This is a genomic window from Alcanivorax sp. HI0007 (assembly GCF_001635525.1).
Taxonomy (GTDB): Bacteria; Pseudomonadota; Gammaproteobacteria; order Pseudomonadales; family Alcanivoracaceae; genus Alcanivorax.
In genome coordinates, this window is record NZ_LWEJ01000035.1 from 1 (window position 1) to 57,671 (window position 57,671).

48 protein-coding genes and 1 tRNA gene (1 of these 49 running past the window's edge) are annotated in these 57,671 nt (G+C 59.1%); 34 read left to right on the forward strand and 15 right to left on the reverse strand.

What is annotated here, in order from left to right; translation table 11 throughout:
• Positions 1–347 precede the first annotated feature (347 nt).
• From A3714_RS02140 to A3714_RS02160, 5 genes are all read left to right on the forward strand, one after another.
• Positions 348–959, forward strand: a complete 612-nt coding sequence (locus A3714_RS02140; RefSeq protein WP_062814849.1) for a hypothetical protein — start codon at positions 348–350, stop codon at positions 957–959.
• The gene (locus tag A3714_RS02145) at positions 959–1,561 is read left to right on the forward strand and encodes a hypothetical protein (protein ID WP_062814848.1); all 603 of its coding nucleotides are present in this window, start codon (positions 959–961) and stop codon (positions 1,559–1,561) included. The genes A3714_RS02140 and A3714_RS02145 overlap by 1 nt, the downstream gene beginning before the upstream one ends.
• Positions 1,562–1,622: 61 nt before the next feature.
• Positions 1,623–1,892, forward strand: coding sequence for a hypothetical protein (locus A3714_RS02150; RefSeq protein ID WP_063510029.1), 270 nt, complete (start codon positions 1,623–1,625; stop codon positions 1,890–1,892).
• Positions 1,889–2,146, forward strand: a complete 258-nt coding sequence (locus A3714_RS02155; protein ID WP_062814846.1) for a hypothetical protein — start codon at positions 1,889–1,891, stop codon at positions 2,144–2,146. The genes A3714_RS02150 and A3714_RS02155 overlap by 4 nt, the downstream gene beginning before the upstream one ends.
• Entirely contained in the window at positions 2,143–3,756 is a 1,614-nt protein-coding gene (locus tag A3714_RS02160) for a PepSY domain-containing protein (RefSeq protein WP_063510028.1), read from the forward strand. The genes A3714_RS02155 and A3714_RS02160 overlap by 4 nt, the downstream gene beginning before the upstream one ends.
• 89 nt (positions 3,757–3,845) lie before the next feature.
• On the opposite strand, the gene A3714_RS02165 is transcribed toward A3714_RS02160, so the two are convergent.
• Positions 3,846–4,754: a fatty acid desaturase gene (locus A3714_RS02165; RefSeq protein WP_063510027.1), complete on the reverse strand. Its 909-nt coding sequence runs from the start codon at positions 4,752–4,754 to the stop codon at positions 3,846–3,848.
• A gap of 130 nt (positions 4,755–4,884) precedes the next feature.
• Here A3714_RS02165 and A3714_RS02170 point away from each other — a divergent pair, with 130 nt between their 5' ends.
• The gene (locus A3714_RS02170; RefSeq protein WP_063510026.1) at positions 4,885–5,904 is read left to right on the forward strand and encodes an AraC family transcriptional regulator; all 1,020 of its coding nucleotides are present in this window, start codon (positions 4,885–4,887) and stop codon (positions 5,902–5,904) included.
• Between the two features lie 55 nt (positions 5,905–5,959).
• Here the strand turns inward: A3714_RS02170 and A3714_RS02175 are convergent.
• A tRNA-Arg gene (locus A3714_RS02175) sits at positions 5,960–6,036 on the reverse strand.
• A 271-nt stretch (positions 6,037–6,307) separates the two neighbouring features.
• Between A3714_RS02175 and A3714_RS02180 the strand changes: the two genes are divergently transcribed.
• From A3714_RS02180 to A3714_RS02215, 8 genes are all read left to right on the forward strand, one after another.
• The gene (locus A3714_RS02180; RefSeq protein ID WP_062814842.1) at positions 6,308–6,637 is read left to right on the forward strand and encodes a multidrug efflux SMR transporter; all 330 of its coding nucleotides are present in this window, start codon (positions 6,308–6,310) and stop codon (positions 6,635–6,637) included.
• Between the two features lie 117 nt (positions 6,638–6,754).
• Positions 6,755–7,444, forward strand: coding sequence for a response regulator transcription factor (locus A3714_RS02185; protein WP_062814841.1), 690 nt, complete (start codon positions 6,755–6,757; stop codon positions 7,442–7,444).
• A 4-nt stretch (positions 7,445–7,448) separates the two neighbouring features.
• Positions 7,449–8,531 carry a FecR domain-containing protein gene (locus A3714_RS02190; RefSeq protein WP_062814840.1) on the forward strand — a complete coding sequence of 361 codons (1,083 nt, stop codon included), beginning with the start codon at positions 7,449–7,451 and terminating at the stop codon, positions 8,529–8,531.
• 3 nt (positions 8,532–8,534) lie between these two features.
• Positions 8,535–11,129 (forward strand): CHASE2 domain-containing protein, encoded by a 2,595-nt coding sequence (locus tag A3714_RS02195; protein ID WP_063525712.1) that lies wholly within the window; start codon positions 8,535–8,537, stop codon positions 11,127–11,129.
• 177 nt (positions 11,130–11,306) lie between these two features.
• Positions 11,307–11,765, forward strand: coding sequence for a cytochrome c5 family protein (locus tag A3714_RS02200; protein WP_062814838.1), 459 nt, complete (start codon positions 11,307–11,309; stop codon positions 11,763–11,765).
• 2 nt (positions 11,766–11,767) lie between these two features.
• A complete protein-coding gene (locus A3714_RS02205; RefSeq protein ID WP_231866037.1) occupies positions 11,768–12,115 on the forward strand; it encodes a cytochrome c5 family protein in 348 nt (115 codons plus the stop codon).
• A 165-nt stretch (positions 12,116–12,280) separates the two neighbouring features.
• A complete protein-coding gene (locus tag A3714_RS02210; RefSeq protein WP_063509669.1) occupies positions 12,281–18,490 on the forward strand; it encodes a carboxypeptidase regulatory-like domain-containing protein in 6,210 nt (2,069 codons plus the stop codon).
• Between the two features lie 68 nt (positions 18,491–18,558).
• The gene (locus A3714_RS02215) at positions 18,559–21,675 is read left to right on the forward strand and encodes a transglutaminase family protein (RefSeq protein WP_231867814.1); all 3,117 of its coding nucleotides are present in this window, start codon (positions 18,559–18,561) and stop codon (positions 21,673–21,675) included.
• A 443-nt stretch (positions 21,676–22,118) separates the two neighbouring features.
• Here the strand turns inward: A3714_RS02215 and A3714_RS02220 are convergent, their stop codons facing one another.
• The gene (locus tag A3714_RS02220) at positions 22,119–22,547 is read right to left on the reverse strand and encodes a hypothetical protein (RefSeq protein ID WP_063510165.1); all 429 of its coding nucleotides are present in this window, start codon (positions 22,545–22,547) and stop codon (positions 22,119–22,121) included.
• A 549-nt stretch (positions 22,548–23,096) separates the two neighbouring features.
• The gene (gene rep / locus A3714_RS02225) at positions 23,097–25,118 is read right to left on the reverse strand and encodes a DNA helicase Rep (protein WP_063510164.1); all 2,022 of its coding nucleotides are present in this window, start codon (positions 25,116–25,118) and stop codon (positions 23,097–23,099) included.
• A gap of 74 nt (positions 25,119–25,192) precedes the next feature.
• On the opposite strand from rep, the gene A3714_RS02230 reads away from it, so the two are divergent.
• Positions 25,193–25,924, forward strand: a complete 732-nt coding sequence (locus A3714_RS02230) for a pseudouridine synthase (protein ID WP_231865991.1) — start codon at positions 25,193–25,195, stop codon at positions 25,922–25,924.
• A gap of 180 nt (positions 25,925–26,104) precedes the next feature.
• Positions 26,105–26,635: a macro domain-containing protein gene (locus A3714_RS02235; protein WP_063510163.1), complete on the forward strand. Its 531-nt coding sequence runs from the start codon at positions 26,105–26,107 to the stop codon at positions 26,633–26,635.
• Between the two features lie 429 nt (positions 26,636–27,064).
• Here the strand turns inward: A3714_RS02235 and A3714_RS02240 are convergent, their stop codons facing one another.
• Complete coding sequence (locus tag A3714_RS02240; RefSeq protein WP_062814832.1) at positions 27,065–28,123, reverse strand: acyl-CoA desaturase; 1,059 nt, start codon at positions 28,121–28,123, stop codon at positions 27,065–27,067.
• A gap of 137 nt (positions 28,124–28,260) precedes the next feature.
• On the opposite strand from A3714_RS02240, the gene A3714_RS02245 reads away from it, so the two are divergent.
• The 4 genes from A3714_RS02245 (at position 28,261) to A3714_RS02260 (ending at position 32,137) form a co-directional block, all read left to right on the forward strand.
• Positions 28,261–29,289 carry an AraC family transcriptional regulator gene (locus A3714_RS02245; protein ID WP_062814831.1) on the forward strand — a complete coding sequence of 343 codons (1,029 nt, stop codon included), beginning with the start codon at positions 28,261–28,263 and terminating at the stop codon, positions 29,287–29,289.
• Positions 29,290–29,604: 315 nt separating this feature from the next.
• Positions 29,605–30,093 carry an NUDIX hydrolase gene (locus tag A3714_RS02250; protein ID WP_062814830.1) on the forward strand — a complete coding sequence of 163 codons (489 nt, stop codon included), beginning with the start codon at positions 29,605–29,607 and terminating at the stop codon, positions 30,091–30,093.
• A 73-nt stretch (positions 30,094–30,166) separates the two neighbouring features.
• On the forward strand, positions 30,167–30,922 hold the full coding sequence (locus A3714_RS02255) for an SDR family NAD(P)-dependent oxidoreductase (protein ID WP_063510162.1): 756 nt from the start codon (positions 30,167–30,169) through the stop codon (positions 30,920–30,922).
• A gap of 18 nt (positions 30,923–30,940) precedes the next feature.
• Positions 30,941–32,137 carry an acyl-CoA dehydrogenase family protein gene (locus tag A3714_RS02260; protein ID WP_063510161.1) on the forward strand — a complete coding sequence of 399 codons (1,197 nt, stop codon included), beginning with the start codon at positions 30,941–30,943 and terminating at the stop codon, positions 32,135–32,137.
• Positions 32,138–32,717: 580 nt separating this feature from the next.
• Here the strand turns inward: A3714_RS02260 and A3714_RS02265 are convergent.
• Both A3714_RS02265 and A3714_RS02270 read right to left on the reverse strand, forming a co-directional pair.
• The gene (locus A3714_RS02265) at positions 32,718–34,208 is read right to left on the reverse strand and encodes a YifB family Mg chelatase-like AAA ATPase (RefSeq protein ID WP_062814827.1); all 1,491 of its coding nucleotides are present in this window, start codon (positions 34,206–34,208) and stop codon (positions 32,718–32,720) included.
• A gap of 215 nt (positions 34,209–34,423) precedes the next feature.
• Positions 34,424–34,672 carry an accessory factor UbiK family protein gene (locus tag A3714_RS02270; RefSeq protein WP_063510160.1) on the reverse strand — a complete coding sequence of 83 codons (249 nt, stop codon included), beginning with the start codon at positions 34,670–34,672 and terminating at the stop codon, positions 34,424–34,426.
• 370 nt (positions 34,673–35,042) lie between these two features.
• On the opposite strand from A3714_RS02270, the gene glnK reads away from it, so the two are divergent.
• From glnK to A3714_RS02285, 3 genes are all read left to right on the forward strand, one after another.
• The gene (gene glnK / locus A3714_RS02275) at positions 35,043–35,381 is read left to right on the forward strand and encodes a P-II family nitrogen regulator (protein WP_062814825.1); all 339 of its coding nucleotides are present in this window, start codon (positions 35,043–35,045) and stop codon (positions 35,379–35,381) included.
• Between the two features lie 72 nt (positions 35,382–35,453).
• Positions 35,454–36,713, forward strand: a complete 1,260-nt coding sequence (locus A3714_RS02280) for an ammonium transporter (protein WP_063510159.1) — start codon at positions 35,454–35,456, stop codon at positions 36,711–36,713.
• Positions 36,714–36,988: 275 nt separating this feature from the next.
• Entirely contained in the window at positions 36,989–38,188 is a 1,200-nt protein-coding gene (locus A3714_RS02285; protein ID WP_063510158.1) for a class I SAM-dependent rRNA methyltransferase, read from the forward strand.
• 120 nt (positions 38,189–38,308) lie between these two features.
• On the opposite strand, the gene A3714_RS02290 is transcribed toward A3714_RS02285, so the two are convergent.
• Together A3714_RS02290 and A3714_RS02295 are read right to left on the reverse strand one after the other, a co-directional pair.
• Positions 38,309–39,274, reverse strand: coding sequence for a nitronate monooxygenase family protein (locus A3714_RS02290; protein WP_063510157.1), 966 nt, complete (start codon positions 39,272–39,274; stop codon positions 38,309–38,311).
• A gap of 93 nt (positions 39,275–39,367) precedes the next feature.
• Entirely contained in the window at positions 39,368–39,985 is a 618-nt protein-coding gene (locus A3714_RS02295) for a TetR/AcrR family transcriptional regulator (RefSeq protein WP_062814821.1), read from the reverse strand.
• Between the two features lie 163 nt (positions 39,986–40,148).
• Between A3714_RS02295 and creB the strand changes: the two genes are divergently transcribed.
• The 5 genes from creB (at position 40,149) to A3714_RS02320 (ending at position 44,973) form a co-directional block, all read left to right on the forward strand.
• A complete protein-coding gene (gene creB / locus A3714_RS02300) occupies positions 40,149–40,820 on the forward strand; it encodes a two-component system response regulator CreB (RefSeq protein WP_156478202.1) in 672 nt (223 codons plus the stop codon).
• Positions 40,817–42,226, forward strand: a complete 1,410-nt coding sequence (gene creC / locus A3714_RS02305) for a two-component system sensor histidine kinase CreC (RefSeq protein ID WP_062814819.1) — start codon at positions 40,817–40,819, stop codon at positions 42,224–42,226. Before creB ends, creC begins: the two co-directional genes overlap by 4 nt.
• Positions 42,227–42,534: 308 nt before the next feature.
• Positions 42,535–43,902, forward strand: a complete 1,368-nt coding sequence (gene creD, locus A3714_RS02310; protein ID WP_063510156.1) for a cell envelope integrity protein CreD — start codon at positions 42,535–42,537, stop codon at positions 43,900–43,902.
• Positions 43,892–44,173: a hypothetical protein gene (locus A3714_RS02315; protein ID WP_063510155.1), complete on the forward strand. Its 282-nt coding sequence runs from the start codon at positions 43,892–43,894 to the stop codon at positions 44,171–44,173. Before creD ends, A3714_RS02315 begins: the two co-directional genes overlap by 11 nt.
• Positions 44,174–44,298: 125 nt before the next feature.
• Entirely contained in the window at positions 44,299–44,973 is a 675-nt protein-coding gene (locus A3714_RS02320; protein WP_063510154.1) for an outer membrane beta-barrel protein, read from the forward strand.
• Positions 44,974–45,155: 182 nt separating this feature from the next.
• On the opposite strand, the gene A3714_RS02325 is transcribed toward A3714_RS02320, so the two are convergent.
• Complete coding sequence (locus tag A3714_RS02325) at positions 45,156–45,797, reverse strand: TetR/AcrR family transcriptional regulator (RefSeq protein WP_063510153.1); 642 nt, start codon at positions 45,795–45,797, stop codon at positions 45,156–45,158.
• A gap of 132 nt (positions 45,798–45,929) precedes the next feature.
• Between A3714_RS02325 and A3714_RS02330 the strand changes: the two genes are divergently transcribed.
• Positions 45,930–47,084 carry an efflux RND transporter periplasmic adaptor subunit gene (locus A3714_RS02330; RefSeq protein ID WP_063510152.1) on the forward strand — a complete coding sequence of 385 codons (1,155 nt, stop codon included), beginning with the start codon at positions 45,930–45,932 and terminating at the stop codon, positions 47,082–47,084.
• An 11-nt stretch (positions 47,085–47,095) separates the two neighbouring features.
• The gene (locus A3714_RS02335) at positions 47,096–50,173 is read left to right on the forward strand and encodes an efflux RND transporter permease subunit (protein WP_063510151.1); all 3,078 of its coding nucleotides are present in this window, start codon (positions 47,096–47,098) and stop codon (positions 50,171–50,173) included.
• Positions 50,174–50,506: 333 nt separating this feature from the next.
• On the opposite strand, the gene A3714_RS02340 is transcribed toward A3714_RS02335, so the two are convergent.
• Complete coding sequence (locus A3714_RS02340) at positions 50,507–50,980, reverse strand: hypothetical protein (protein ID WP_063510150.1); 474 nt, start codon at positions 50,978–50,980, stop codon at positions 50,507–50,509.
• Between the two features lie 77 nt (positions 50,981–51,057).
• Between A3714_RS02340 and A3714_RS02345 the strand changes: the two genes are divergently transcribed.
• Positions 51,058–52,071, forward strand: a complete 1,014-nt coding sequence (locus A3714_RS02345; protein ID WP_082844828.1) for a transporter substrate-binding domain-containing protein — start codon at positions 51,058–51,060, stop codon at positions 52,069–52,071.
• 25 nt (positions 52,072–52,096) lie between these two features.
• Here A3714_RS02345 and A3714_RS02350 read toward each other — a convergent pair whose 3' ends face one another.
• The 4 genes from A3714_RS02350 to A3714_RS02365 all read right to left on the reverse strand — a co-directional run bounded on the left by A3714_RS02350 (position 52,097) and on the right by A3714_RS02365 (position 55,417).
• A complete protein-coding gene (locus A3714_RS02350) occupies positions 52,097–52,780 on the reverse strand; it encodes a hypothetical protein (protein ID WP_063510149.1) in 684 nt (227 codons plus the stop codon).
• Complete coding sequence (locus A3714_RS02355; RefSeq protein ID WP_063510148.1) at positions 52,770–54,227, reverse strand: ATP-binding protein; 1,458 nt, start codon at positions 54,225–54,227, stop codon at positions 52,770–52,772. Before A3714_RS02355 ends, A3714_RS02350 begins: the two co-directional genes overlap by 11 nt.
• Positions 54,228–54,260: 33 nt before the next feature.
• Positions 54,261–54,728, reverse strand: coding sequence for a response regulator (locus A3714_RS02360; protein WP_231865976.1), 468 nt, complete (start codon positions 54,726–54,728; stop codon positions 54,261–54,263).
• A 266-nt stretch (positions 54,729–54,994) separates the two neighbouring features.
• Positions 54,995–55,417 carry a PaaI family thioesterase gene (locus tag A3714_RS02365; RefSeq protein ID WP_063510147.1) on the reverse strand — a complete coding sequence of 141 codons (423 nt, stop codon included), beginning with the start codon at positions 55,415–55,417 and terminating at the stop codon, positions 54,995–54,997.
• A gap of 137 nt (positions 55,418–55,554) precedes the next feature.
• Between A3714_RS02365 and A3714_RS02370 the strand changes: the two genes are divergently transcribed.
• The 3 genes from A3714_RS02370 to A3714_RS02380 all read left to right on the forward strand — a co-directional run.
• Positions 55,555–55,848 (forward strand): hypothetical protein, encoded by a 294-nt coding sequence (locus A3714_RS02370; protein ID WP_063510146.1) that lies wholly within the window; start codon positions 55,555–55,557, stop codon positions 55,846–55,848.
• A gap of 67 nt (positions 55,849–55,915) precedes the next feature.
• Positions 55,916–57,148 (forward strand): TolC family protein, encoded by a 1,233-nt coding sequence (locus A3714_RS02375; RefSeq protein ID WP_063510145.1) that lies wholly within the window; start codon positions 55,916–55,918, stop codon positions 57,146–57,148.
• Positions 57,149–57,315: 167 nt separating this feature from the next.
• On the forward strand, positions 57,316–57,671 hold the 5' end (the start) of the coding sequence (locus A3714_RS02380; RefSeq protein WP_063510144.1) for an efflux RND transporter periplasmic adaptor subunit. The gene runs 865 nt beyond the window's last position; 356 of the gene's 1,221 nt are visible here — the first part of the coding sequence; the start codon lies at positions 57,316–57,318; its stop codon lies beyond the right edge, outside the window.

The window sequence follows — 57,671 nt, forward strand, 5'->3', positions numbered from 1 at the left end:
CCCTGGCTGTCCAGGCCGCCGGGATGGCTGTGGGCAAGACTGGCGATTACGAAAAGCAGGGCAGCGAAAGGGCGGGTGGGCAATGGAGGTCCTGCAAGAAAAGCGATGATCTGGCTAGGATATCAGCGTACATACCGGTAGGCGATATCTTACAGTGCAAATTCAGGCAACCATCCGGTAGCAGCAAGATACAAACGGCAACGAGGCAAAACGAAATTCCACTGTGGATAGCACCGGCCCGCCGCTAGAGTGATCCTGCCGGGTTTTGGCCGTCGAATGCGTGTGCCGGAACCGGGTTTATGAGTTGCAGTGCATATTAAGCAGTAGCAGTTGCAGGAGTTTCGGGTATGGCAAGCCAGTCGGAAACGGATCGTTGGCGTCAGCAGGAGTTGGCACTTACCGCCGTGGAGCATCGCCTTCAGGCGCTGGGTGAGTATCTGGCGGTGTATCGCGCCAGCTATGCCTCCAGTGGTGAGGGGCGACATTACGCCAGGGTGCGGATGCTGCGTCAGGACATCGGCCGCTTGCGTGCCTGGTGGTGGTACCTGCATGCCACCCGCAGGGGGGCGTCCTGGTTGCCTCTGTTGCACCGTCTGGTGGACTTGCTGGCGATGTTTGTCAGTCCGGTTCGGCGGGGTGGACGGCGGCGCCATTCTTCCGGGATGTTGCGTCATCTCACCAGTCACAGCCTGATTGAGCGTGCCTACGCGGCGTTGGAGGAGGATATGCAAGGGCAGTTGCTCACCGTGCGACTGGCCCAGTACCAACGCCCCACCGATAGTCGTAGCCGGGAAATCAGCCTGCTGCAGCATCAGCTGGAGGAAGTGGCGGCCCTGCGGCGATGCGGGCTGCCTGAGCCGCGCCGGCTCACGGCCATCTGCCATATCCTCTATCGGGTAATGACGGTGCGCCAATGGCTGGGCCTGCAGTTGCCACTGGCCAATCAGGTGGATCGTTGATGTTGGCTGCGAATCGACTGGCTCCGGCACTGGAAAGCTTGCCTCGGGTATTTGCCCTGTCAGACCTGAAGCAATTATTGCCCGGGGAAGAAGATCAGGCTCTGGATGTGGCGCTGCGCTGGCTGGAAGCGGGGGTCATCAAGCAGGTGGCACCGCCCCGCCCGGTTTTCTTCAAGGTCATCCTGGGTGAAGAACTGGACGAGGTGGATCGTTGCCGAGCCTTGCTGCGGGCCTTTCCCTCCCTGGTGATGGTGGCCGGCTCGGTCCTCTGGCGCCAGGGGCTCAGTGCCCAGCGTGATACCTTGCTGGAGTGTTGTGTGTCGGAAAAAGAGCTGAGCTGTAATTTGCCGGGTGTTGCCCTGCGCTGGCGACCGCCGGCCTGGTGGGTGGCGGTGAGACAGGCCGGCGGTATTGCCGGTGATCATCACGGCGTGGCCATGCTGACCCCGGAAATGGCCCTGGCGGATGCTGCGGCGTTCCGGGATGTGTGGATGCCCGACCGGGATGCGGTGGACTGGAATCAGTTGTCCACGGCCAGACTCAGCGAAGCCACCCAGCAGCTGTTGCCGCTGCGCGACGAGGGCGCGAGCCGTACCGTTTGACGCGCCCCGGCAGACTGGTATTAAATGAGAACCATTATCAGTATTTCAGGGTTCTTCTCCCATGTGGTTTGCCGTTCTGGCCTCCCTGGCCAGCGTTGTCCTTTTTTATCTCAGTGATCGCCAGCAGCGCTGGCTTAAGCAACCGCTACCAGCCATGGTGCGCCTGCTGGCTGTATTGCTGCTGGCTGCTGCCACGGCGCTGTGGATACTCAGTCTGGGGGTAGGCGTAGGGCTCTTTGTGGCGCTCTGGGTGTTTGTCCTGCCGGCGATGCTGTTGCCGTTGATGGCCGGTCATTACCGCGACAGCTTCCAGCGGAGGGTGCGCGGATGAGATATGCCCTGGGCACCGTGCTCAGTCTCCCCCTGTCCCTGATGCTGATCGGCCTGCTGGCGGCGGCTCTGCCGATGCCGTGGCAGGAGTGGCTGGTGCTGCAGTTGGTTGCCGCCGTGCTGCTGTGGATGTTGCTGGTGCTGCTGGTGGCGCTGCCGGCGAAGGCCAAACCGATTCTGGTGGCGCTGGGGGTGGCGAATCTGGCCGCCTGGCTGGCCCTTCAGGCCACCCCGCTATATGGAGTCGGTGCATGAAGGGTGAGCGTTTGCGCCGGATGGTCGATCTCCATGCCTGGGTAGGCATGGTCAGTGGTCTGGCACTGTTTGTGGCGTTTTTCGCCGGTGCCATCAATGTGTTTCATCATGAACTGCATCATTGGCAGGAGGCCCACTACGGGGATCCGGCCTCTGTGCCCATGGGCATGGACGGGTTGCTGGAACAGGTCACCGGTCAGTATCCGGATGCCCGCAAGCGGTTGTACCTGCTGCCGGATGCGGAAGATCCGGGGGTCATGTGGTTCGAGTCCTCGGAGGGCGACTGGGTCACTGCCCATGCCACGGACTTCAATGCCGAGGGAGTCCGCGAAGACGTGCCCCGCTCGGCCCTGGCGGATTTCATCAACGAGTTGCATTTTGCCCTTGGCATTCCCAATCCGGGCTGGCCGATCAATATCGGCATGACCTTCATGGGCCTGATCTCGGTGATGTACGGGGTCGCCCTGTTCAGCGGGTTGCTGATCCACTGGCCGAAAATCCGCAAGGAATTCTTTGCCCTCAAGCACGAGGGCAACATGCGTCGTTACTGGAAAAACCTGCATAACGTGATCGGCATCATCAGCTTTCCGTTTCACCTGATCATGTCGGTGACCGGGGCCGCCATGGGCATGTTCACCGTGGTGGCGGTGCTGTTGGGGGCGCTGGTGTTCGGCCCCCAGTTGCGCGGGGTCATCACGGAAGAGACAGAAGTATGGCCGGCGGTGGACAGCCAGGGCGACACCGTGACCATGCCGTTGATGGAAGACGTGTTGTCCGCGGCCCGCAATGAACTTCCGGATCTGACCGTGGACTGGCTGGAAATTCGCGGCTACGGCGATGCCGCTGGTTGGATCGATGTGGCCGGCTCCGTGCCCGGGTATCTGGGGCACCATGCCCACGTGGTTCTGGATCCGACCCTGGGACCGTTACGGGTGATTGCGCCAGAGCAGCGCAGTTTCAACTTTGCCAGCTTGTCGCCGGTTTACTCCCTGCACTTCGGTGACTACGGGGGCTTGCTGGTGAAACTGCTGTACTTCGCCCTGGGGTTGCTGGGCTCCTTGCTGTTTGTCTCCGGCAACATTCTCTGGTGTGAGCGTCGCTCGGACCGCACCGGTCCCGGGCGCTCATCGGCCTTTCTGTTGCGTCTGACCCTGGGCGTTTGTGCCGGCGTGGTGATCGGCATTGCCTTCAGTTTCCTGGCCAGCAAGCTGTTACCCCATACCCCGCTGGCGGGCCTGGTGGCCGTGGCGGAACGGGGGGTGTTTGCCGTTATCCTGGTATTGCTGGTGGCCTGGAGTCTGCGCGCGTCGCCGTTGCGGTTCAGTAGTCAGATGCTGCGTATGGCACCATTCTGTTACCTGGCCATTCCCCTGTTGCAGACTGTGCTGGAAGGCAGCCATGCCTGGCTGGAAGCGGATAACCGTCTGGTGAATCTGTTGTTGCTGGCGGTGGCAGCCTGCCTGTGGGTGGTGCGGCGCCAGTTCCGCAAGCGGATCCGTCAGGCTGAGCCGCACCCCCTGTGGGTGGGCAAGGTTTCCGATGATAACCCCAAGCACCTCACTGAAACCGAGCGGGAAGCCGGTACGGTGGCGTCGGATTCAGCGTCTTGACGCCGATGACCGCAGAAAAAAAGGGCCGGGAAATCCGGCCCTTTTTTATTGGCAGTCCGCTTGTTTGAGACGTGCCGGACTGTGCAGGCTCAATCCGCAGGCATCTGCTCAGTGGCGTTTGAGGGTGCGACCGGCAAACGGGAAAATATGCCGATGATTGGCGTGCCCTGGGCCTGAAGAATCGGCGCGATGTCCCGATGCAGGGCGTGATAACGGTAAAAGGGCACTCGCGGGAACAGGTGATGGATGGAATGCAGGTTTTGTCCCAGCCAGAACCACTCCAGCGGTTTCATCCAGCGTGGCATGATCAGGCTGTTGGTATTGCGGTAACGTTCGCTGACCTTGTAGGGGTGGTGCGGGCGATAGGCAAACCAGTAGGCCGTGAAAAGGCCGCCGAGATAGTAGCCAAGCAGAATCACCGCCACGGTGCCGGGCTGGTCTACCATGGCCAGAAAGGCAATGCGCCAGCCCAGCGAGACCACCAGCTCGGCGCTGTAAATCAGCTTTTCTTTCAGTGATGCACTGCCCCAGCTGTGCTGCACAAAAAAGGTATTCTGCACCCACTGAAATCGCAGTCCGGCTGCCAGAAAGCCAAGGGGCCCGCTCTGCATTCCGCTGATAATGAAATCCGGGTCCTTGTCCGGCTGGTTGGTAAAGCGATGATGGGTGAAATGTTCGATGCGGTGTGAGGCATAGGGGATGGCGATGATCGGCGCCACCAGATACCCGCACAGGTCATTGACCCATTTATGTCTGTCGTTATTTCCATGGATGTTGCCGTGGGCCGCCTCATGCAATGGGGTGTAGGACATATACGTCAGTGCCGCGACCAGCAGACAGGCGCCCCAGGCGGGCAGGGAACCACTGGCGAACAGGGCAAGCGTGGCAACGAAGGCGGCTACCACGGCGGCGGTCAGTAACATTGTCGGCCAGGCGGTTTTCCCCATATAGTGCTTGGCGCAGGCAATGGCCTGCTTGTTCAATGCGGCTGAATCCATGGTGTTGCCTCTTGTGGGTATCATCAGCCTCAACACTACGGTGCCGCGACAACAGCCGGAATAGCCACCGTGGCCAATCGCCCTGCATTCGTGGCCAGCGTGTGACCGGGCGGTATCTGCGGGATCGCTAATGCAGCATTCAGACGACAAGTTCCATCCTGTGGCCATCAGTCAGGTCATGCTCAACTTCGCCCAGCGTCATTGCATTGACCGGCAAACCTGCTTGCTGGGCACTGGCATTGCCGAGGCCGAATTGTCCAGCGGCGAAGGGCTGGTGACCCGCACCCAGGAAATGCGTCTTATCGAAAACCTTATGCTGGCCCTGCCATCTGTAGGGGTAGGGGGTTTTGAGCTGGGCCTGCAATACAACCTGGCCACTTTCGGGGTGTGGGGATTTGCCCTGCGCACCTGCAAGACCCTGCGCGATGCTGTCACCCTGGGCATACGCTATCTGCCGCTGAGTACCGCCTACTGCCGGATTGCAGTCTGTGAGGAAGGCGATACCTTTGGCGTGATCTTCGATCCGGACCCGATACCGCCCCACCTGCGCCAGTTTCTGCTCGAGCGGGACATGGCCACGGCGATCAATCTGGTCAGGGAAATCACCCTTCAGGGGGTGGCGTTCCAGGGGATTGAGTTCACCGGCGAACCGGATGTGGCGGGCTCCGTGGTGTCGTCGCTATGTGGTCTGACGCCCACCTTTCATGCCCGTGCCAACCGGCTCCTGGTCAACCGTGCCGGGGCCAGCCAGCCGTTCCCCGGTTATGATCCGGTGCTTACCCGCATGCTTGAACAGCAATGCCGACAGCGTATGGAGACCGTGGAAAGCAGTGGCATTGCCGGTAAGGTGCGCCAGAAACTGCTCGGCAACCTGGGGCTGGGGGCGACGCTCAATGATATGGCCGGCGAACTGGCACTGTCTGCGCGCAGCCTGCGCCGCAAACTGGAACAGGAAGGCACCAGCTACCGGGACCTGGTCGAAGAAGAGCGGCGCCAACTGGCACTGCAGTTGCTCAGGAGCACCGCCATGAAAATTGAGGAAGTGGCTGCCCATCTGGGCTACACCGACGCCGGGGGATTTGTGCGCGCCTTTCGGCGCTGGCAGGGCTGTTCACCCAGCGAGTACCGGTCGGAGGGGGCAGGGGAATAGCCGGTCAGGACAATAAAAAAGGGGCGTCCTGAACAGGAAGCCCCTTTTTTTAATATGGCACGCCCGAGAGGATTCGAACCTCTGACCTTTGCCTCCGGAGGGCAACGCTCTATCCAGCTGAGCTACGGGCGCAAAACCGGTTGCAGAGGGTTGAACGAGGTTGTTCCGTTCCGACCGTCTGCAGATGAAGAACTTGGGGGTTCAACGGGCGCGAATGATAGCCGGTTGTGGCGTTGGCGTCCATGGATGGGATGCAATGTGGGCGCAGATGCTTATAATCTGCGCGCGATGTGCCACCTGGGCCGTCATCACTCCGCAGTCTGCCTCTTTCGGGTTTCCGGTAGCGCTGCCTTTCCTTACGAGCCCGTGTCTGTGAAACGACAAGCGTATCGGAGGAAACAGGATGAACCTGTACTGGATTGTGTTATTACTGGCAGTGATTGTGGAAATCGCCTGGGCCATGAGCCTCAAGTGGATCCAGATGCAGCCCGGAGTCGCGTCCATCGGCACGTCGCTGGTGCTCACCGCGCTCAATATGCTGATGCTTTCCTATGCCATGAAGGGCATACCAGTGGGCACTGCCTACGCGGTCTGGACCGGTCTCGGGGCGGTGGGAATCACCCTGCTGGGCATCCTGTTCTTCAAGGATCCGGCTACCCTGTCGCGTCTGGCCTTCATGGGGCTGGTAGTGATCGGTATCGTCGGCCTCAAACTGACCGCATCGCCAGCCTGATGGTGCTTTCGGCCTCGCACGTCGGTGCTGTCCATTTTACAATCTTTTCCCGTGATACCCCCGATAAATCGGTACCCTCTTCGGGCAGATGTTGGCCGCCAACTGATGGAGAAAACTGTGCGCATTGCTTATCTGGAAGATGACATGGCTCAGGCTGAGCTTGTCACTCACTGGCTTAAGGAAGCGGGCCATAACTGTATTCACCTGGCCAGCGGGCGCGAGTTCATGTCCCTGTTACGGCGCGACACCTTCGACATCCTGGTGCTGGATTGGGAAGTGCCGGATATGAACGGCTATGCCGTGCTGGAGGAAGTCCGGGCCAGCGGTAACCGCACGCCGGTGCTGTTTGCCACCCAGCGTGACGACGAGTCTTCCATTGTGGGGGCTCTCTCCCAGGGCGCGGACGACTATATGGTCAAACCTACCAAGCAAGCGGAATTGCTGGCCCGGATAGCCGCCCTTGGGCGCCGGGCGGGGGTATCGGATATGGATGATGAAACGGCCCTGACAGTGGGGCCCTGGACAGTGGACCGATCGCGACGGCAGATTTTGCTGGCGGACGAGCCGGTGAAGCTCACCGACAAGGATTATGAGCTCGCCAGCTATCTGTTCCAGAATGTGGGCAAGCTGATGAGCCGTGCCCATCTGCTGGAAAAGGTCTGGGGCATCATGACCCCGATCGAATCACGAACCGTGGATGTGCATATCAGCCGCATCAGACGCAGCCTGCAGATTCGCCCGGAGCAGGGCTACCGCATCAAGACGGTCTACCAGCATGGTTACCGTCTGGAGCCGATTGAGGAATAACGCTATGAGGGTCTGGTTGTGTGCAGCCTTGCTGCTGGGACTGACGACTGCCGCAGCAGCATCGGACGACTGGCATTACACGCTGCGCCCCGGAGATACCCTCTGGAAGGTCTGCCAGCAATTTGCCCAGCAACCGGCGTCCTGTTGGCGAGATCTGGCCAGCCATAATTCTCTGGCAGACCCTCACAGCGTGGAACCGGGCCAGAATCTGCTCGTGCCGATCGCCTGGCTCAAGGAAAAGCCGATCCCGGCCCGCGTGGTTGCGGTGACCGGTGAGGTGATGCTGTATCCCGCCGCCGGCGGCGAGGCCCGACAAGTGCAGAGCGGGGAGCAGGTGGCTTTCGGTGATGCGCTGGAAACCGCCGCCGGCGGCAGTGCCCGCCTGGAGTTCGCTGACCAGTCCGAAGTGGTGATCAAGCCGGCCAGCCTGCTGGTGGTGAATCGCTATCGCCGTTTTCTGGATCAACAGGGCGAGCAGACCGAGCTACGCCTTGAGCGAGGCAATATCCGTAACCGGGTAACCCCGGCAAGCAACGACGATCGCACTTTCAAGGTCTTCACCCCCGGTGCGGTGGCGGCGGTGCGTGGTACCGAGTACTACGTGAGTGTGGATGCCGGTGAAACCACCCGCAACGAGGTGGTGGATGGCCGGGTGGATGTCAGCGCTCGTGGAACCCGTCGTGATGTGCAGGCCGGCTTCGCCACCCTGGCAAGACTGGATGAGCCGCCTATCGAGCCGGTTCCCCTGTTGCCTGCGCCGTCGGTGGAGCTGACCGCTTCCCATCAGGGCGTCACAGCGGTATGGCCCACCCAATCGGATGCGGCCAGCTACTGGCTGGAATGGTATCGCCAGGACGACAAGGCACTGTTGGGGCAGGCGTCCCTTCAGGCGGGCCAATGGCAGCAGGCGCTGCCGGAGGGCGATTATCGCCTGCTGGTACGTGCGGTGGATGAGAATGGTCTGCGTGGCCACGAAAGCTGGACCGATTTCTCCATTGAGGCCGCCCCGGAGCCTGTGGCGGAAAAGGATTCCAAATGGGACCTCTGGGTCTTCCTCGGCGGGGCCGCATTGTTGCTGGCGCTGTAATAGATGCGCTCGCGCCTCAATGCCTATCAGCGTCGCTATCTGGCGGAACACATTTCGGTGCTGTTTCTGGTAGTGGGTCTCTGTGCCCTGCTGAGTATCAGTGGGGCCTTGTCTTTTATTGATCGCTACATCTACGACAACCTTCTCAAAACCCTCCCTGACGACCCCTCCCCGGATCTGGTTATCGTCGGCATTGACGAATACAGCCTGCGGGAAATTGGCCGCTGGCCCTGGGATCGTAAAGTTCATGCCCGGCTGATCAACCGCCTCACCGAGATGGGCGCCCGGGCGATACTGGTGGACCTGATCCTGTCCGAGCCGGACCGCAACAACCCGGATTCCGATCTCGCCCTGGTGCAGGCCATGGCGGCCAATGGCCATGTCTACCTGCCGGTGCACGTGGAGCAACTGCGCGCTGGCGGTCAGCTCATCGAAGTCCTGCCCTATGCGCCTTTTGCCCGGGCTGCCGCAGGTTTGGGCCATGTGGACCTGGAACTGGACAGCGACGGAGTGGCCCGTTCCGTGTATATGCGCTCCGGTATCGGCCAGGCCTGGTGGCCCCATATCACCCAGACCCTGCTGATTCAGGAGGGGATGCTGCCGGAGAACACCTTCCCGGCCAACAAGGGCGAAGAGTTCTCCGGGCTGGCCAATGTGCGCCGTTACCATCGCTATTTACCCTTTGTCAGCGGGCCCAACAGCTATCCGCAGGTATCGGCGGTGGAGCTGCTGGATAACCTGATCCCGGAACAGCTGATCCGTGACAAGATCGTGTTGATTGGTGCCACCGCAGCCGGTCTCGGCGACATGCTGCCCACCCCCATGGCCAGTCAGGGGGAGTTGATGGCCGGCGTGGAGGTCAATGCCAATTTGCTGGATGCCCTGCGCGCGGATCGCTTGATCCGGGAACTGCCCATGAGCAGTGTGCTGGTGTTGGGCACCATGCTGGCCCTGCTGGCGCCGCTGCTGCTGCCCTATGTGCTGCCGCGCTGGAGTATTCCCCTGGTGGGCGGGGTGATTTTGCTCTGCCTGCTGACAAGCATGGTGGTGCTGATCGTGCTGCGCCTGTGGTTCCCGCCCTCCGGGGCCATGGCGGCGGCGTTGATGGCGTACCCGTTGTGGACCTGGCGACGTCTGGAATATTCCCTGTCCTACATGCGTCATGCCCTTGAGCGGTTGTCCGAATACAGTGACCTGAACCAGCGGCTGACACGGCCATCCAGCCTGGAGCAAATGGGGCGCATGTTTGACCAGGTGTTACCGGTACGTGCCTGGCGGCTGCTGGGCGGCGAGAAACCCTGCCGGGGTGGTGACAGTCTGCCGGCGGCCACCTGGAAAGGCGCTCTGGCGCGCCAGTATCGGTTCAAGCATGCCGGCCGCCGCTACGAACTGGACCTGGTCTGGCATAAAGCCCTGCATGCGGACACCTATGATTACTGGGTGCGGGCCATGCTGGTGCGAGTGCGTACCCATGCGCCCACCGTCGGGCCCCGCTATGAAGTGCTGGAAAAACATATCGACCGTCTGCGTCGGGAAGAGGATCGCCAGGAAGCCCTGACGCGGTTCTTCCAGGTGACCCTGGCGCAAATCCGTGAAGGGGTGGTCATTGCGGATGCCTGTGGGGTGATCGTCTACGCCAATCCCCAGGCCTCCTTTCTGCTGGGGCTGGAAATAGGGGCCCTGGATGCGGGGCAGCCCACTGTCACAGACCTGGGCAGAGAGCTGGAACTGCGAGAACACAGTTGGGATGAGCTGCTATGCCAGGCGTTGGCGGAAGGCCGGACCCAGCTGGAATGCCGCAATCGTCAGGGAGCCGATCTCTATCTGGATATGCTGCTGGTGCATGCCGGTGATAATCCGGGGCGGATGATGATTATCTCCTTCAAGGACATCAGCGATGTGAAACAGGCCATGCGGGCCCGCTCTGAAATGCTGGATTTCCTCTCACACGACCTGCGTTCCCCCATGGTATCGGTGTTGGCGCTTACCGAGAAAATGCGTCAGCAGGGTGAGGCTCAGTCCCTCGGAGAGTTTCTCGACAACGTGCAACATTATGCCCAGCGCAACCTGAACATCGCCGAGCAATTCCTCCAGCTGGCGCGGGTGGAAGCGGTGGAATCGGTGGAAATGAACGAGCAGGACATGCTTGATGTGGTGGAGAGTGCCATTGATATGGTGCAGATCCAGGCCCAGCAGGCGGAGATCACCCTGCGCTTTGATTACGACCCCCATCAGGAGGTCTGGGTGCTGGGCAATAACGAATTGCTCGAGCGTCTGATGGTGAACCTGCTCACCAATGCCATCAAATACAGCCATGCGGGGAGTTCCGTGGACGTGCGCCTGTATGCCCGGGAGGAGGCCGTGGTCTGTGAGGTCCGTGACCGGGGAGTGGGCATTCCGCCGGAATTCCAGGAGCGACTGTTCCAGCGCTTTAGCCGGGCCAGCACCAGCGGTGGCGCGCGTACCCGCGGGGCGGGCATGGGGTTGCGCTTCGTCAAGGTGGTGACCGAACGCCATGGCGGCGACATCCAGGTGGACAGTGTGGTCAACGAAGGCAGCCGCTTCACCCTGTCATTACCCCGTATCGAAATACACTAGACCTGTTCGCTGCCGGGCCGGGCAGTCATGGCATGGCGCACCGGTTTTCCCCTGTCGCAGGTCTCCCGGCCACAGTCGATACATCAAGCATTTTGTCCCTACGCCCTGAGCGGGTATAATCGCCGGCGCAGCGCCCTCGGGCGAAACACAGAGAATAGAGGTGGAATCGTGAAAAAGATGCTGACTGCCAGCCTGGTACTGGTCGCTACCCTGTTTGCCGCCGGTAGCGTGGCTGCAAAGAGCACCAAGGAAATCTCCCCTTACCCGCTGGGTGAGCGCTCTGTATTCAGCGAGCGAGCCACCGCCGAGCGTCTTGAGCCGGTAGGGTCTGTGTGCGTCGAGGGTGATGAGTGCGGCAGCGCTGCCGCTGCCACAGAAGAAGTGGCCAGTGGTCCGCGCAGTGGTGAGCAGGTGCATCAGTCTGCCTGCGCCGCCTGTCATGCCACCGGTGCAGCCGGTGCCCCCAAGACCGGTGTGGCTGCGGAGTGGAGTGCCCGTATTGCCAAGGGCAACGCCACCCTGGTCAAGCATGCCATCGAAGGCTTCAACGCCATGCCGCCCAAGGGGATGTGCATGGATTGCTCTGACGACGAGATCAAGGCCGCCGTCGAGTACATGGTCGAGCAGAGTCAATAATTTTGCTGCGTTCCCTGGGAATCCTGCTGTCGGCCCTGTGGCTGGCAGCCTGTTCCGACGATAGCGCCCCGGCCGCTGCGGATGTTTCGCAGGCGCGCGACGGGGCGCAGTTGTACCGCCAATACTGTGTCACCTGCCACGGCTCCGGCGCACTTGGCGCTCCCAAAGTCGGCAAGGAACATCGCCTCTACTGGTCCCACGAAATCGAAGAAGAAGGCTTCGATACCATCGTCAACGAGGCCATCGCCGGCATCAACTCCATGCCCCCCCGTGGAGGCTGCTTCGACTGCAGCGACGAGGAAGTCCGCAACGCTGTCATCTACATGCTGCAGCTCAGCGGCGCGAAGTAGGCGAGGCGTTTAAACGGTTCTTCATTTGATGAGGGTTTACCACATCTTCAGGTAAAACTCTTACAGTCCCCTTAAGATATATCTTACATAATGCCTCGCCCCTTGCTGTTAGCCTTTGCCTTCTTATTCATAAAAGAAGCGTAGGGTTTTCAAGCGGGGGATCGCATGGCTGCGTCACGTTCAGGTATCTGGGGCTGGATTCGGGCTCTTTTCTGTCTGTTGTTGTTTTTTCCTGTGCTGGGGGTGGGCAGCCAGGAAGCGTCAAAGCAGTGGCTTGTTGATCAAATTCATGCCGATGGCAGTCTGGATTCCCCTGCCTCCAAAGCCATCACTTTTCAGTCCACCACGGAAGCCGCAATCAACCTGCTTGATGCGGATCAGAGTCTTGCCGGTGTTTTGAGTGGTGTGACCAGCTATCTTGCCAGCGTCGATGCAGACCACAGTGCGGAGAACCTGTCCCGTAGTATCCGGACGGCTTACGCGCTGGGCCAGGAGTTTGGTGAGGCACAGGACGAATTGCTTAAGCGCCAAATAGCCGGTTCCGGATTTGGGGCATTTCCCGGCTATGACCCAGACCCATTAAGCACAGCCTACGCACTGGAAACACTATCCTTGTTGGGCATTACTCAGGAGCCTGCTGCCTATGCGCTGCAATATCTGATCAATGCCCAGAATGATGATGGCAGTTGGGCATTGGCTGGCGATGTGGGGCGAGTCCAGACTACCGCTCTGGCTATGCATGCGCTTTGGCAGTATCGCCATATCTATGATGTGGAGTCTCCACTGCAAGCAGCCGCAGATTTCTTGCTGGCCCAGCAAGAGGGTCAGCTCTGGGGTGATACTGAAAGCTCTGCATTGGCGTTGTATGCACTGGTGTCGCGGGCTGTTGACCGGACTACCCTCCAGCAGGCACTGGATGCGCTGCAAAACAGGCAGAACCCGGGTGGGGATTTCGAGCAGGATGTGTATGTTACGGCTCTGGCCCTGCGTGTACTGTCAGCGGCATCCCGTCCCGCTGCAGACATAACAAGCCTTACCGGTACCCTCGTAGATGCCCAGAGCGGCCAGCCTCTTTCGGGCGTTGAAATTGCGCTTGACGGGCCTGAACCACGCCAGCTCGTTACTGATGCAGATGGCGATTTTTTTGCTGATCGTCTGATTCCCGGCCATTACCAACTTTCCATGAATAAAGGGGGATACAGCACCCTGGTGCTCAACACGGTCCTGCAAACTGGCGAAAAACGTGATCTTGGGACCTTGGCACTTAGTATCCAGAAAACCGATCCGGATACCGGCGAGCCGCTTCAAACCGGCATTGTTCGCGGCACCATCACGGATCGGGATAGCGGGGCTCCGTTAGCGCAGGCAACGGTAACGTTGACCGGCACGGGCCTTTCCTCTGGCACGGCGACTGATGGCTCCTACCTGTTCAGTGAGGTGCCGGCGGGGCCGCTTAGTATTACCGCTTCAGCGCAAGGCTATGAGTCAGTAACCGGTAATGCGGAAATGGCGGCCGGCCAAACCCTGCTGTTTTCCCCCGGATTGAAGGTGTCGGTGCCGGAGGGCGTGAGTGTTTTTGGTACCATCAGCAGCAGTCACCAGGGAGCCTCAATTAGCGGTGCAATGGTCAGCGCGGAAGTGCAGGGTGTTGCCAAATCGGTCACTACGGATGCACAGGGTCAATATCGTCTAGAGGACTTACCTGCAGGCAACCTGACGTTGGGGGTGTCTGCAGCAGGTTTTGAGAGTGTATCCGCTGAAGCAGAAGTATCTGACGGGGCCAGCGTGGAGTTTTCACCGCTGCTTGCCCCCACTGGCGATGCACCACAACAGCAGCCGGGTGGATTCCAAGGGGTTGTCATTGACGCGATTACCGGTCGGGGGGTTGTGGAGGCGCAAGTCTCTGTCGATTACCTGGATGGTACTGCACCGGTAACGGTTACTACCGACAGTGATGGGTACTTTCAGCTCAGGGAGCTTTTGGCGGCTGAGGTAGAAATTACCATTACCGCTTCCGGCTATAGTGCCACTGGCGCCACTGCACGCGTAGAGGCGGGTGTTATCAATGACCTGGGGGAGCTGGAGCTGGTGCCACTGGATCGTGCCGTGAACAGTATCAGCGGCAAGGTGGTGGATGTGCGTACTCAGAATCCGTTGCAGGGGGTTCTGGTTAAGGTGAAGGTTTCATCTTCGACAGTGGCCGGCGAGGCCATGACGGATTCCTCCGGACGTTTCGAGGTGAAAGGTCTGTCTCTGGGCGAATACACCCTCGAATTTTCACAAGTGGACTATCAGCCCCTGTCGTTCCCTGTTGTCATCGCAACGGGTGGTGATCTTGATCTGGGTGAAGTCCGTCTCCGCCAACCGGGGATCGATGCCTTGTTGCCCGATCTTGCAGTACAAAGCACCCAGTCTGGAGATCTGCTGTCTGACCCGGATACCTTCGAAGTATCAGGTGAACTTGATGTTGTGATTATTAATCGCGGGAATGCTGATCTAACGCAGCCTTTCGCTGTGCGGGCGTTCAGCGATGCAGACCGTGATGGTGCCTTTAGTCCGGACCATGATCCGGTACTTGGCGAAACCGACGTTGAGGCAATGCTGGAGGTCGATGGCACTCAGCGAATCAGTATTCCGGTTCAGGGTGATTTGCCGTTCCGTGATGCGCCTTTACATATCCTGCTTGATGCGGGAGAGGCTATTTCCGAGCTATCAGAGACTAACAATATAGAAAGTACGGCTGGAGAGTGTGCCAGTAATCAGAAGCCCTACCTGGACCTGGCCTTGTGCCTCGATTCTTCCGGTAGCGTCAGTTATTCGGAATTTCAACTGCAGCTGGAAGGGACTGCTCAGGCTATCGAGAACCCGGATATTGTTCCCCGTGACGGTTCAATGCGGTTGTCGTTACTGCAATTCAGCAGTAGAGATTATCTTGAAATCGATCCGACAGTGATCGAAGAAGATAACGTGGCCGGCCTGGCTGATGCGATTCGTGGTGTCAGAAAACGCGGAGGCGGGACGTCGATTCATAGCTGCATCGATGGGGCGACTGAGGTTGTCGGGAATGCGACTCCCACAACGGCGTTGCAGGTGATTGATGTATCAACGGATGGTCAGTCCAGCCAATCAGCTGCCGTTGCTGCGTCTGAGAGGGCTCGAGCTGCAGGTATTGATGTCATCAATTCTATTGGTGTTGGTGGTGGGGCGAATGAAACGCTTCTCAGCAGTATTGTCTTCCCTAAACCAGCGGGCGGAGAGCGTGGTTTTGTCCTCATGGTGGATAGCTATGAGGAATACATCGAAGGCATATCCTCGAAAGTTGCAAAAGAAACAAAGATCCCTGATTTGACCCTTGGTGCCCTTCAGTTCGTGGACAACGGCGTGGGAGAGCTGGCCTCGGTTGCCATGGTTATTGGTAATGCGGGATCTGCCGACATTTCAGAGGATATCCATATCACGCTGTTTGATGGCCACCCTGACACTGGTACAGAAATTGGTGACTTGATTGTTGGTGGAGGAGTTAAAAGCGGCGCTCACAAAAATGCGGTGATGGACGATGTTGGTCCTGACCAGCTGCAGGGTGTCACTCTTTATGCCCGTGCTTCTATTGAGGGCCAGGTGGCAGAATGTAATAACACCAATAATCTCACTCAGAAGAAAGTGGCCGCACGCAGAGGGTCGCTCACGCTGACTCTGTCTGATAGCTTGCTCGCTCCCACCGAAGATCTGAACCTGGACTCCCTGGTGATCAATACCGGCGGGGTAGAAGCAGACTATTCAGTGCAATATAGCATTTTCGATAGTAGCGGCGCGCTGGTTGCCAATCTTGGCAACCAGCCGGTGCCTGCTTTGCCATCCGGTGAGCAACGGTTAGTGAGTGCGGTCTGGAATAGTGGGGTGACATTGGCCGGTGACTACCAGGCCATTGCCGAACTGTATAGCCAGAGTGGAGAACGACTTGACTCCCAGGTGGTGCCCTTCTCTATCCGGGAAGGCGGGGATGTGTCTGCTCCTGTGGCCACGGTGGGTGTAGGTACCGATAAACCCGATTACTACCAGGGCGATAAAGCAGTTATCGAAAACACCTTGCTCAATAGCAGTAGTAGCACACTGATACAGCCAGCCAATTATCGTCTGATTGTCAGTGATGAAAGCGGAAATGTGCTGCTCAATAAAGAATATGCATTGTCTGGTCTGGCGATCGGCCAGGTTATGCAGCTCTACGAAAACCTGTCTCTGGAAGGTGTGAGTGCCGGCAACTATGAAGTGGTAGGCACCTTGGTTGACGATGATGGGGATGTACTGGCCAGTGATAGGCAGGCATTCACCATCAGCATCAGCGCAATCAGAGCTGTGGACGGAGAGGTCCAGGCCCGCTCTGCTAACGTGTACCAGGGGGATCCGCAAACCTGTGATTTCACGCTCCGCAATATCAGCAGCGAGGCGATACAGAACCTGACAGTGATCAACACTCGACTGGATGTGGATAACCAGGGCGAGCTGCATCGCGATACACGAACAGTGAGCTTGCAGCCAGGTGGGACAATCACTTTCTCGGATGTGTTTGGTACGGCAGGCTTTAATCTGACTCGCCATGCCTGCGCCCTGCAGGTGGAAGAAAATGGCGAGCAACGCGATATAGACAATGCGGTTTTCCAGATAGAGGAACCGCCCATTTCTCTGCAAACCACGCTCTCCGTCTCTGGGAAATCGAGATTGCTGGTGCTGGCTGATAAGCCGCAAGATACCTGTACCGCTGTCGACTGGCTGACTTTGCGCGCAGAGTTTCCGAAGCCATTATCGGCTAGCACACTGGTAAGCGTGAAGGCGCTAAATTCCCTCTTCTTCACCCTTGATCTGGAGGCATCGACACCTCAAGCCTTTACCGACTTGCTAGACAGCAATATCAGGGCCGATATGAATGTGGCGGTGACCAGCCTGACCCGGGAGGCCGTAGAGGTGCGGGTATCCGGCTCGGCGCTGCTAAGCGGCAAACACAATATTGTCGCCAAGTACCCCATATTCCTTTTCCTGCAAGGAAAGCTGGAAACCGGCCTGACCGGATTCAAGTGCGGCTATTTTCCGGCGCTTGGCCAGAAGTTGGGCGATTTTGAAGTGGTGGATATCAATGTTGCGGAAACGCAGAGCGCCTCGCATGCTCAGGGGCATCCGGAAACGCCATCACTGGTAGAGCAACAGCAATGGCTGGACGCCTTCCTGACGGAAAATGGCTACAGCTACACCTTGGTGGATTCTCTGGATAGTTTCCGTGATGCCTTGTTATCGGGAAATTATCAGCAGTATCTGTTGCTGGCAGACCGGGTGCCGTTAGGGCACTGGACTGCCAAGCAACTGCGGGAAGCGGTTAATCGAGGCGATGGCCTCGTGTATGCTGCCGGTGACAGGCCGCGCACTCTGCCCCTGTATCAGACCCTGGGGGTCCATCCACATGAGAGTCTGCTTGGCAACTATCTGGTTAGTCTGCTGGGTTGGGATGGCCACAGGGCGGATGGCGTGGAATTTATGCAATCCCCGCTCTCCGAACCGACCTACCTGCCACTGGCTCTGGATCGTCGGTTGCCGCGCATACATCATCACCAAGCCAATGTTGCTGCCTTGTATCAGGGGGTCAGTGACCATTCGCTTCAGTGTCTGGCTTATTCCAGTGAGCACGATGCCGTTACCTATCGTGATTACGGCGAGGGGAGGGCTGTGTATGTGGGTTACGACCTGCTGGCCGAAGCGGTAGCCGAAGGTGGCAGTGAGCACCATGCCGGGTTGTTGTCGCGGGCATTGGAATACACCACAGCAGAAAATCTGATAAATCGCCCGGGCACAGTGTTCCCTGTCACGCTGTCGTTGCAAAACACGGGGCCCGCTGTCGATGTACAGGCAGATCTGGCTATGTCTTCAGGTGGCGATGTGCTGAACACTTTGCCTGCCACACAGAATGGTCCCTTGTCCTGGCAGTTGGCTTTGGGTGAAGCCGAGCAGCGTAATCTGCACGCCTGGCTGGTTCCGAACTTCTCGCAGGGCTCGGCCGCATTAAGCGCGGAGGTGACGGCCAGCCTTGGTAGCGGTGCCTCGCTGACGCTATCGGAAATGCTGCCACTGCAGGAAGGGCCGGACACCCAGACCCTCATGGAAGTGACCCAGGCCGTACAGGCGGCCTACGGTCAGTCCCTGCTTGACCTGAAACTGAAGAAAGCGGCGCTTCTGCTGGAAATGGCGGTGGTGGCCAATAATCACGGGCACGAAGCCCTCGCCATCAAGAAGGCCCTGAAAGCCACATCGGCGCTGGCAGGCTCAAGTCACCCGGATGCCCCGTCGCTACGCGTAGATCTGGATTGGGCAATTTGGGCCTTGAACCGCTAATGGGGGGCGAGAGTGTTATGAACGGAACAAGAATCGAGGCAAAGCGTATGTTACGGGGGAATGGACTCATGGGGCACGGGGAAAAGGTGCATAACGTAGACGCGCCAGCCATGGAGAAAATCCGTGAGTCCGGCCGATTTGCCCGCACCATCGCGATGGCGGCAGTACTGTTCCTTCTCAACGGAGTGATCTGGCCATCCTGGGCAGTCGCACTGGAGGTAGAGCGCCAGAAGGACATTGCCGAGCAGGCTCGCTGGGAAGCGAAGAACCAGCATCTGGATCAGGTGCTCAAGCATGTTCGTGACAGGGTCCGTGACCGCAAAGCGGTGATTGACCAGCGTTTGGCCAAGGAAGGCGGCATGCTGGATAACATGCTTTCAGCCATAGGGCTGAGCCAGCTGACCCTGGAAGGCGTGGACGATCTCAGTTGGCTATCTGGCAGGGCCGAGCATCTGCATCAGCAGGCGCTGAAAGAGTTTGATACCACCGCCAAGCGGCTGCGCGAAAAGCAGCTACCGGAAAAAATCCAGCAGCGGCACGCCGAGGCTCGTCAACAATACCGGGAACGCTACCAGACCATGCAAGTTCGGATGGCTGCCATGCTGGAAGCAGAGAGTCTGCAGGAGCAGCAGGACGCGGCGGCATCGCTGAAAGAGTGGATGGACAGCTTCACCCTGGAAAAACCCCGTGACCCTTTCGACCCGAACAACCTGCCATGGGGTACCCCGGACCCGAGCCTGACCCCGGAGCCGGCGACCACGGCCAGAGAATTAAGCGCCAGGAATGCGCTCCCCCTATTCGAACGTGGCGTGCAACTGGCCAGTCACGTCATTACCCCCGACATGCTCGGACAACCCGGAGGCCCCACGGAAGAGGACCTGGCCGCCACGCTGGACGCCCAGCTCACCGATGCCATCCGTGCAAAGGCGCAAGCGCTGGATCACGACCCAGTGGCAATCTACCAGTGGGTTCGCAATAACATCGAGTTTATTCCCAGCCATGGTTCCATCCAGGGCGCGGATTACACCCTGCAACACGGTAAGGGCAATGCCTACGACACAGCCAGCTTGCTGGTTGCCTTGCTTCGTGCCGCCAACATCCCTGCCCGCTACACGTTCGGTACCGTACAAATGCCTGCCGATCAGGTGATGAACTGGGTAGGCAACGTCAACACCCCGCAAGCCGCCAGCGATCTTCTGGGGCAGGGCGGTATCCCCAATGTTGGCATGGTCAGCGGAGGGGAAATCACCCATATCAACCTGGAGCATGTGTGGGTAGAGGCCTGGATCGACTATCACCCCAGCCGTGGGGCCAAACATAGCGTGGGCGATAGCTGGGTGCCCATGGATGCCAGCTTCAAGCAATACGAGTATACGGAGGGCATGGCTCTGGAAGAGCAAGTCCCCTTCGATGCCGAAGGGCTGGCTCAGACCATCGAACAGCAAAGCACCATCAACGAAGAGGAAGGCTGGGTGCAGGGTGTGCCCCAGCAGGCTATGGAAGATGCCTTTGCCGACTATCGCGCCCAACTGGAGGCTTTTCTGGAAAACCAGGCCCCTGACGCGACGGTAGGGGAGGTGCTGGGCACCCAGAACATCAAGACAGTGATCCACCAGCAGCTGGCCGCCGGGCTTCCTTATCAATTGCTGACACGCAAGCTGGTAGCCTCCGAGTTATCGGATAGCCTGCGCTGGAAATTCCGTTACCAGCTTTATACCAACCAATTCGGTCGGCAGGGCAGCGAATTAATCAGTATCCAGCAGCCCACCGTAGCCCTGGCCGGTCGCAAACTCGCCCTGTCCTTCAAACCGGCCACCCCGGAAGATGAGGAGACCCTGGCCAGCTATTTGCCAGAGCCGGATGAAAACGGCGAGGTCGACCCCAACGATATTCCCGATACTTTGCCGGGCTACCTGATCGATCTGACCGGTGAATTCACCATAGGCAACGAGGTAGTGGCCACAGCAACCTCCAATACCACCATGGGCTCCGAGCTACAATCCGAAATGGGCTATTGGCAGCCCAATCAGGGATGGCGCACCAGTCAGAACGAAGCTGTTGCTGGCGAATACAGAGCTCTGGCGCTGAACCTGCAAGGCATCAGTCAGAGTCAGGCCCAAGATCTGCAAACCGATCTGGAAAGCACCCGACAGAAACTGGAAGCGGAAGACTTCGCAGGCCTGACCAAGCAGCAGGTAGTCGGTGATCTGCTCTATAGCACGATCCTCAGTTATTTCGCCCTGAATGACATGCAGGACAAGATTGGCGAAAAGCAGGCCCACAGTGTGGGCTACCGTGCCCCCAGCTACGGTCTGTTCAAAACCAGCCTGTCTCCGGTCTACTTCTACGGCATTCCCCGCAACGTCAAAGCCACCGGCCTGACTATGGACGTGGATCGCTTCGCGGGAACACGCGTCGACAAGGATGGCAATGTGGAACGCCGGCTGGCGTACAACCGTGCCCGTGGTGCCCGGCTATCAGCTATGGAACACCTGGTACCGGAACAGATGTACAGCACGGATGATGCCCCCGCTCATGGTATTAGCGCGGTTAAAGCCATCCAGCTTGCCGCCGCCGAAGGGCAGAAGATCTGGACGATTACCCAGGGAAACCTGGATCAGGCACTGGCCAGTATTGAATTGTCCGATGAGGTAGAAACGGATATCCGTAACTCAGTGTATGCGGGCAAGGAAGTGACGGCCCATGAGAGGCCGGTGAATTTCTTTGGGAGCCAGTCCTCCGGCTATATTGTGCTGGATCCCTATAGTGGGGCTGGGGCTTATCTGATTGAGGGTGGTGAGAATGGGGGGAATATATTCTCAACGATTAAAGATATTCTTGTGTGGATAAGCTGGGAGTTTGAAAGGCCCTACTTTGACTTTAGTAAATTTGGTGAGAAACTTCTCAGAATCGCTTCTTTTGTTGGTTTTTCAGCTACAGCGGTTAGTGCTTTTTCCGACCTGAAAGGCCCCTGTGGGGCTGTGGCTGCGGGCGTAATATCTGGATTTATTGCGTACTTAAATGGCTTCCTGAGCACGTTCCTATTGGCTGTTGCATTTTCATTTATTGGTCCATTGGTTGTTGTGGCTTTGATTGTTATATTTAGTGTCTTCATGAGTATGATAAATGAGATGCTGATTGCTATGGCAACAACAGGCTGTGCTGCTGCGCGGGGAGGTAGATGAAGAAGCCAGGTTTTTCAAGAATACTGAGAAGGTTCTATGGGGTGGAGAAAATAGACTCTAAGTGGAATTTTAGTGATTTCATAGAGTCTTTTTCACTGCTGAGTGTCTTTTTCAGCCTTTTTTTATTGAGTATTTTGTATATGAGGTGAGTGTCCGTAATTACCTCTATGTTGTTAGTGTGCCCATAATAATTGGCGCCATAATCTACTCTATGGTCACTAAAAATTATGCTTTTGGGCCAGCTTCTGGGGCGCTCATTCATATGCTAATAGCGTTGATTGGCGCATTTTTTTCCTATGTTTTATATTCTTGGATATAGGTAATTGAGCTGCTATTTGGTTCAATGGATAGCTGCTCTAAGAACGGTAAGTACGCTGTTAAATGATAAGGAAATTTTTCCCTCTGTTCGACGATTTTTTATAAGGGGTAAGAGGGGCGGATATTCAGAATAACGCAAGGCGGTCATTTTGTAGTGGTTTTTTTCGAGGTAGTGCCGTGTCCTGGCGCTTAACCTGCAAGGGATTAGCCAAAGTCAGGCCCAGTCCCTGCAAACCAATCCGGAAAGCACCCGACAGAAACTGGAAGCGGAAGACTTCGCAGGCCTGACCAAGCGGCAGGTAGTCGGTGACCTGCTCTACAGCACCATACTCAGCTATTTCGCTCTGAATGATATACAGGACAAGATTAGCGAAAAGCAGGCCCACAGTGTGGGCTACCGTGCCCCCAGCTATGGTCTGTTCAAAACCAGCCTGTCTCCGGTCTACTTCTACGGCATTCCCAGCAACGTCAAAGCCACCGGCCTGACTATAGACGTGGATCGCTTCGCGGGAACGCGCGTCGACAAGGATGGCAATTTGGGCGTCATTCTTCATTGCGGGGATCATTTCATCATTTTCATAGAACAGTGGAGCTGTAAAGAGTAAAAAATGAAATCATTGGGCCTGACTTTCAGAATACTGCTTATCGTTTTTTTTGGTTGGTTGCAACGGGTGCGCTGTTGAAAGGCTATTGCTATCTTGCTGGTTTGGCAGCTTTTTTGGGTGTTTGGGTAATTGCTATGCCGGATCATTACCGAAGAAGGAGGAAGAAGCTGGCATGGTCCATTGTGGTTGCAGGAGGAGTTGTGATGATCGCATTGCTTCAGTGGAGGGGGCGTTCGCTTTAGGGCGAAAAAGGCCCGCGGGGGCGTGAGCCGCTTTGATTTACATTTCTGAATGCGAGGGAGCCTCTGAAAATCCTTTTTATCGTAGAAAGTAATAGTTGCATCGTTAATAATTGCGGGTTTATAAGCTCCTTAGCGATGCAACAAAGCATCAGCTATTTGCTGTGTAAAGCCTGTAGTCTAACCTTACTGGCGTTACTCCATTACGCTCTGTTCTTCACGGAAAAACCCGGAGTATTGAGAGCCTTTCTGCAGCCTGCTAATCCAGCAACGCCCGAAGATTGGCGATGCTGGCTTCTGCCACCGCATCTTCCTTGGCTTCATCCTTCTGAATGCCGATGCCCAGATAGTCGATATCCTCTTGGGGCATTTCGTCCACGAAGCGGCTGGCGGTGGTGTCGATTTTCTCGCCGTACTGTTTGCGTGTCAGGGCCTGGGTCATGGCCAGGGTTTCCCGGGCGCGGGTAATACCCACGTACATCAGTCGGCGTTCCTCGACGATGTTGTCTTCTTCGATGCTGGTGCGGTGGGGGAGAAATTCCTCTTCCACGCCCATCATGTAGACGTGGGGAAATTCCAGCCCCTTGGACGCGTGCAGGGTCATCAGTTGGACCCGGTCGGAGTCGTCTTCTTCCTGTTGCTGCTCAAGCATGTCCAGCAGAACCAGTTTCTTGATGACGGATTCCAGGTCGCTGGCACCGTCTTCTTCGTCTTCCTGCTTTTCCAGCATGCGCTCAATGCTGCGCACCAGTTGCCAGATATTTTCAATATTTTTTTCGCCGATGCGCGGACTGGAGGCGTTCTGCATCAGCCAGCCTTCATAGTCCATGTCGGTGATCAGTTCCTGCACTGCCTGCAGGCTGTTGTGGCCGAAACAGAACTGCCGTTTGGCATCCAGCCAGGCCTTGAACGCCTGCAGCTTCTCGGCAGCCTTGGGGCTCATGACGTCACTGAGGGCAATATCGTCACAGACATGGTAAAGCCCCTGTCCTCGCTTCAGTGCCCACGTAGCGAGTTTTTCCAGGGTGGCCGGGCCGATCTCCCGGCGCGGGGTGTTGATGATGCGCAGGAAGGCGTTGTCGTCGTCCGGATTAACCAGCAGGCGCAAGTAGCACATCAAATCCTTGATCTCGCTGCGCGAGAAAAAACTTTTTCCCCCGGATACCTTGTAGGGAATCGACAGACTCTGCAGTTTCATTTCCAGAATCCGTGACTGGAAATTGCCGCGATACAGTACGGCAAAGTCCTTCCACTTCAGACCCTGTTGAAGACGGCGGTGGAAGATGTCGCTGGCAATCCATTCGGTTTCCGCTTCTTCATCGCGCAGGGCGGAAAAGCGGATCGGCTCACCGTAGCCATAATCGGACCAGAGGCTTTTTTCGAATTCGTGGGGGTTGTTGGCGATGACCGTGTTGGCGGCTTTCAGGATGCGACCGGTGGAGCGGTAATTCTGTTCCAGCTTGACCACTTTCAGGGTCGGCCAGTCCTGCTGCAATTGCGCCAGGTTTTCCGGGCGGGCACCGCGCCAGGCGTAGATGGATTGGTCGTCATCGCCCACCACGGTGAACTTGCCCGCTGGCAGGGTGAGCATCTTTACCATTTCGTACTGGGCGCCGTTGGTGTCCTGGTATTCATCCACCAGCAGGTACTGGATGCGGTTGCGCCACTTTTCCAGGATGCGCGGTTGTTCGCGGAACATGCGCGCCGGCATCAGGATCAGATCGTCGAAATCCACGGCATTACAAACCCGCAGCATGCGGTCGTAACCGCCGTAGGCCATGGCAGCGCGCAGATCCTCATCGGTCTCGGCGGTACTGACCGCTTCTTCCGGCAGCACCAGGGCGTTCTTCCAGTCGGAAATCCGCTTGTGGATCACATCCACGGCATCCAGATCCCGTTCCGATTCTCCCTGGCGCAGGATTTCCTTGAGAATCTCCTTGCTGTCGGCGCCGTCGAGAATGGAGAAGCCATTGCGCAGGCCACAGGCTTTCAGCTCCGATTTGAGAATGCGCAGACCCAGGTTGTGGAAGGTGGAGACAATCAGCCCGCGGGTCAGGTCCCGGCTCACCAGCGACTGCACCCGCTCCTTCATTTCCCGGGCGGCCTTGTTGGTGAAGGTCACCGCGGCAATATGCCGGGCCGACATGCCCCGCTCCTGGATCAGCCAGGCGATCTTGCGGGTGATCACGCTGGTCTTCCCGGAACCCGCCCCGGCCAGTACCAGCAGAGGGCCATCGGCGTAATGCACGGCTTCCTGCTGGCGAGGGTTGAGCTTACTCATAGGGCTCCGGAAAAGCTGGGGGATGACATCGGGCCGCTATGATACCAGCGATGGCCCTGCACTCCAGACACCTTATGTCGGTTATCATGACGGTTTCCCCGGTAACGGTTTTGCCCATGCGTCTGGACTATTTTCTCGCCCACAGTGCCGGCCTCACCCGCAAGGAGGCCAAACAGCTGATCAGTCGCGGTGCGGTCACCGTGGAAGGTGAGGCGCGCCCGAAAGCCAACCTGCAACTGCGGGACGGGCAGGGTGTCTGGCTGCATGGTGAACCGGTGCAATTGCCGGGCCACCGTTATCTGATGCTGCACAAGCCGGCGGGGGTGGTGTGCTCCACGGATGACCCGGAGCATCGCACCGTACTTGACCTGCTGCCTGCGGAACTGCGCCAGGATCTGCATCCAGCGGGCCGCCTGGATCGGGATACTACCGGCCTGGTGCTGTTGACCACGGATGGCCAGTGGTCCCACCGGCTCACCTCGCCAAATCACCAGTGCGACAAACGCTACCGGGTAACCTGCGCGGATCCGGTCAGCGACGAAGACCTGCAGGCCCTGCGCGACGGCATCCAGCTGCGCGGTGAAGACCGCCCCACGTTGCCCGCCGGAGCGGACCGTGTGGATGCGCACCAGTTGCTGCTGACCATCCACGAAGGGCGTTACCATCAGGTCAAACGGATGCTGGCGGCGAGGGGCAACAAGGTGGTGGCCCTGCATCGTGAGCAGATCGGCGAGATCGCGCTGGATGTGGCGCTGGCGCCGGGGGAGTTCCGGGCCCTGAGCGAGGAAGAGATTCACAGTCTGTAAGGTTTTCCGCAGGAGCGTCGCTGGCGTCGCGATAAACCCGGTAGCGAGTAACGAGTTTCGAGAAGCGCAAACCTGTCCTGCCTGGCATCCGGTTTGGCCTTTCGAAACGCGCTTCCCGCAACGCGAAGCCGATTGGACCGCGCGCTACGCTCCTACGGAAAAAACGCAAAGGAGGTTGCCATGTCACAGCGCCAATTTGATGCGGTCACCGTGGAAACCGTGCAGGGCGATATCGCCAACCAGTCGGACCTGGATGCCATCGTTAACGCTGCCAACGCCGAGTTACGCATCGGCGGTGGGGTGGCCGGTGCCATTCACCGGGCTGCCGGCCCGGGTCTTGAGCAGGAGTGCATCCCGCTGGGCCCCATTCGCCCGGGCGACGCGGTGATCTCCGCTGGCCACAACCTGCCCAACGCCCATGTGATTCATTGTCTCGGTCCGGTTTACGGACGGGATGAACCGTCGGACCAGTTATTGGCGTCCTGCTATCGACAAGCGCTGATGCTTGCGGACCGGAACGGTATCGCCGGGCTCGGTTTTCCGGCGATTTCTACCGGGATATTCGGTTATCCGTTGGCGGAGGCAGCGCAGGTGGCGTTGCAGACGGTCCGTGATACTGCACCAACCCTGGAAGCGGTGCAGCGGGTGCGCTTCGTGCTGTTCAGCGATGCCGACCTTGCCGTTTTCGACAGGGCATTAAAGGAGCTGTAGGAGCGTAGCGCAGTCACGTATCGCATTCCGCGCGGCCCGAAGGAAATACCGTGCTGGCATAGCGAAAGAGGGAGGTGTTAACCATGCGAGCATAGCTCCTACATAAATTCCGTAGGAGCGTCGCTGGCGGCGCGATCACCAGCGTAAAAGACTCGACTCAGACGTTTAAAGCGAAGCCGCTGTAGGAGTTCCTCTTGAGGGACGAACTCGAGCCTGAGCGAGGGAGTGGGCTTGCGGGTGCCACCAGATCACTCTGGCGACGCCCGGCACTCCTGGTCGCCCTGCGGGCGATTTCCACGCTGACGCGTGTATCGTCCCTCAAGAGGTGTTATTCGCTTCGCTCACCCTTCGGGCCGCACGGAACTACGTGCGTTACTCCGCTCCGCTACGTTCCTACAGCGGCTTATAATGGATGCTGCGGGAGCTTGCTTAGTTCAACTGCCCCTGCAATTCCATCACATCCACAGTCCGCTCCCGGTTAAGGGGATCGACCAGGGTGCTGGCATCCTGATAGACGCGCGGGGTCTTGTAGAGCATGGCCACCGCTTTGACATGGCTGGGGCAGACATAACGTTCCGGCATTTCCCGCTGCAGCCAGGCGCGCACTTTCGGGGCCTGATCGGAGCCCATCTTGGGAAACAGGTGGTGCTCCACATGATGGCTGAAGTGGAAATGCAGGGGATCGATCCAGCGCCAGGCGCGCACGCTCATGGAATTGTCCACCGGGTGGTTGTTGTCCATCTGCGGGCGCAGCATGTGGTTGGTGAGAATGTAGCTCTGACCAATGAAGTTGATGATCATCATCGGGATCAACACGGTGAAGATCGCCAGAGGGCCGGACACGATCGCCAGGGCAATCCACGCCGCCATGCACAGGTAGGACTGGAAGATCGCCTTGCCACGATTGAAGCCTTTGAATTCCTCGCGCTTGCGGGTCTGCATGCGCAGCACCAGCTGGCCGTGGAACATGAAGGAATAGAACAGGAACAGGAAGCTGTACCAGGTACGGCCACCCGGGGCCAGTTTGGTGAAGTTGGCGGTCGCCGGGTGTTTTTCGTAACGGTACAGGGTGCCGAAGGAATCCGGATCCTTGTCGCCCAGGTTGGTATGGGCGTGGTGGGCCACGTTATGCCAGCGGCGCCAGAATTCCGGGGGGACCAGCGCCGGGCCAAAGCCGATCCAGCCGAGGAAGTTCTGCATGCGCTTGCTCATGCCCAGCGCACCATGCAGCACTTCGTGGGCCAGCAGGGCCTGGCAGGCCAGGGTATGGCCGGCCAGGATGGCCAGCAGCAGGTTGCCCCACCAGGGCAGGCTCAGCATCAGGATGGCGGCGATGCTGCCGATGATGATGGCGCTCATGGGAATAAACCACAGGGCGCGCAGCGGACGGGCCTTGAAGGTGGAAGGGCCCAGATCCTTTTTCACTGCGTCGCGGATGGCGCGGGCGTCATCGGCGCCGAAATGACGGCTGTAGGCAGGTTCTTGCATGGGTCATGTCCTTGGCGGTTCAGGCCGGGAAATTCGGATGCAGGCATTCTGGTGAACCGTGGTGCCGGAACGAAGTGCAGGGCTGGACAGAAATCAGTCATTTTCGGACAGGGGCAAAAGTAGCGTATAGTAAGCGCATGAATCACGAGCGCTTTATACAACTGGACCCTGGTACCGGCCGTTCTCCGGTCCCCGTCAACTATGTGCGTAACCTGGTGGAACTGATCGCCGAGGTGGGCGTGGATACCCGGCGGTTACTCTCTCAGGTGGGCCTGAGCGAGGATGAGGTCTATAACCCGGAACCGGCCCTGCGTTTCGAGCAATTCCGGAGGGTCATGGTGGGCGCCCGTGAAATGACCGGTGATCCGGCTCTCGGCCTGGCTCTGGGGCAGCAATTGACCCTCACCGCCCATGGCCTGCTCGGCTATGCCGCCATCAGCAGTGCCGACCTGGGTGATGCCCTGCGGTTGCTGGAGCGTTATTTCCGTACCCGTACCCGCCTTTGTGTTCCCCGCATCGAACCGTCCCAGGAAGGCGTGCGCTTCTGCCTGGTGGAGAGCGTGCCGCTGGGGGATATCCGTGAAACCTACCTGGAAGTGGTGGTGGCTGCGGTGGTTGGCGGTATCCGTTATCTGCTCGGGGAGCGCTTCCAGGGGGCTGTCCTGGAATTACCCTATGCGGCGCCGGCCCACGCGCAGCGCTATCGGGAATTGCTGGCCATGCCGGTGGAGTTCGGTGCCGACGTGGCGGCGTTGCGGTTGCCCAAGGCGCTGCTCAGCGAGCGTTTTACCCTGTCCGATCCGGCGTCCCGGCAGATGGCCGCGCAGAAATGCGAGGAAGAGCTGCAACGCCTGGAAGCGGACCAGGACTGGGCCAGCCGTGTCCGTGCCCGGCTGATGCAGGCGGAAGGCATGCTGCCCAGTCTGGAACAGCTGGCCAGCAATTTTCACGTTACCTCCCGCACCCTGCGCCGTTATCTCAATGCCCTGGGAGTCAGCTATCGGTCCCTGCTGGAAGAAGTGCGTATGACCAAGGCCATGGGCTATCTGCAGGCCAATATCACCGTGCAGCAGGTGGCCTCGAAACTGGGCTACGCGGACCCCAGCAATTTTGCCCGCGCCTTTCGCAAATGGACCGGCCACCCGCCCAGCCACTTCCAGCCGTAAATTTTTTTACCACAGAGGCCACTGAGACCACTGAGGTAAAACCTCAGGGCGGCCAGCTGTGGAGGGGAATGGGTTCCTGTAGGAGTTCCCTTCCAGGGGACGAATCGCGTGACGCGGGGCGGCAACCTGTCTTCTCTTCTTCAACAAACCCGGCGCAACCGGATTGGGTTTCCCCAATTTCTTTCGCGCTGACGCGCGCGGTTCTTCCCCTGGAAGGGAACGCCTGCATAACGGTATTCCCTGGCCTTTTCCCTGTAGCAATCCCTTTCTCATGACGATAGTGTTCCTGTCCGCGTCAGCCGAAAACAGCATCCCATGAGCAACAGCGAACCGGTCCTTCTGGTCAGCCGGCACAACCAACCCCGTGGCAGCTGCCAGCGTGGCCGCATGCAGCGCCAACGGCTGATTCATCGTGCGTCCTACGTGGTGGTGCGTGATCTGGCCGGGCGTGTATGTGTGCAGCAGCGTGCCGGGGACAAGCATTTCTACCCCGGCCGCTGGGACTTGGCTGCCGGCGGGGTGATGCGGCCCAATGAAACCGTGCCCCAGAATTTGTCCCGGGAGTTGTTCGAGGAAGTGGGGGTACAGCGGCACTTTTCCCGTTGGCAGTGGTTTTTCTTTGCCAACCCGCAGCACCAGGTCTGGGGTGCCCTGGCGTCCGTGGTGGTGTGCCCGGATGCGGTGTCCCTGAGTGAGGAAGTGGTGGCCATCGACTGGCTGCCAGCCCGCACCGCCTTAGCCTTGACCGACGCCACCCCCGACACCCGCCACGCGCTTTCCTTACTGTTGTCATCGTCCTGCTGAGCGTTTTCGTCCTTGTGGCCGACGGGCTGGCTGGGTAGCGTCTCTTTCTGATGCAGAAGAGGGTGAGAAAGGTATGTCCCAGCGATTCAGTGTGGCCGGCAAGCGAGTATTGATTACCGGTGCCTCCAGTGGCTTCGGTGCCCACTTTGCCGTTGCTCTGGCCGAAGAGGGCGCCGACGTGGTGCTGGCGGCGCGGCGGGTGGAAAAACTGGAAGCCACCGCCGAAGCGGTACGGGCTCTGGGCCGTGAGGCCACCGTGGTACCCATGGATGTGAGCGATCACGCCAGTGTGGAAGCCGCTTTTGCCCAAATGCCGGCGGTGGATGTGGTGGTCAACAACGCCGGCGTGTCCCATGAGGGGCCCACCGACGAGCTCAGCGAGGAAGACTGGGACAGGGTGGTGGATACCAACCTGAAGGGCGTCTGGGCCGTATCCAAGTTCGCCATTCAACAGTGGCGGCGCGATGGCCGTCCGGGCAGCCTGATCAATATCGCCTCCATCCTCGGTCTGCGTGTGGGTGGCCGGGTGGCCCCCTATACCGCCTCCAAGGCGGCGGTGGTGCAGCTCACCAAATCCCTGGCCCTGGACTTTGCGCGTTACAACATCCGTTGCAATGCCATCTGCCCCGGCTATGTGGAAACCGATATCAACCGGGATTTCTTCAATAGTCCGCTGGCGGAAAAAATGCTCAAGCGGATTCCCTATCGCCGCCTGGGGCAGATCGACGAGCTGGTCGGTCCCCTGTTGTTGCTGGCGTCGGATGCGTCGTCCTACATGACCGGTGCGGTGATCGCCGTGGACGGCGGCCATCTCTGTAATACCCTTTAACCTGACCGAGGACAGATCATGGATTTCTCCCTGAGCCCGGAGCTGGAAAGCTTGCGCCAGCAAGTGGCCGCCTTTGTGGAAGCGGAAATCATGCCGCTGGAAAACGACAAGGCCAATTACGACGACCATGAGAACTTCAAGGAAAGCGTGGTCGATGCCCTGCGTGACAAGGCGAAAGCCGCCGGCCTGTGGGGGTTTCAGTTGCCGAAAGAGAGAGGCGGTCTGGATGTGGGCGTGGCGGGTATGGCGGTGCTCTACGAAGAGGCCGCCCGCAGCCCGTTCGGTCCGGTGGTGTTCAACTGTGCGCCGCCGGATGACGGGACCATGATCCTGCTTAACAAGATTCTCGATGACGAGCAGAAAGCACGCTGGTTGCAGCCGATGATCGACGGCAAGGTGCGTTCCGCCTTTGCCATGACCGAACCCGATGGCGGTTGTGGCTCGGACCCGTCCCTGACCTATACCTCCGCCACCCGGGAGGGGGACAATTGGATCATCAAGGGCCGCAAGTGGTTTATCACGGGCGCAGAAGGGGCCCAGACCTTTATCCTGATTGCCAAGACCAGCGACGACCCGCGCAAGGGCCTCACCGCTTTTCTGTTTGATGCGGACCAGCCCGGCTGGGAAGTGGTGCGGCGTATTCCCATTATGGGGCCGGAGGAGCATGGCGGTCACTGTGAGCTGAAATTCGATGGCCTGGTGATTCCCGACGAGAATCGTCTGCTGGAAGTGGGCGATGGTCTGAAAGTCACTCAGATCCGTCTTGGCACCGCCCGCTTGACCCACTGTATGCGCTGGCTGGGTCTGGCCAAGCGGTGCATGGAAGAGGCTGCCGGTTATGTGGAAAACCGCATGAGTTTCGGGACCACCCTGGCCGAGCATGAGGGTGTGCAGTGGATGCTGGGCGATGTGGCCAAGGATATCGAAGTGGGCCGCCTGCTCACCATGCAGGCGGCCTGGAAGCTGGACCAGGGCGATTTTGCCAAGAAGGAAATCTCCATGGCCAAGATCCATGTGGCCGATACCCTGCACAAGGCCGCTGATACCGCCATCCAGCTGTGTGGTGCCCGTGGCTATTCCAAAGACACGTTACTGGAGTGGATCTACCGCTACGCCCGTCAGGCCCGGCTTGTCGATGGCGCGAGCGAAGTGCACAAAATGGTGCTGTCCCGTTTCTACCTGAAAGAGAAGCGGGAGTTCTTCAAATGGGGCTAATGCCTCTCTGTCGCTAAATCCCCGTTCTTTTCCTTTCTGCCGCTGCACGCCCCTCCCCTGGCGTGCAAGGCGGCAGCGCTGGTTTTCCTTGCCCGGGTATATCATCCAGGCACCCCGGCGGCGGTAACCCGTTATCGCCAATCTCTCCCTGTGGTTTGTTGTGTCTGGCGGCGCTCGCCCTGTCCGGACTTTACCCCTGTGCTTGCCCGCCGGGCCGATCACTAATGTCAATTTTGAGGTGCTTGTTTTTTCATAGTTGTGATAGCCTGCAAAAAAATGACGTGATGCGTGTCACGGATTTTGGTCAGTCTCGACGGCCAGAAACGGGCAAAGCCGTAACCGGTCCCATGGACGGGGCGGCCGTCATTAACAATAAAAAAGACGCACTTCTGTGGGGGAAGTTGCGTGGTTGCCATTTAACGGGTTGTGGGGAAATGCATCATGCTGGATCAATACACCAGACAGCTTTATCTGGAGAGGCTTTTTAGGGGGGTGCTTATCATTGTGCCCCTGTCATTGCTGGCCGTGCTGGTGGCGATCCTGATCGCCGGCTGATCCGGCGTCAGGAGCCGGGGTCGGCTCATTGGGTGTCTGCGACGGATTGCCGGTAGCTGAGGGCTTCGCGCAGGTGATCCCGGTCGACGGCGTCGGTGCCGGCCAGATCGGCGATGGTGCGCGCCACCCGGGCACTGCGATGCAGGGCCCGGGCAGACAAGCCCATCCGGGTCATGACATTGGCCAGCCAGTCCCGGTGGGGGCGCAGCAGCGGGTCCAGGTCATCGCTGCCCAGTTCCCGGTTCAGGCGTTGCTGACGTCGCCATTGCCGTTGCCAGGCGTCGCGGACCCGGGCGCGAACCATGTCGCTGGTTTCTCCCTGCCGGTCACCCAGCAGTTCCTTTGCTTCCACGGCGGGCACGTCCAGATGCAGGTCAATGCGGTCCAGTAACGGGCCGGACAGTTTGTTCTGGTAACGCTTTGCCTTGTCGCACCGATAGCCACAGCCCTTTTCCGGGTCACCCAGATACCCGCAGGGGCAGGGGTTCATGGCGGCGATCAATTGAAAGCGGGCGGGGAAAGTCAGTTGTTGGGCGGCACGGGCGATACTCACCTCGCCGGTTTCCAGCGGTTCCCGTAATACCTCCAGCACCCGCCGATCAAATTCCGGCAATTCATCAAGAAACAGGATGCCGTGGTGTGCCAGGGAAATCTCCCCGGGCCGCGGATGACTGCCCCCGCCCACCAGGGCCGTGGCGGATGCGGTGTGGTGAGGGGCCCGGTAGGGGCGTTGATGAAACTGGTCGGCCGGACGCGGCTGTTTCAGCGAATGGATGGCCGCCACTTCCAGGGCCTGCTTCGGGTGCAAGGGAGGCACCAGGCCAGGCAGGCGGGAGGCCAGCATGCTCTTGCCGGCCCCCGGAGGCCCGCTGAGCAGAAGGGAATGGCCGCCAGCGGCGGCAATTTCCAGTATCCGTTTGGCGGCGGCCTGGCCGCGGATTTCCGACAGGCAGGCGCCCTGGAACGTGTTGGCTTGCGGTGCGGGATGCGCGTGCTGTGACAGCAGGCTCTGGCCGGTCAGGTGGGCGGCCACCTGGGCCAACCGGTCACCGGCGACGGTAACGGCGCCGGCCAGTGCCGCCTCGTCGGCATTGTCGCGGGGAACAATCAGGGTGCGGCCGGTATGTTGGCAGGCCAGGGCACAGGGCAGCATGCCGGGGACCTGGCTCAGGGCGCCATTCAGCGCCAGTTCCCCGATGAATTCGTACTGGTTACCGTCCAGCTTTCCGAGCTGACCGCTGGCGAGCAGGATGCCCAGGGCAATGGGCAGATCAAAACGGCCACCGTCCTTGGGCAGATCCGCCGGGGCCAGACTGACGGTAATGCGCCGTTGGGGAAACTCAAAACCACTATTGACCAGCGCCGAGCGTACCCGGTCCCGGCTTTCCCGCACGGCGGTGTCGCCCATGCCAACGATGGTGAAGGCAGGCAGGCCCGGCGCCAGATGGGTCTCCACCCGCACTTCCCGGGCCTGGATTCCGAGCGGGGCGCGGCTGTAGAGCAATGCGTGCGTCACGTTTCCTCGCAGAATTCAGGGGTTGCGAGGCAGTGTACGGGGAGGAGGTGGCGCTACGTGTGCGAGGTTGTCGGTGGCAGATGTAGGAAATCAGACTTTCGTAGGAGCGTAGCGAATCACTTGCCCGGAGATACGAGTGACGAGGAGCGAGTTGCGAAAGGCTGGGCTGGTCGGGCTCTTCGAAACTCGTACCTCGTCACTCGCTTTCGGTGGCGTCAGGCGTCCGTCGGTTTCTCCAACTCCGCCACCTGCTTCTCCAGTGCTTCCAGCTTTTCCCGGGTGCGCATCAATACCTGCTGCTGAATATCGAACTCTTCCCGGGTGATCAGGTCCAGTCGGCTGACGGCCTCTGCCAGTACGCTGCGCACATTTCGCTCCACTTCGCTGCGCAGGCCGCCCAGATCGGTGGGCAGGCGCCCGCTGATGTCGGCCATCAGGCGGTCGATAAAGGGTTGGTCGCGCATCTCGAATCTCCATCGGGGGCAGGACCCATGGTTGGCCAGGGCCGCTGGCAATGCGGTCTGTGGCGATGGTCCTTGTATTGGTGGGCGGATGGTAGCACGGTGTCCGGGGGCGCGGCACCGGCGGTGCAGGGCAGAGGCGATGCACCAAGTTGGAACTCGCCCCAAGGTGGTGCGCTATAATGGCGCGCCGAACCGATTCCTTGAATCGGAATCGGTGTGTAACTCCCTGAAAATGTATGACTTTCTAAATCTGGCATGGGTCGTGCACTTGTAGGGTCAGAGCGTTCGAGCAAACTGTGGATCGGGAACCATAACGGGGCTCGAAGTGAAACGGACGACACCGGACGCGGTGAAAGCTGAGGAGAATGAAATGAAACTGGTTACTGCCGTAATTAAGCCGTTCAAATTGGATGACGTGCGTGAAGCACTCTCCGAGATCGGCGTACAGGGCATCACCGTTACCGAGGTGAAAGGCTTTGGACGCCAGAAAGGTCACACCGAGCTGTACCGGGGTGCCGAGTATGTGGTGGATTTTCTGCCCAAGGTAAAAATCGAGGTGGCCATCGCCGAATCCTCTCTGGATCAGGTGATTGAAGCCATCGCGAAAGCTGCCAATACCGGCAAGATTGGTGACGGCAAGATCTTCGTTACCACCCTGGAGCAAGCCATTCGTATCCGTACCGGTGAGACCGGTGAGGACGCGATTTAAAGTTTTACCGTGTTGTAAATCGACCCATGCCAGGGTTTAGAGAACACGCTTCCATTTTCGGAGGGTTGCATTGTGGAAAATCAAATTTTTGAACTTCAGTACGCCATGGACACCTTTTATTTTCTGGTGTGTGGCGCATTGGTAATGTGGATGGCTGCCGGTTTTGCCATGCTGGAAGCCGGTCTGGTGCGTGCGAAAAACACCACCGAAATTCTCACCAAAAACGTGGCGCTGTTTGCCATTAGCTGCATCATGTATCTGGTGTGCGGTTACGCCATCATGTACGGCGGCGGCATCTTCCTGGACGGTATCGAAGCCTTCGATCTGGCCGGTGTACTGAGTGCCTCTGCGGAGAACGGTTTCGACGGTGATTCTGTCTACTCCGGTGCCTCTGACTTCTTCTTCCAGGTAGTGTTCGTGGCGACTGCCATGTCCATTGTCTCCGGTGCGGTTGCCGAGCGCATGAAGCTGTGGGCTTTCCTGGTCTTTGCAGTATTCATGACCGGTGTGATCTACCCGCTGGAAGGTTCCTGGACCTGGGGTGGTGCCGACGTGTTTGGCATGTACAACCTGGGCGACCTGGGCTTCTCTGACTTCGCCGGTTCCGGCATCGTTCACATGGCCGGTGCCGCTGCTGCGCTGGCGGGTGTCCTGCTGCTGGGTGCCCGTAAAGGCAAGTACGGTCCTAACGGTGAAGTGCACGCTATCCCCGGTGCCAACCTGCCGCTGGCGACCCTGGGTACCTTCATCCTGTGGATGGGCTGGTTCGGTTTCAACGGCGGTTCCGTACTGAAGCTGGGTGATGCTGCTAACGCACACTCTGTTGCCATGGTGTTCCTGAACACCAATGCCGCTGCTGCTGGTGGTGCGGTTGCTGCCCTGATCGTTGGCCGCATCCTGTTCGGCAAGGCTGACCTGACCATGCTGCTCAACGGTGCGCTTGCCGGTCTGGTTGCCATCACTGCCGAGCCGTCTACCCCGACTCCGCTGCTGGCTACCCTGTTCGGTGCCGCTGGTGGTGTGCTGGTAGTGTTCAGCATCCTGACTCTGGACAAGCTGAAGATCGATGATCCGGTGGGTGCCATCTCCGTCCACGGTGTGGTGGGTCTGCTGGGTCTGCTGCTGGTACCGGTTACCAACGCTGATGTGTCCTTCTCCGGCCAGATCATCGGTGCCGCTACCATCTTCATCTGGGTATTCGTGGCCAGCCTGATCGTCTGGGGCATCCTGAAAGCCGTCATGGGCATCCGGGTTTCCGAGGAAGACGAGTACGAAGGCATGGACATCGCCGACTGCGGCATGGAAGCCTACCCGGAATTCGTGAAAGGTTAATCCTTCACAACGACTTCCTTGAAATGACAGGGCGCCTTCGGGCGCCCTTTTTTTGTTTTCAAAAAAGGGTCGCGGAGCCTTTGCAGGGCGAGAAAGGTGGATTAGGCGTTCGAGGTACGAGGAGCGAGTCACGAAAGCAAAGCCCTGCGTCCGCGAAAGCCAGGTTTTCGCTCCTCGCTCCTCGCTCCTCGCTCCTCGAGACTCGTATCTCGTATCAGAGGCGTTTGTCCCCTGTGCTATGATGCCCCCTTTTCCGCCAGCTGCCTGCCGACACCATGACCGAAACCACTGTTATCCGCCTCCGCAAGAATGAAGAGCGCCGCCTCAAAGCCGGCCATCTGTGGGTCTATGCCAACGAGATCGACACCCGCCATACCCCGCTGCGGGATCTGCCCGCCGGCGTTGCCTGTGTGGTGGAAGACAGCCGCGGCAAACCGCTGGGCCGGGCCCTGCTCAGTCCTCATTCACTGATTGCTGCCCGTCTTTACAGTCGGGATGTGAAGCAGGAGCTGTCGCGCAGCTTCTTCAAGAAGCGCATCGAACAGGCTCTGGCCCTGCGCGAAACGCTGTTCGAGGAACCCAGCTACCGGTTGATCTTTGGTGAAGCCGACGGCCTGCCCGGTCTGGTGGTGGATCGTTTCGGTGATGTACTGGTAGTGCAGACCGGTTCCGGTGCCATGGAAGCGCATCTGGATACCATCGTCAGTGCCCTGGATGCGGTACTCAGCCCCACGCATATCATTGCCAAAAACGAAGCGGCGGCCCGGGAAATCGAGGGCATGGAGCGTTACACCAAGGCTTTGAAAGGGGATCTGGTTGACGAAGTGTCGCTCATCGAAAACGGCGCTCACTTTGTGGCACCGTTGGCGGAAGGACAGAAAACAGGCTGGTTCTATGATCACCGCAGTGCCCGCCAGGCCATGGCGCCATTGGCCAGGGGAGCGCGGGTGCTGGACGTGTTTTCCTACTGCGGCGGCTGGGGCGTGCAGGCAGCACTGGCAGGAGCCGAATCAGTGACCTGTGTGGATGCCTCGGAAACTGCCACCGATTATGTGCACCGCAACGCCGAGCTGAACGGGGTGGCGGACAAGGTGGGCAGCATCCAGGGCGATGCCTTTGCCGCCATGAAGCAGCTGATCGCCGATGGCGAAAAGTATGATCTTGTGGTGCTGGATCCGCCGGCCTTCGTGAAACGCAAAAAGGATTTCAAGAATGGCCTGGCCGGCTATCACGCCATCAACGAGCTGGCCCTGCGCTTGATCAAGCCGGGCGGCTACCTGATCTCGGCTTCCTGCTCCATGCACATGCCGGCGGACCGTTTGCTGGAAGTGATCCACAGCAGTGCTCGTCACATTGACCGCAGTGTGCAGGTGATCGGTTATCAGGGGCAGGGGCCGGACCATCCGGTGCACCCGGCCATAGTGGAAACCTCCTACCTGAAAAGCTGGTTCTGCCGGATCAATTTCAGTCTGTAACGGGTGGTTTCTGCAGTGCCTGTCAGGAATGAATGCCAGCCACGTGGCGTTCAGGCTGGTTGATTAACGAAAAAGACTCGCCTGGAAACCGGGCGAGTCTTTTTGTTTCCGGGCAAGAGTCTACCCGGCGAAAAGCGCCTGTTTCGCCGCGGCATATTCTTCGGCGAGACGGGCCACCATATCGCCAGTCCTTTCCACCGCGTCAATGGCACCAATCCCCTGACCGCAACCCCAGATATCCTTCCAGGCTTTCTTGTCGGTGTTGCCACCAGAGCCGAAGTTCATGGCGGAGGGATCACTTTCCGGAAGATTGTTCGGGTCCATGCCGGCGTTGATGATGGAGGGCGCCAGGTAATTGCCGTGCACACCGGTGAACAGGTTGCTGTAGACGATGTCTTCCGCGCGGCTGTCCACAATCATCTGCTTGTAGCCCTGGGCGGCGTTGGCTTCTTCGGTAGCGATGAACATGGAACCGATGTAGGCCAGGTCGGCGCCCATGGCCTGGGCGGCGAGCACGCTGCGGCCATTGGCGATGGAGCCAGACAGGGCCAGCGGGCCGTTGAACCAGGTGCGCAGTTCCTGAATCAGGGCAAAGGGAGACAGGGTGCCGGCGTGTCCTCCGGCACCGGCGGCCACGGCGATCAGGCCGTCGGCGCCTTTTTCGATGGCCTTGCGACCGAACCGGTCATTGATCACATCGTGCATTACCATTCCGCCCCAGCCGTGAACTGCCTGGTTCACTTCCACGCGGGCGCCCAGCGAGGTAATCACCATCGGCACTTTGTATTTCTCGCACAGTTCCAGATCCTTCTCCAGCCGGTCGTTGGAGCGGTGCACGATCTGGTTGACGGCAAAGGGCGCGGCGGGTTGGTCTGGATGATCCCGGTCCCAGGCAGCCAATTCCTCGGTAATGCGGTGCAGCCACTCGTCCAGTTGCGACAGGGGGCGGGCATTGAGGGAAGGAAAAGAGCCGATGATGCCGGCTTTGCATTGAGCCAGCACCAGATCCGGGTTGGAAATGATGAACAGGGGCGAGCCCATCACGGGCAGGCGCAGGCGATCAGCGATGGAAGAGGGCAGGGACATGACGGGTTCTCCGCTAATTGATTTACTCTGTAAAATTTACATTGTATAAGTTAAAGATCAAGTCCTCTCTGCCCATGGGGCTGAGCGAATCGGTCAGTGCTCCAGAGAGGGGGGGTTAACGCGCATACCCGCATACAGGGTACGCATGATCTTCTCGCGCAGGGTGTCGCCATCCATGCCGCGCAGGCCGCTGGCCAGTTCCAGGACCACGATGCCGTGCAGGGTGGCCCAGAACATGTAGCCGATCAGCTGGGCGTCCCCCTCCAGCAGGCCGGCCTCAATCATCTCACGCACATAGCCCACCATGGTCTCCTGGGCGCGGAGATTGGCTTGACGCAACTCCGGGTAACGTTCTTCGTCGGGTTGCGTGAAAGAAAAGATCAGTTGGTAGGCCGCCGGGTAGGTCTTGGCAAAGGCCACGTAGGCATCCCCCACGGCCCTGGCCTTGGCACGGGCATCCGGGGCCTGCTGCACTGCCTGCTCCAGGCTGGCGGAAAAGCGGTGGAAGGCTTCCGCGCGCACGGTAGCCAGGATTTCGTCCTTGTCCTGGAAATAACGGTAGGGCGTCATCGGGCTGACCCCAAGCGTGCTGGCGATCTGGCGCATGGTCACATTCTGGGGCCCCCGTTCAATGAACAGCCGGGTAGCCACATCACAGACCCTGTCGCGGAAAGCGGCAATTTCTTCGTCGGTTTTGGGCTTCTTCGCCAAGGGGGATGCTCCGCTGCCAGGGGGTTGGGCTTACAGTGTAAACGAAGAGCGGGCCGTCACCGAAACCCACTTGCCATATGCCGGTTGGGTGAACAGTGACATCCTCCCTTGGGCCGTTCGGACTCTGTGGTTATGATGCCAGTGTCTTGGCAGGGGAATGGCTGTGAGCCGAATCTTGATTGTGGATGATGAGCCGCGCATCGCGGAGCCGCTGATGTTTGCGCTGGAGCGCGAGCATTTCGCGGTGGACCACGTGCCGCTTGGCCAACAGGCTCTGGAGCATCTCGCCAGCCGGGTGTTTGATCTGGTGGTGCTGGACGTGGGGTTGCCGGACCTGAACGGTTTCGACGTACTCAAACAACTACGCCAGTCCAGCCAGGTGCCGGTGCTGTTTCTCACCGCCCGTCAGGATGAAGTGGATCGCATCCTCGGGCTGGAGCTGGGTGGCGACGATTATGTGACCAAACCGTTCAGCCCCCGGGAAGTGGTGGCGCGCATTCGTGCCATTCTCAAACGACTTGCTCCCCACGGGGAAGCTCGCGCCACCGACCTGTGGAAGCTGGATGAAGCCGGTGCGCAGATTTTTTTTCGTGGCACCGCGCTGACGTTGACCCGCTCCGAATTCCGCATTCTTTCCGCACTGCTTAAACATCCCGGGCAGGTTTTTACCCGGTCGCAATTGCTGGATATTTGCGACAGTGATGAAGACAGTTTCGAGCGCAGTGTGGATACCCATATCAAGACCCTGCGTGCCAAGTTGCGACCGCTGGATGGCGAGAGGCTTATCGCCACCCGTCGTGGCATCGGCTACTACCTCGAGAGCCATAGCCAATGAAGCTAGGGCAGCGCTTGCTGGTGTTCTATTTCCTGATTCTGGGGGTGGTGAGCTGGTTTGTGCTCGATCTGGTGTTCGGTCAGGCCAAACCACTGGTGCGCCAGTCCGCCGAAGAAACCCTGGTAGATGCGGCCAACCTGCTGGCGGAAATTGTTGCCGAGGATGCGGAGAGCGGCGAAATCGTGATTACCCCGTCACTGCGCCAGGCCCTGAATCGTTATGCCGGGCGTACACCGGATGCGGATATCTGGGGCCTGAAAAAAGACCGTATCCATACCCACATCTATATCACTGGTCCCACCGGTACCGTGTTGTTCGATTCCCGGGGCAAGGATGAAGGTGAGGACTTCTCCCGCTGGAATGATGTGCATCTGACCCTGCAGGGTCGCTACGGGGCACGTACTACCCGCACGGACCCTGAGGACCCGTCTACCTCGGTCATGTATGTGGCCGCCCCGATCCGCCACAGCGGCAGCCTGATCGGGGTCATCAGCCTGGGCAAACCGGGGCGTGCCATCGAGCCTTTTGTGCAACGGGCGGAACGGCATCTGTTGCTGTATGGCGGTGCGGCCCTGTTCGGCTGTCTGCTGCTGGGGGGGCTGCTGGCCTGGTGGCTCAGCCGTCGGGTCAATCGCCTGCGAGGCTATGCGGAGGCGGTGGCCAATGATGAGCGCCCGGCGCCGCCGGCATTTCGTGGCAACGATGAGATCCGCGCTCTGGCCGATGCCGTTACGGCCATGCGTCGTCGACTGGAAGAGCGTGCGCGGCTGGAAGATAACGTCAGCCTCCTGACCCATGAAATGAAAAGTCCGCTGGCGGCGATCCGTGGCGCCGGAGAAATTCTCCAGGATGAGATCCGGGATCCATCACTGATCCGCTTTACCGATAACGTGATTCATGAAAGTCAGCGGCTCAGCGATCTTCTTGACCGGCTGCTGGCCATGGCCAGACTGGAAAAGCTGGAAAGTCTGCCGGACCGCAAGCGTCGCGTCTCAATTTCCCCGTTGGTGGAAGAATGGCAGCGCAGCCGCTATTCGTTATTGGCAGAAAAACAGCTGGATGTGAGTGTCGCTGGCAGCGACCTTCAGGCAGAAGCCGATACCCTCAAACTGGCCCTGTTCAACCTGCTCGATAATGCGCTGCGTTTTGCCAGTGCGAGAACCACACTCGGGGTACAGGTGGAAGGCAACGCACTGAGCGTGACAAACATTGGCCCGGCGATACCAGACTATGCGTTGGCGCGCGTCACCGAGCGCTTCTATTCCCTGCCGGCCCCGGGCCATGACAAAAGCTCCGGCCTGGGCCTGGCGATGGTCAACGAAATCGCCACCCTCCACGGCGGCAGCCTGACACTGGCAAACACCGACAACGGTGTCCGCGCCACCCTGACCATCCCCCAGCACTAACATTTCTACAAACCCGCTGTAGGAGCTCCTCTTGAGGTGCGAACCGCGCTTGCGAGGAAACCGCCCGCAGGGCGATCAGGCCTTTCAGATATCGATAGATCTTTCCAGAATAGATTGCTACCGGATCGGATCTTCCATCGCATTCGGCTTCGCCCCCTCAAGAGGGGCTCCAACGACCAAGGTTTGGAGTTTGTTTTTCCTTGTGGCATCTCACTCCTTGCTCCTCGCAACTCGCTTCCCCACACAATCCCCACAAAACCCTCAACCTGGCTTCGCACACTGGTCTCTCCATATGAGGGAGAGGAATCATGCGACCCAACCTGTTACTGAAAATGCTCACGATAGCCGGCCTGCTCATGGTGCTGGTGATTCCCCTGTTGATGATCCAGGGCAAGGTGCGTGACCGCAGCCAGGATGCCTGGCAGGTCAAACAGCAAATCGCTCGTCAGGTCAGTGGCGAACAGCAAATCAGCGGTCCGGTCATTGTTACCCAGCGAATCCGCAAGCAACTGGTGGAAAAGACGGATTGTCGCCGCGGCGACAGCTGCACGGTGATGGAAAAACGCACCGTACTGGAGAGCCAGATTCCCGATGCCCTGAATGTGGATGGCCAGTTGCAGACGCAGATGCGTTACCGGGGGATCTATGGCACACCGGTCTATCGCAGCCTGTTGCATCTGGAAGCGGTGTTTCCTGCCAATTGGCAACAGGTCAAGCAGCCGGAGCAAGTCCTGGCGTCGCGGCCATCCTTGCTGGTGCTGCAGATCAGTGATCTGCGCGGTCTGGTGGAGCGGCCGCAGATCCTGGTCAACGATGTGCCTCTGGCGCTGGTGGAAACCGAACAGTTGCCCTCCGGGCTGGGTGCCAATGCGGTGGCAGTGCAATTGCCGGATGACCTGTCCGGTGCCTTCACCGTCAAGGTGCGGTTAAACCTGAACGGCACCGAATCCCTGGCGACACTGCCGCTGGCCAAGGAAACCCGCATTGGTCTGCGTGCGGACTGGCCGCACCCGAGTTTTGAGGGGCTGGTATTGCCCGTGGAAAGAGAAATTAACGCGGAAGGCTTCAGCAGCCAGTGGCGAACCAATAGCCTGGCGGCGGCCAGCGCCATTCTCTGTGCCCGCGGTGATGGCGCCTGCGGTGACGCTAACCAGGCGCTACGGGTAAGGCTGGTGCAGCCGGTGACCGGATTGCTGTCCAGCGAACGCGCATTGAAATACAGCTATCTGATTGTCGGCCTCACCTTTGCCGCCTTTTTTCTGTTTGAAATATTGCGCCGTTACCCATTGCACGCCATGCAATATCTGCTGGTGGGTCTGGCGCTGGCCATGTTCTACCTGCTGCTGGTAGCGCTCAGTGAGCATATCGATTTTGCCCTGGCCTACCTGGCCGCAGCGTTGTCGTGTTGTGCGTTGATCGGCGTCTACCTGATGGCAGTGTTGCGATCACTCCAGGCAGGGTGGAGCTTTGCGGTCAGCTTGTTACTGGTGCAGGGGCTCATCTACGGCATCCTGATGGCGGAAGATTACGCCTTGCTGTTGGGGGCCCTGTTGTTATTTGCCGCTCTGGCGATGGTGATGCTGGTTACCCGCAACCTGGACTGGTATGCCTTTGCCGTCCCGGGCAAGGCCGTGGCAAAAGCAAAAGCGGCACAGGCGGAACCGAATGAGCCCTAGTCGCATCGTGTGTTTACTGAAGGCCAGTCGACGATATCCCTCCCAGCGTCGGGGTTTGCTGGAACGGGCCCTGCGCCTGTGCCAGCAGGCCCTGGCCGCTAATGCCAGGGATCGTGATGCCCTGCTCTGGCTGGGGATTATCTGGTGGCAATTGGGGGCAACCCATCGGGGCAGAGCCATCCTGAACATCGTGAGAGTCGACGAAGGAGACGTTGGCGGTTGCTGGCCGGAAGATCTCTGTTGGTCAGGCGAAACGGGGAAAGCGATGTGAAACCAACGGTAACCTTGTGGATATTGCGGTTTTTTTACAATTGGGTTACTACTTAATGCGGACCAGGGGAGCCAAGAAAGGCTCAGGAAGGCCTTGGCCCTTTTTTATTAATCAGGGAGAAACCTATGAATAAGAAAACTTCAGTGTTTGCGGTTGCCGCGCTTGCCGGTGCCATCAGCCAGACTGCCATGGCTGAAGCGCCTTCTTTCAATTACGTGCAGTTCGACTATGTTGTATCCGGTGACTCGGAAATCAGCGAGGGTGGCTTGTCTGAGTCGTTTGATCTTCAGCAAGGTTTCGGGCTGCAAGGCGGTTTCGAAATTGGTGACTATGTCATGGTCATGGGGCGCCATATGTCCCTGGACTATGAAGATGACCTGGGTTTTGCATTGGGTGAAGCTGACAATGCCGCGTTTAACGACATGACGTTTATCGGTGTCGGGGCGCATCTGCCGGTGGCAGACATGGTCGACATTTATGGTGCAGTCGGTTTCAGCCGTCCAACGTTCATTGGTTTTGCCGGTGAGGGTTATGGCCTGGAAGTCGGCGCCCGAGCCAACTTCGAAATGGTGACCGCATCACTCTGGTACAACATGGGTGAGACGGATACCAAGGTCGGTACGGACTCCCTGGATATCGATCCGGAATTGCTGGGTCTCGATGTGGCCATCTCTTTTGCCCCGGACGCGCCTGAGCTGGTGCTGGGGTATGTGGATGCGACCCACGAACTCAAGATCGATAACGATAAACTTGACCTGGATTACGACCACTTCTCCATTGGCGTAAGAAAATCCTTCTGATCGCCCTGACACGGGATCCGCTTGCGGATCCCGTTTTTCTTTATTAGAAAAAACGTTCTTTCGCCATTTCCTGATCGATAACCTGTTTTTAAAAAATGAGGCCGCTCTCCATCCAGGAGTGCGGCCTCTTTGTTTCCAGTATCGAAGTGTTATTCCGCGAATGATCAACTATCCACGGTTAATTATTCACTGCCTTTTCCATAGGCCCGCAAAAACAACTCCACGACCTGTTCCGCATGGGGTTGCGCTTCGCTGGCCGTCATCGGTGGCTGGTAGCCAATCATGACGCGCATATGCTGGCAGCCCTGCAGCAATGCAAAGAAATTTTCCGATGCCTGTTTGGGATCCGCAACCTCAAGCTGGCCGGCAGCGTTGGCGCTGCGGATCAGATTTTCCATGGCAGTAAGCGTGCGCTGCGGGCCCGCCTCGAAAAACAGCCGTGACATTTCCGGATCCTGCGTAGCCTGGCTGTTCATCAGCCGTTGCAGTTTGAGCGTATCCGGGCTGTGGATCAGCTCAAGGAAGCCCAGGCCGATCTTGGTGAGGGTGGTGCGCAGGGGCTGATTGCCATCCAGCTCGAAGATCGGCACTGGTAGCATGTTCTGGCATTTCGCCTCGATGGCCGCGGAAAATAACGTTTCCTTGTCGCTGAAATGGCTATAAACCGTCAGTTTGGAAACCCCGGCTTCCTTGGCCACCGCATCCATGCTGGTGCCTGCAAACCCTTGGGAGAGAAAGAGTTTCTCTGCCGCATCCAGGATGGCAGCACGTTTGGCCGGATCCTTTGGGCGGCCACGGGCGGCTGGGGTTGAGGTATCAGTCATCGCACTCACATTTCAATACTGGACGGTTTAGTTTAATAAAATTACTATACTCGACAGTATAGCATAAAGGGAAGGCAACCTCGGTGGCTTTCAAGGTAAACACGGGTTAGCAAAGGGTAGAGGGTAGCTGCCATGTTTCGTTCACTGTTGATACCGGGTCTGGTCATCGGAGTCGTTGGGGCTCTCGGCCTGCAGGGCTGTTCCGATACGGAATCCGGCAAAACCGAAGCACCGCGTCCGGCGCTGGTGGTCCAGCCGCTGACCGCCGGAGCCAGCCAGGACGTATTCCCCGGGGAAGTGCGGGCCCGCTACGAACCGGAGCTGGGTTTTCGCATTGCCGGCAAGATCAGCCAGCGCAAGGTGGACGTGGGCGATCGCGTCAGCAAGGGCGATGTGCTGGCCACCCTGGATACCGATGATGTGAACCTGCAGCTGGATGCAGCCCGTGCCCGCTTTGCCTCCGCCCAGGCCGATCACAAGCTGGCCCGCAGCGAGCTGGACCGCCACCAGGCCCTGCTTGAACGTCAAGTCATCAGCCGCTCCCAGTATGACAGTGTGGAAAGCCGCTTCGATGCGGCCGAGGCCCAGCTCCGTCAGGCCCGCGCCAACCTGAATGTGGCCCGCAACCAGACCGACTATGCCACGCTCAAGGCACCCAGGGACGGGGTGATTGCCCAGCGTCTGGCCGAGGCCGGTCAGGTGGTGGCTGCCGGTCAGCCGGTGTTTGTGCTGGCAGTGGATGGCGACCGGGAAGTGCGTATCGATCTGCCGGAACAGGACGTGGGTCGGTTTGTGATCGGTATGCCGGTGGCCATCGAGCTGTGGTCCCGCAAGGGCAAGGTATTCCCCGGCACCCTGCGGGAATTGTCCCCGTCGGCGGATCCGCGCTCGCGCACCTTCGAGGCTCGGGTGGCTTTCGATAACGACGACGTGGGCGCCGACCTGGGCCAGTCCGCCCGGGTGGTGGCCAGCGGGGCCGCCGGCAATGGTGTGCTCACGCTGCCTCTTGCGGCAGTGACTGCGGAGGGGGAGAAGCGCTATGTGTGGGTGGTAAACCCGGAAGATGCCAGCCTGATCAAAACCCCGGTGGAAACCGGTGCCTATGGGTCGGAAACCATTCCGGTGCTGTCTGGGCTGCGCGCGGACGCCTGGGTGGTGGCGGCAGGGACGCATTTGCTGCGAGAGGGGCAGACGGTGATTCCCGTGGATCGCCAGAACCGGCAGATTGACCTGGCGGCAGCAGACACGCCGGCCCCGGCCGATGATGCCGGGACGGAAAGCGAATAGGGAGCGCCACCATGTCATTCAATCTCTCGGAATGGGCGCTGAAAAACCGCCCCCTGGTGCTCTACGCCATGCTCCTGCTCGGTGCCATGGGGGCCATTTCCTACGCCAACCTGGGGCAGAGCGAAGATCCGCCGTTCACCTTCAAGTTGATGACCATCAATACCCAGTGGCCCGGTGCCAGCGCGGAAGAAGTCTCCCGGCAGATTACCGAGCGAATCGAAAAGAAATTGATGGAAACCGGCGACTTCGAGCGGATCACGTCCTACTCCCGTCCCGGTGAATCCCTGGTCATGTTCATGGCCCGGGACGAAATGCGCTCCAAGGAAATCAAGGATCTCTGGTACCAGGTGCGCAAGAAAGTGGGCGATATCCGTCATACCTTGCCCCGGGATGCACAGGGCCCGTTCTTCAACGATGAATTCGGTACCACCTTCGGCAATATCTATGCGCTGACCGGCCCGGGTTTCGACTACGCCATCATGAAAGACTACGCCGACCGCCTGCAGCTGGCCCTGCAGCGCGTGGAAGACGTGGGCAAGGTGGAGCTGGTCGGGCTGCAGGACGAAAAGATCTGGGTGGAAATTTCCAACACCAAGCTGGCGTCCCTGGGCATTCCCCTGGTCACCGTGCAGCAGGCGTTGCAGTCGCAAAATGCGGTGGCCGATGCCGGCTTCTTCGAGACGCCCAGCAGTCGGGTGCGGCTAAGGGTATCCGGGGAATTCACCAGTGTGGACGATATTCGCCAGTTCCCCATCCAGGTGGATAACCGCACCCTCAAGTTGGGTGACATTGCCACCGTTTATCGTGGCTTCAGTGATCCGCCCCAGCCGCGCATGCGCTTTATGGGCGAGAACGCCATCGGCATTGCCGTGTCCATGAAAGACGGTGGAGACATTCTCAAACTGGGTGAAAACCTGGACAAGGCTTTTGCCGAACTGCAGAAGAGCCTGCCGCTGGGCATGGAACTGCGCAAGGTCTCTGATCAGCCGGCAGCGGTGGAAGCCGGGGTCGGCGAGTTCGTACAGGTGCTGATGGAAGCCCTGGTCATCGTGTTGCTGGTGAGTTTTTTCTCACTGGGCTGGCGTACCGGCATGGTGGTGGCGTTGTCCATCCCGCTGGTGCTGGCCATGACCTTCGCGTCCATGAAGTATTTCGATATCGGCCTGCACAAGATTTCCCTGGGGGCACTGGTACTGGCCCTGGGGCTGATGGTGGACGATGCCATCATTGCGGTGGAAATGATGGCCATCAAGATGGAGCAGGGGTTCAGTCGCCTGAAAGCGGCCGGCTTTGCCTGGAAAAGCACGGCGTTTCCCATGCTCACCGGCACCCTGATCACCGCCGCCGGGTTCCTGCCCATTGCCACGGCGGAATCCAGCACCGGTGAATATACCCGCTCGATCTTCCAGGTGGTGACTATTGCCCTGCTGGCTTCCTGGATCGCCGCGGTAGTGTTCGTGCCGTATCTCGGGGAAAAACTGCTGCCCAACCTGGCCAAGCGGGATGCCAGCGGGGATGTGCACGATCCCTATCAGAAACCCTTTTATCAGCGTTTCCGTGGCGTAGTGGAATGGTGCGTGCGTTATCGCAAAACGGTCATTGGTCTGACCGTGGGTATCTTCGTGTTTTCCCTGCTGCTGTTCAGCCTGGTGCCCCAGCAATTCTTCCCGGCGTCCAACCGGCTTGAGTTGATGGTGGACATGAAACTGGAAGAGGGCGCGTCGCTGGCCGCCACCCAGGAGCAGGCCCTGCGTCTGGAAGCCATGCTTGGCGAGAATGAACAGATCGAGAATTACGTGGGCTACATGGGCAGTGGTTCGCCGCGGTTTTACTTGTCGCTGGATCAGAAATTGCCGGCAGCGTCGGTGGCCCAGTTCGTTATCCTGACCCGCAATATCGAGGATCGGGAACAGGTGCTGAGCTGGCTGGAGGAAACCCTGCGACGGGATTTCCCCACCGTACGCAGCCGTGTGTCGCGGTTGGAAAATGGTCCGCCGGTGGGTTACCCGCTGCAGTTCCGGGTCTCCGGGGAGCACATTCCCCAGGTGCGGGAACTGGCCCGGCGGGTAGCGGCCCAGGTCCGCGATAATCCTTACACCCAGAACGTGCACCTGGACTGGGAAGAGCCCAGCAAGGTGGTGCGCCTGAACGTGGACCAGGACCGGGCCCGGACGCTGGGAATTACCACTGCCGATCTGTCTACGGCCCTGCAGGCATCCCTGTCCGGGGTGGCGGTGAGCCAGTACCGGGAAGATAACGAGCTGATCAATGTGGAAGTGCGCGGCGACAGTCACGAACGCCACGCTCTGGGTTTGCTCGGCAACCTGGCAGTACAAACGCAAAATGGCCGCAGTGTGCCCCTGAACCAGATTGCCACCCTGGAGTATGGTTTCGAGGAAGGGATTATCTGGCACCGGGATCGACTGCCCACAGTGACCATCCTGGCGGACGTGAAGGGCGATGCCCTGCCGGCCACCCTGGTCAATCAGATCATGCCGCAGCTGGAAGATGTGCGCGCCGACTTGCCGCCGGGCTACCTGCTGGAAGTGGGGGGCACCGTGGAGGAATCCGCCCGCGGGCAGAAATCCGTCAATGCCGGCATGCCGCTGTTCATCCTGGTGGTGATTACCCTGCTGATGCTGCAGCTGCGCAGCATGCCGCTGTCGCTGATGGTGTTTATCACTGCGCCGTTGGGGCTGATCGGGGTGACCTTCTTCCTGCTGATTTTCCAAAAGCCATTCGGGTTTGTGGCCATGCTTGGCACCATCGCGCTGGCGGGCATGATCATGCGGAATGCGGTGATCCTGGTAGACCAGATCGGCCAGGATATGGATCAGGGACTCAGCACCTGGGATGCCATCATCGAATCCACCGTGCGCCGTTTCCGCCCCATTGTCCTGACTGCGCTCACTGCGGTACTGGCCATGATCCCGCTGTCACGCAGTGTCTTCTTCGGCCCCATGGCAGTGGCGATCATGGGCGGACTGATCGTGGCAACGGCACTGACTCTGCTGTTCCTGCCGGCCCTCTATGCCGCCTGGTTCCGGGTCAAGGAAGAACACGCCCCCGCCGGGCACAACGAACGCTGATGAAATGCCGGTCATCACCGGCTTCCCCTTGGCCCCGGTTCTTCCGGGGCTTTTTTTTGGCGAAAACGCCCACGGTTTTTGAAAAGATAGGGTGCACTGAGCCTAAGGCGAACTGCACCGTTCTGGCGTTTGATGGTGCAGTTCGCCTTAGGCTCAGTGCACCCTACGCAATCAGTCAGGGTTCAAGTTCTTGAGAAAGATCCCTTGTAGGAGCGTCGCTCGCGGCGCGATAACCCGGCGCTGGCGAGTTACGAGAAACGAGTTTCGAAAGTGAAAATCTGCAAGTTGCCAAGTCAGGTTTTCGCTCCTCGCTCCTCGTTTCCCGCAACTGGGCTATCGTGGTGCCACCTCGATAGTCAGCGCCTCGCTCTGCCCCTGATGCGAGGCCCTGACACAGCGCAGGCTGAATGTTCCTTCCCGATCAAACCGCCATGGCAACGTCACCGTGCTGCCCGGTTCACTCAGACGGGTGTTAGGGTAATCCTTGCGCAGATCCGGCATTAATTTATGTATCAGCGCCTGGTCACGCAGGGCCGCGTCATCGCCCAGGGCAAACAGGTGCCAGTCATCACTGCGGTTTGTCAGGCGTAACCGCACACTGTGTTGATGCGGGATATCCAGGCGGCTTGGCGTCCAGGAATTGTAAAAATTCACGGCCACGATGGGGAAATCTGCCGGGTTTCGCAGTGCTGTGCCCGCCGCCATGGGGATCTCGTCTGGCAGAAAGCCATGGGCCCCGCTACCCTGCGATAGAGACAGCGTGCCGGCCAGCAGTAAAACAACAGGGTATTTCAGTCGGTCAGGCATGGCATCGTGAATGAAGTGGAGGGATCTCTGTGAGAATAAGAATACGTGTTTTGTTGATGGCGTGCCTGTGCGCGTGGATGGCGTCGGCCAGTGCCGCTCCCCTCACCGTGGCCGTGAAGGCCTCACCGCCGTTCAGCTTTCAGAATGGGGATCGCTGGGATGGTGTGAGCGTGGAGCTATGGGAGCAGGTTGCTAAAAACGCGGGTTATGAGTATCGCTTCCGCCCCTATAAAACCGTGGCTGACATGCTGACGGCGGTGGAGCTGGGCCAGGCGGACGTGGCCATCGGTGCCATCAGTGTCACCGCCGACCGGGAGCGGCGTCTGGATTTTACCCAGCCCATGTATCGCGCCGGCTTGGGCATTGCCACCCGCACCGAAGCCAGCGGCTGGATGGCGACCTTGCACGGCCTGTTTTCCTGGAAGTTTTTCTCCGCCGTGCTGGCCCTGGGCCTGGTGTTGCTGCTGGTGGGGTTGCTGGTGTGGCTGTTCGAGCGCAAGAAGAACCCGGAGCAGTTTGGCGGCTCCGCCGGCCAGGGGATCGGTAGCGGCTTTTGGTGGTCGGCAGTGACCATGACCACCGTGGGCTATGGTGACAAGGCACCGGTCAGCGCCGGTGGCCGGGTTGTTGGCCTGGTGTGGATGTTTGTCAGCATCATTACCATTTCCGGTTTCACCGCCGCCATTGCCTCCAGCGTTACCGTCAATCAGTTACAGACCCGGGTGGCCGGGGCCGGTGATCTGCCCAGAGTGGAAACCGCCGTGGTGGAGGCCACCAGTGGTGAGCAATGGCTGGTGGGCGAAGGGCTCAACTACCGGACCTATCCGAATCTGGAGAAAGCCATGCGTGCGGTGGTGCTCGGTGAGGTGGATGCCTTGGTATCGGATGCCCCGGTAATGCGCTACATGCTGCGCGAGCGTGAGGCTTCCCAGGTGCTGGTGTTGCCCAAACTGGTCCGGGAAGAAAGCTATGCATTTGCCGTGGCCAATGGCAGCCAGCTCCGTGAGCCTATCGACCAGGCCATGCTCGAAATTCTCCCTTCCGAGGAATGGCGCAAGGTACTGAACCGCTACCTGGGTGCCGACCAGTAGCCTCTGACCACATCCCTCACAGGCCTCAGGCGTCGCTGTCATTGCCAAACAGCGGCGCCAGGCTGGCCAGTTCTTCTTCCAGATTCCAGTGCATTTCCCGTGCGGTGACATTCAGCAGCACCAGCGCATTGATGGGGGCATCGGAGGTGCGCTTGCCGCGCAGACGCCGCGTAAAGCAGCGGTTCAATTCATTGAGCGCCGCATAGCGTGCATTCAGTTCTGCCAATGGGTCCTGGCTGTCCAGGCGATCCGCCATGTGCTGTTGCAGCAGGAAGAGGCTGGCGGAACGCACCAGGGTTTCACTGGCGCTGCTGAGGGGCAGATGGAACCGGGCCATGGGCCGCAGGAAGCGGGTATGCGGGCAGTCACTGAGAGCGCAGATCAAACCGAACAGTGAACTTAACGCCCGCTGCAACGTGGTGGTCTGCCGGTACTGACGCTGCGGGGTGTCCACTTCCACGGTAACGGTCTGAAACGAGTCACCCAGCGCGGATTCCGGCAACAGATAAGCCAGATTGAGGGCGATGGGGCAGTAGCGATGTGTCTCCTTGTCCAGCGGGCAGTGGCTGCACTGATGGTAAGTCAGCGCTGCCCAGGCCGGCGGCGAGAAACGGTCGGGGATGGCGATGGCATCATCGACAAGCTCGATGGGAATGCGTTGTTGAACGCCTTCCGGTGTGGTGAGGGTGTACACATAATCAGGCGGCATGGACGTTGTCAGACTGCTTCAACGGCAGCTTGATGATGAAGGTGGTGCCCGTGCCGGGGGTGCTTTCCACCGTCATGATGCCGCCATGGTGGCGAATGATGTCATGACAGATCGACAGGCCCAGCCCGGTCCCCTTGCCGATGGGCTTGGTGGTGTAGAAAGGTTCGAAGATCTGTTCCAGATGCTCGCCCGGAATCCCGGGTCCGTCATCGGTAACCGTCAGTGTGCACCACGCGTCATCACAGTCCGCGGCAATGGTGATGGTGCCTTTGCCCTCAATGGCCTGTGCCGCGTTGACGAACAAATTCATGAACACCTGGGAAAGCTGACTCTCCGAGCCGGGAATCAGTGGCAGGGATTCCAGATTGGCGTGGCTGACATTGATGCGGTTTTTCAGTTCATGCTTGGCCAGGTTCAGTGACGTGGCGATGCAGGTGGCGATGTTGGTCGGAGAGAAGTGTTCCGGCTGATTGTGAGAGAAATTTTTCAGGTCGCGGATAATTTGTTTGATGCGCTCAATGCCCTCGCTGGTTTCATCAATCAGCGCCGGATGGTCCTCCAGGATAAAGCGCAGTTTTTTTGCCTCGATCTTCAGGCCCGCCTCGGATTGCAGAAATTGCTCAAATTTTTCTGCGCTGATGCGCTTTTGCAATCCGGTGATCACCTTCGACATGGTGTCCAGGTATTCCCGGGAACGGTTCAGATTGGAAGACAGCATGGCAATCGGATTGTTGATCTCGTGGGCGATGCCCGCGGAGATCGTGCCAAGCGACGCCATTTTTTCCGAGTGCAGCAGCATGGTTTCCACATGGCTGAGTTTCTGGTCTTTCTCTTTCACTTCCTGAATCAGTTGATTGTTCTCGGTTTTGATATCGGTAATGTCCGTACCAAAATAAATAAAACCGTCATCCTCATCGGAAATATAGGAAAGCGGAAACAGGAACATGTTCATCCAGTAAAGGCTGCCATCTTCCCGCTGGTTGCAGACTTCCCCATTCCAGACCCCGGACGCCGCATGCTTGCATTGCATCATGGGCAGGTCGCTGTCCTGGCTGTCCGGGTGATGGATGCTTTCGTGTTGACCGATCAACTGGGAAAAGGCGTGACCGCTGAGAGACAGAAATTTTCCGTTGGCAAAGGTAATGGTGCCCCGGTTATCCGTGGTCAGCACACAGTACTCATCGATGATCCGCGCCAGGGGGCCGAGCAGGGTCTTGTTGAGTTTGTACTCATCCGCATTCACTTCGATCAAATGCAGCTTGCGTCCGAAGCGGTTATCCGTCAGGGACGCAAACTCCGACAACTTGGCTTCCACATTGATGGACGTCCGGTAGGTCTTGTAGAGAAAGAAGATGATGATCAGAAGAATAACGGTGGAAGACACCAGGAAAAGGCCCTGTGCTTCCATGCCGAAGCCGATATCGGCTTTGCCAAGAATGCTTTCCATGAAACGTGTCGTCCTGTATTCGGCTAGCGGCGGTTAGCCCTCGTAGCCAAGACTGCGCAGGGTCTGGCGTTGTTCGCGAACGGTCTCCGCCAGGATGCGGTTTTCCAGCAGGATATCGCGGAACTTGAGGCCTTCGCGAATATTGTCCAGCAGTTGTTCGTCATCCCAGGGCTTGGGAATAAAGCGGAATGCGCCGGCCTTGTTGATGGCAGACATGACCGTTTCGATATCGATGACCCCGGTGAGCAGAATGCGGATGGTATCGGGCTGCAGGTCACGGAGTTCCTGCAGCAACTCCAGGCCATTCAGCTCGGGCATCATGTAATCGGTAATCACCGCATCGAAAACCGTGGTGCGGGCCCGGCGCAGGGCTTCCCGGGGATCCTGGTAGGTTTCCACGTCCCAGTCGGTGTACATGTTGATGGTCCGTTTGAGGGCCTTGAGGATGTAATCCTCATCATCAACGAGCATGACCTGATACATATTCTTATCCTCATTCATGCAGCTCCGGGCGTGGCAAAACCGGGTGAAATAGCAGGAATCGCCCGCCGGACCGTCACCTTTGACGATACCCGCGGGTCTCTGCGCTGACAATTGATGGCAGGTTGAGGAAGGTTCCGGTCATGCTGCCTGTTCTGCCGTTTGTCCGGCATGGACAAAACAGCGGCAAACCAGGGGGAAAAACGCCCCGGTAACCGGGGCATTGCAAGGCGTTATGCAGGGAGACTTCCCCATATGCAAAAGCGGGAAGGTTCGCGAATGGCGCGCTAACGGACGGTGGTAATCGCCTTGGTCACCGAACCGGTGGCAATCAGTCGCTCTTCGCCGTTGGCATTGACCGCCAGGGCTTCCGCCCGCATGGCCGCCAGGGTGCGGCCGAGACGATCCAGCCGGGCGCGAATCACCACGGTTTCCCCTTTCATGGCCGCACGCAGCACACTGCTGTGGGTTTCCACCGTCACCGGTTGCTGGTCGGCGGATAACGACGGCACCACGGCAAAGAAGCAGGCCACGTCCATCAGTGCATAGACGATGCCGCCGTGCAGGGCTCCCATGGGATTGGTGGTGAACTCGTTGACCGTAAAACGGACCTCACTGCGACCTTCGCCGGCGCTGAGCAGTTCCAGTTCGCAGGCGCGGTGCAGGGGGTGGGCAAGAACGGAATCACGGACTTCTTCCAGGCGGCTCATGATATCTCTCGTCAGAAAGGGGGCCGTTACTGTGCCGTCTACCGCCGCGTCTGTGAATGACCGGATGAAACTAAATGCCTTGACCGGGGTCTTCTCTCTTTGCAGAGTAGACCCTCCCCTAACCCACGGCAGGCACCATGAAAGCACTGGTCTGGACATTGCTGCTGATCATCTGCACACACGTGCTGGTGCTTGATGCCATGCATCATGAGCACGATGCCGACGTGGCCGTGGAACAGCTCGATGATGCGCCCGTCCAGCTGGACGTGCTGGATGCCGGCGGGGACCACTGCTGCCAGTGCCATGGCTTCATGGCCAGTATGGAATGCGCCCCCGCCCGTTTGCCTGCGCCGCCGGCAACCGTCCTGGCGTTGCGACCCCCCTTGCCGGACGCGCCGGCGGATAATCCGTTTCGCCCTCCCATCGCCTGATCGCCTTTCCGAGCCCGAGTTGCGCCTGAGCGCGACAGATTCCGGATAATCGATCAGGAGCTTTCCCATGGAAAGTCTATCCCCCGTAGTGCGCGGTTGCGCACTGCTATTGCTGCTATGCGCCACCCGGCTGCAGGCAGACACCCCCGCCGGCCAGTGGGCCGGTTGGCTGCAACAACACATCAGCAGCCTGCCAGCCAGCCGTGCCATCAACGCCGAACAGGAACGCTGGCTGGCGGAAAACCGTGATGCGGCGCAGCCGCTCTACAACCCTGCACTGAACATCGGCTATGAAGACAGCGCGGAAACCACCCGAACCCTGGGGCTCAGCCAGACCCTGGACTGGTCCGGCAAGGCGCGGGCCCGCCGCGATGCGGTGGCGGTGCGCGACACCCTGGCACAACTTCGCGCCGACAAGGCCCGCGCCAGCTTGCTGGCGGACAGCCTCAATGCGCTGGTGGCCTTCGATGCCGCCCGTGCCCGGCTGGCTGCCACTCGCGCCCAGGAGCAGCAGCTGTCCGCACTCAGTGAGTTGATCCGGCGCCGTGAACAGGCCGGAGATCTGGGACAGGTGGATGCGCAACTGGCCTGGCTGTCCCTGGCCCAGGCCCAGCAGACCCTGGCGGAAGCGGAAAGCGATGCCACGGCGGCGGCGACCCGGTTGCGGCAGGTGTTAGCCAGTGCCCAGCCGGGCCGGCCCCTGCCCGCGGCTCGCCATTGGCAAGCGGTGGCAGTCAGTACCGATACCTCGCAACGGCTGCCGGCCAGCTTTGATCTGCGTCTGGCCCAGCAGCAGCTGGCCCTGGCCGAGCAGGGCGCCACCCTGGCGAGCCGTCAGCGCCGGGCCGATCCCACGCTGGGTTTCAGTGTCGGCCAGGAAGGCGACGACAACCTGTGGGGCGTGGATATCAGCCTGCCGCTGAAAATCTTCAATACCGGTAACGATCGCTATCAGGCTGCCCTGGCCGACAGCGAGTCCCGCCGCGCCTTGCTGGAGAAAACCCGCGCCGATATCACCGCCCAGCTCGACGGCGCCCTGCACGATTACCAGCAGCGCCGTGAGCGCTGGCAAACCTGGCAGCAACTGACCGGCGACACCCTGGCCCGCAGCGATGCGCTGCTGGAACGGGTCTGGCAACAGGGCGAGCTCACCACCCAGAGCTACCTGCAGGCTCTCAACCAGCGCCTGGATACCCGCCTGTCCGGTATCGCCCTGCGCGAAGCCATGCAACAGGCCTGGATCGAATGGCTCCAGCAAAGCGCCCAGCTCAATGACTGGTTGAATAGCCTCGCTAACTAACAAGGTCTCTGTAGGAACCGAGCGTAGCGAAGGTAACAGCCGCAGGCTGGCCCGAAGGGTGAGCTGAGCGAATAACACCTCTTGAGGTGCGAACGGTTTAGGCACGGAACCTGTGCAACGGCTTCGCACCTCGAGAGGTGCTCCTACAAAAAATTTGGAAATTTTTTATGAAAACCAAAACACGTTTCAAGCAATCCCCGCTGGCCCTTGCCCTGCTGGTAACCCTGGCCAGCGCCGCCTGGGCCGAAGAAAACCACGCCCATACCCACAACGAAAGCAACGAAACACAGCAGCATGGCCGGCAGCCGGCACCGGACGGCAATGGCGATCATGATAGCCATGGTCACGGCGACGCGGCCGAAGACGCCCATGAGGACGAAGCGGGTCTGGAGCTAACCGCCGACCAGCAGGCCATGCTCAACCTGCAAGTCATCACCCTGCAACCACAAACCAACGCCACCCAAACTCTCACCGTGCCGGCGGAAATTACCAGCAACCAGTACCGCACCTGGGTGGTGCCGGT

Coding starts and splice junctions, on each gene's coding strand:
- A3714_RS02345 (WP_082844828.1), top strand. CDS start 51,058: ATGGCGTCGGCCAGTGCCGCTCCCCTCACCGTGGCCGTGAAGGCCTCA.
- A3714_RS02235 (WP_063510163.1), top strand. CDS start 26,105: ATGTCACAGCGCCAATTTGATGCGGTCACCGTGGAAACCGTGCAGGGC.
- A3714_RS02145 (WP_062814848.1), top strand. CDS start 959: ATGTTGGCTGCGAATCGACTGGCTCCGGCACTGGAAAGCTTGCCTCGG.
- A3714_RS02370 (WP_063510146.1), top strand. CDS start 55,555: ATGAAAGCACTGGTCTGGACATTGCTGCTGATCATCTGCACACACGTG.
- A3714_RS02365 (WP_063510147.1), bottom strand. CDS start 55,417: ATGAGCCGCCTGGAAGAAGTCCGTGATTCCGTTCTTGCCCACCCCCTG.
- A3714_RS02155 (WP_062814846.1), top strand. CDS start 1,889: ATGAGATATGCCCTGGGCACCGTGCTCAGTCTCCCCCTGTCCCTGATG.
- A3714_RS02245 (WP_062814831.1), top strand. CDS start 28,261: ATGAATCACGAGCGCTTTATACAACTGGACCCTGGTACCGGCCGTTCT.
- A3714_RS02150 (WP_063510029.1), top strand. CDS start 1,623: ATGTGGTTTGCCGTTCTGGCCTCCCTGGCCAGCGTTGTCCTTTTTTAT.
- A3714_RS02160 (WP_063510028.1), top strand. CDS start 2,143: ATGAAGGGTGAGCGTTTGCGCCGGATGGTCGATCTCCATGCCTGGGTA.
- glnK (WP_062814825.1), top strand. CDS start 35,043: ATGAAACTGGTTACTGCCGTAATTAAGCCGTTCAAATTGGATGACGTG.
- A3714_RS02270 (WP_063510160.1), bottom strand. CDS start 34,672: ATGCGCGACCAACCCTTTATCGACCGCCTGATGGCCGACATCAGCGGG.
- A3714_RS02250 (WP_062814830.1), top strand. CDS start 29,605: ATGAGCAACAGCGAACCGGTCCTTCTGGTCAGCCGGCACAACCAACCC.
- A3714_RS02195 (WP_063525712.1), top strand. CDS start 8,535: ATGCGCTCGCGCCTCAATGCCTATCAGCGTCGCTATCTGGCGGAACAC.
- A3714_RS02360 (WP_231865976.1), bottom strand. CDS start 54,728: ATGAATGAGGATAAGAATATGTATCAGGTCATGCTCGTTGATGATGAG.
- A3714_RS02290 (WP_063510157.1), bottom strand. CDS start 39,274: ATGTCCCTGCCCTCTTCCATCGCTGATCGCCTGCGCCTGCCCGTGATG.
- A3714_RS02355 (WP_063510148.1), bottom strand. CDS start 54,227: ATGGAAAGCATTCTTGGCAAAGCCGATATCGGCTTCGGCATGGAAGCA.
- A3714_RS02330 (WP_063510152.1), top strand. CDS start 45,930: ATGTTTCGTTCACTGTTGATACCGGGTCTGGTCATCGGAGTCGTTGGG.
- A3714_RS02335 (WP_063510151.1), top strand. CDS start 47,096: ATGTCATTCAATCTCTCGGAATGGGCGCTGAAAAACCGCCCCCTGGTG.
- A3714_RS02285 (WP_063510158.1), top strand. CDS start 36,989: ATGACCGAAACCACTGTTATCCGCCTCCGCAAGAATGAAGAGCGCCGC.
- A3714_RS02215 (WP_231867814.1), top strand. CDS start 18,559: ATGGGGCACGGGGAAAAGGTGCATAACGTAGACGCGCCAGCCATGGAG.
- A3714_RS02230 (WP_231865991.1), top strand. CDS start 25,193: ATGTCGGTTATCATGACGGTTTCCCCGGTAACGGTTTTGCCCATGCGT.
- A3714_RS02210 (WP_063509669.1), top strand. CDS start 12,281: ATGGCTGCGTCACGTTCAGGTATCTGGGGCTGGATTCGGGCTCTTTTC.
- A3714_RS02260 (WP_063510161.1), top strand. CDS start 30,941: ATGGATTTCTCCCTGAGCCCGGAGCTGGAAAGCTTGCGCCAGCAAGTG.
- A3714_RS02170 (WP_063510026.1), top strand. CDS start 4,885: ATGCAGCATTCAGACGACAAGTTCCATCCTGTGGCCATCAGTCAGGTC.
- creD (WP_063510156.1), top strand. CDS start 42,535: ATGCGACCCAACCTGTTACTGAAAATGCTCACGATAGCCGGCCTGCTC.
- A3714_RS02375 (WP_063510145.1), top strand. CDS start 55,916: ATGGAAAGTCTATCCCCCGTAGTGCGCGGTTGCGCACTGCTATTGCTG.
- A3714_RS02165 (WP_063510027.1), bottom strand. CDS start 4,754: ATGGATTCAGCCGCATTGAACAAGCAGGCCATTGCCTGCGCCAAGCAC.
- A3714_RS02240 (WP_062814832.1), bottom strand. CDS start 28,123: ATGCAAGAACCTGCCTACAGCCGTCATTTCGGCGCCGATGACGCCCGC.
- rep (WP_063510164.1), bottom strand. CDS start 25,118: ATGAGTAAGCTCAACCCTCGCCAGCAGGAAGCCGTGCATTACGCCGAT.
- A3714_RS02315 (WP_063510155.1), top strand. CDS start 43,892: ATGAGCCCTAGTCGCATCGTGTGTTTACTGAAGGCCAGTCGACGATAT.
- A3714_RS02325 (WP_063510153.1), bottom strand. CDS start 45,797: ATGACTGATACCTCAACCCCAGCCGCCCGTGGCCGCCCAAAGGATCCG.
- A3714_RS02340 (WP_063510150.1), bottom strand. CDS start 50,980: ATGCCTGACCGACTGAAATACCCTGTTGTTTTACTGCTGGCCGGCACG.
- creC (WP_062814819.1), top strand. CDS start 40,817: ATGAAGCTAGGGCAGCGCTTGCTGGTGTTCTATTTCCTGATTCTGGGG.
- A3714_RS02255 (WP_063510162.1), top strand. CDS start 30,167: ATGTCCCAGCGATTCAGTGTGGCCGGCAAGCGAGTATTGATTACCGGT.
- A3714_RS02320 (WP_063510154.1), top strand. CDS start 44,299: ATGAATAAGAAAACTTCAGTGTTTGCGGTTGCCGCGCTTGCCGGTGCC.
- A3714_RS02180 (WP_062814842.1), top strand. CDS start 6,308: ATGAACCTGTACTGGATTGTGTTATTACTGGCAGTGATTGTGGAAATC.
- A3714_RS02140 (WP_062814849.1), top strand. CDS start 348: ATGGCAAGCCAGTCGGAAACGGATCGTTGGCGTCAGCAGGAGTTGGCA.
- A3714_RS02200 (WP_062814838.1), top strand. CDS start 11,307: ATGCTGACTGCCAGCCTGGTACTGGTCGCTACCCTGTTTGCCGCCGGT.
- A3714_RS02350 (WP_063510149.1), bottom strand. CDS start 52,780: ATGCCGCCTGATTATGTGTACACCCTCACCACACCGGAAGGCGTTCAA.
- A3714_RS02220 (WP_063510165.1), bottom strand. CDS start 22,547: ATGAAGAATGACGCCCAAATTGCCATCCTTGTCGACGCGCGTTCCCGC.
- A3714_RS02190 (WP_062814840.1), top strand. CDS start 7,449: ATGAGGGTCTGGTTGTGTGCAGCCTTGCTGCTGGGACTGACGACTGCC.